General features: G+C 37.6%; 48 protein-coding genes and 1 tRNA gene (2 of these 49 only partly in view). 28 read left to right on the forward strand and 21 right to left on the reverse strand.

Going from position 1 to position 57,671, the window contains the following annotated elements:
- From lolA to rplU, 3 genes are all read right to left on the reverse strand, one after another.
- Nucleotides 1–410, reverse strand: the 5' portion of a protein-coding gene (gene lolA / locus PYV58_RS17290) for an outer membrane lipoprotein chaperone LolA (RefSeq protein WP_004722558.1). The gene continues 286 nt to the left of window position 1, outside the view; 410 of the gene's 696 nt are visible here — the first part of the coding sequence; the start codon lies at nucleotides 408–410; its stop codon lies beyond the left edge, outside the window.
- Nucleotides 411–662: 252 nt separating this feature from the next.
- On the reverse strand, nucleotides 663–917 hold the full coding sequence (gene rpmA, locus PYV58_RS17295) for a 50S ribosomal protein L27 (protein WP_004722560.1): 255 nt from the start codon (nucleotides 915–917) through the stop codon (nucleotides 663–665).
- 19 nt (nucleotides 918–936) lie between these two features.
- Nucleotides 937–1,248 (reverse strand): 50S ribosomal protein L21, encoded by a 312-nt coding sequence (gene rplU, locus PYV58_RS17300; RefSeq protein WP_004722561.1) that lies wholly within the window; start codon nucleotides 1,246–1,248, stop codon nucleotides 937–939.
- Nucleotides 1,249–1,678: 430 nt separating this feature from the next.
- Here rplU and sdsA point away from each other — a divergent pair, with 430 nt between their 5' ends.
- The 9 genes from sdsA to PYV58_RS17345 all read left to right on the forward strand — a co-directional run bounded on the left by sdsA (nucleotide 1,679) and on the right by PYV58_RS17345 (nucleotide 13,521).
- Nucleotides 1,679–2,662, forward strand: a complete 984-nt coding sequence (gene sdsA, locus PYV58_RS17305) for an All-trans-nonaprenyl-diphosphate synthase (protein ID WP_034615657.1) — start codon at nucleotides 1,679–1,681, stop codon at nucleotides 2,660–2,662.
- Nucleotides 2,663–2,677: 15 nt separating this feature from the next.
- Nucleotides 2,678–4,732 carry a site-specific recombinase gene (locus tag PYV58_RS17310; protein WP_034615660.1) on the forward strand — a complete coding sequence of 685 codons (2,055 nt, stop codon included), beginning with the start codon at nucleotides 2,678–2,680 and terminating at the stop codon, nucleotides 4,730–4,732.
- 158 nt (nucleotides 4,733–4,890) lie between these two features.
- Nucleotides 4,891–5,529 carry a phosphatase PAP2 family protein gene (locus PYV58_RS17315; RefSeq protein WP_004819553.1) on the forward strand — a complete coding sequence of 213 codons (639 nt, stop codon included), beginning with the start codon at nucleotides 4,891–4,893 and terminating at the stop codon, nucleotides 5,527–5,529.
- Nucleotides 5,529–6,785: an efflux RND transporter periplasmic adaptor subunit gene (locus PYV58_RS17320; protein WP_034615663.1), complete on the forward strand. Its 1,257-nt coding sequence runs from the start codon at nucleotides 5,529–5,531 to the stop codon at nucleotides 6,783–6,785. The genes PYV58_RS17315 and PYV58_RS17320 overlap by 1 nt, the downstream gene beginning before the upstream one ends.
- Before the next feature lie 13 nt (nucleotides 6,786–6,798).
- Entirely contained in the window at nucleotides 6,799–9,978 is a 3,180-nt protein-coding gene (gene adeJ, locus PYV58_RS17325) for a multidrug efflux RND transporter permease subunit AdeJ (protein WP_034615665.1), read from the forward strand.
- The gene (gene adeK / locus PYV58_RS17330) at nucleotides 9,978–11,438 is read left to right on the forward strand and encodes a multidrug efflux RND transporter AdeIJK outer membrane channel subunit AdeK (RefSeq protein ID WP_004722574.1); all 1,461 of its coding nucleotides are present in this window, start codon (nucleotides 9,978–9,980) and stop codon (nucleotides 11,436–11,438) included. Before adeJ ends, adeK begins: the two co-directional genes overlap by 1 nt.
- A gap of 103 nt (nucleotides 11,439–11,541) precedes the next feature.
- Complete coding sequence (locus PYV58_RS17335; protein ID WP_004819546.1) at nucleotides 11,542–11,892, forward strand: YbjQ family protein; 351 nt, start codon at nucleotides 11,542–11,544, stop codon at nucleotides 11,890–11,892.
- Nucleotides 11,893–11,901: 9 nt separating this feature from the next.
- A complete protein-coding gene (locus tag PYV58_RS17340; RefSeq protein ID WP_004819543.1) occupies nucleotides 11,902–12,330 on the forward strand; it encodes a heavy metal-binding domain-containing protein in 429 nt (142 codons plus the stop codon).
- A gap of 159 nt (nucleotides 12,331–12,489) precedes the next feature.
- Nucleotides 12,490–13,521, forward strand: coding sequence for an agmatine deiminase family protein (locus PYV58_RS17345; RefSeq protein WP_034615667.1), 1,032 nt, complete (start codon nucleotides 12,490–12,492; stop codon nucleotides 13,519–13,521).
- Between the two features lie 159 nt (nucleotides 13,522–13,680).
- Here PYV58_RS17345 and PYV58_RS17350 read toward each other — a convergent pair whose 3' ends face one another.
- The 3 genes from PYV58_RS17350 to PYV58_RS17360 form a co-directional block, all read right to left on the reverse strand.
- Nucleotides 13,681–14,445, reverse strand: coding sequence for a hypothetical protein (locus PYV58_RS17350; protein ID WP_034615669.1), 765 nt, complete (start codon nucleotides 14,443–14,445; stop codon nucleotides 13,681–13,683).
- Between the two features lie 101 nt (nucleotides 14,446–14,546).
- Nucleotides 14,547–15,344, reverse strand: a complete 798-nt coding sequence (locus PYV58_RS17355) for an SDR family NAD(P)-dependent oxidoreductase (protein ID WP_034615671.1) — start codon at nucleotides 15,342–15,344, stop codon at nucleotides 14,547–14,549.
- A 79-nt stretch (nucleotides 15,345–15,423) separates the two neighbouring features.
- Nucleotides 15,424–16,119 carry a hypothetical protein gene (locus PYV58_RS17360; protein WP_004819535.1) on the reverse strand — a complete coding sequence of 232 codons (696 nt, stop codon included), beginning with the start codon at nucleotides 16,117–16,119 and terminating at the stop codon, nucleotides 15,424–15,426.
- 349 nt (nucleotides 16,120–16,468) lie between these two features.
- Here PYV58_RS17360 and PYV58_RS17365 point away from each other — a divergent pair, with 349 nt between their 5' ends.
- Together PYV58_RS17365 and PYV58_RS17370 are read left to right on the forward strand one after the other, a co-directional pair.
- Nucleotides 16,469–19,363 (forward strand): valine--tRNA ligase, encoded by a 2,895-nt coding sequence (locus PYV58_RS17365; protein ID WP_034615675.1) that lies wholly within the window; start codon nucleotides 16,469–16,471, stop codon nucleotides 19,361–19,363.
- Nucleotides 19,364–19,434: 71 nt separating this feature from the next.
- Nucleotides 19,435–19,863 carry an SMI1/KNR4 family protein gene (locus PYV58_RS17370; protein ID WP_051671055.1) on the forward strand — a complete coding sequence of 143 codons (429 nt, stop codon included), beginning with the start codon at nucleotides 19,435–19,437 and terminating at the stop codon, nucleotides 19,861–19,863.
- Nucleotides 19,864–20,333: 470 nt separating this feature from the next.
- On the opposite strand, the gene PYV58_RS17375 is transcribed toward PYV58_RS17370, so the two are convergent.
- Nucleotides 20,334–20,702, reverse strand: a complete 369-nt coding sequence (locus tag PYV58_RS17375; protein WP_275059636.1) for an endonuclease domain-containing protein — start codon at nucleotides 20,700–20,702, stop codon at nucleotides 20,334–20,336.
- 755 nt (nucleotides 20,703–21,457) lie between these two features.
- Here PYV58_RS17375 and PYV58_RS17380 point away from each other — a divergent pair.
- Both PYV58_RS17380 and PYV58_RS17385 read left to right on the forward strand, forming a co-directional pair.
- Complete coding sequence (locus PYV58_RS17380; protein ID WP_034611715.1) at nucleotides 21,458–22,702, forward strand: transposase; 1,245 nt, start codon at nucleotides 21,458–21,460, stop codon at nucleotides 22,700–22,702.
- Nucleotides 22,703–22,840: 138 nt separating this feature from the next.
- Nucleotides 22,841–23,962 (forward strand): transposase, encoded by a 1,122-nt coding sequence (locus PYV58_RS17385; protein WP_275059637.1) that lies wholly within the window; start codon nucleotides 22,841–22,843, stop codon nucleotides 23,960–23,962.
- A gap of 39 nt (nucleotides 23,963–24,001) precedes the next feature.
- Here PYV58_RS17385 and PYV58_RS17390 read toward each other — a convergent pair.
- The 3 genes from PYV58_RS17390 to PYV58_RS17400 all read right to left on the reverse strand — a co-directional run bounded on the left by PYV58_RS17390 (nucleotide 24,002) and on the right by PYV58_RS17400 (nucleotide 27,442).
- A protein-coding gene (locus PYV58_RS17390; RefSeq protein ID WP_085947552.1) for an IS3-like element ISAba21 family transposase occupies nucleotides 24,002–25,167 on the reverse strand; the annotation gives its coding sequence in 2 pieces (ribosomal slippage) (nucleotides 24,002–24,909 and nucleotides 24,909–25,167; 1,167 coding nt in all).
- A 399-nt stretch (nucleotides 25,168–25,566) separates the two neighbouring features.
- The gene (locus tag PYV58_RS17395; protein WP_034616171.1) at nucleotides 25,567–26,286 is read right to left on the reverse strand and encodes a carbonic anhydrase family protein; all 720 of its coding nucleotides are present in this window, start codon (nucleotides 26,284–26,286) and stop codon (nucleotides 25,567–25,569) included.
- Nucleotides 26,287–26,587: 301 nt separating this feature from the next.
- Nucleotides 26,588–27,442, reverse strand: a complete 855-nt coding sequence (locus PYV58_RS17400; protein WP_034616168.1) for an SDR family oxidoreductase — start codon at nucleotides 27,440–27,442, stop codon at nucleotides 26,588–26,590.
- A gap of 143 nt (nucleotides 27,443–27,585) precedes the next feature.
- Here PYV58_RS17400 and PYV58_RS17405 point away from each other — a divergent pair, with 143 nt between their 5' ends.
- On the forward strand, nucleotides 27,586–28,194 hold the full coding sequence (locus PYV58_RS17405; RefSeq protein WP_034616165.1) for a hypothetical protein: 609 nt from the start codon (nucleotides 27,586–27,588) through the stop codon (nucleotides 28,192–28,194).
- A 2-nt stretch (nucleotides 28,195–28,196) separates the two neighbouring features.
- Here the strand turns inward: PYV58_RS17405 and PYV58_RS17410 are convergent, their stop codons facing one another.
- Nucleotides 28,197–28,769, reverse strand: a complete 573-nt coding sequence (locus PYV58_RS17410) for a hypothetical protein (protein WP_227504263.1) — start codon at nucleotides 28,767–28,769, stop codon at nucleotides 28,197–28,199.
- A gap of 280 nt (nucleotides 28,770–29,049) precedes the next feature.
- Here PYV58_RS17410 and PYV58_RS17415 point away from each other — a divergent pair, with 280 nt between their 5' ends.
- The 4 genes from PYV58_RS17415 (at nucleotide 29,050) to PYV58_RS17430 (ending at nucleotide 33,351) form a co-directional block, all read left to right on the forward strand.
- Entirely contained in the window at nucleotides 29,050–29,535 is a 486-nt protein-coding gene (locus PYV58_RS17415) for a hypothetical protein (protein WP_034616178.1), read from the forward strand.
- Between the two features lie 319 nt (nucleotides 29,536–29,854).
- Nucleotides 29,855–31,042 carry an ammonium transporter gene (locus tag PYV58_RS17420; protein WP_004819515.1) on the forward strand — a complete coding sequence of 396 codons (1,188 nt, stop codon included), beginning with the start codon at nucleotides 29,855–29,857 and terminating at the stop codon, nucleotides 31,040–31,042.
- A gap of 288 nt (nucleotides 31,043–31,330) precedes the next feature.
- The gene (locus PYV58_RS17425) at nucleotides 31,331–32,005 is read left to right on the forward strand and encodes a phosphatase PAP2 family protein (RefSeq protein ID WP_034616162.1); all 675 of its coding nucleotides are present in this window, start codon (nucleotides 31,331–31,333) and stop codon (nucleotides 32,003–32,005) included.
- 539 nt (nucleotides 32,006–32,544) lie between these two features.
- Nucleotides 32,545–33,351 (forward strand): hypothetical protein, encoded by an 807-nt coding sequence (locus PYV58_RS17430; protein WP_034616159.1) that lies wholly within the window; start codon nucleotides 32,545–32,547, stop codon nucleotides 33,349–33,351.
- Nucleotides 33,352–33,379: 28 nt separating this feature from the next.
- On the opposite strand, the gene PYV58_RS17435 is transcribed toward PYV58_RS17430, so the two are convergent.
- The 4 genes from PYV58_RS17435 to PYV58_RS17450 form a co-directional block, all read right to left on the reverse strand.
- Nucleotides 33,380–34,717 carry an ATP-binding protein gene (locus PYV58_RS17435; RefSeq protein WP_034616156.1) on the reverse strand — a complete coding sequence of 446 codons (1,338 nt, stop codon included), beginning with the start codon at nucleotides 34,715–34,717 and terminating at the stop codon, nucleotides 33,380–33,382.
- 1 nt (nucleotide 34,718) lies between these two features.
- Nucleotides 34,719–35,411, reverse strand: coding sequence for a DNA-binding response regulator PmrA (locus PYV58_RS17440; protein WP_034616153.1), 693 nt, complete (start codon nucleotides 35,409–35,411; stop codon nucleotides 34,719–34,721).
- A 17-nt stretch (nucleotides 35,412–35,428) separates the two neighbouring features.
- Nucleotides 35,429–37,090, reverse strand: coding sequence for a phosphoethanolamine--lipid A transferase (locus tag PYV58_RS17445; protein WP_034616150.1), 1,662 nt, complete (start codon nucleotides 37,088–37,090; stop codon nucleotides 35,429–35,431).
- A 585-nt stretch (nucleotides 37,091–37,675) separates the two neighbouring features.
- Nucleotides 37,676–38,929, reverse strand: coding sequence for an MFS transporter (locus PYV58_RS17450; RefSeq protein ID WP_034616146.1), 1,254 nt, complete (start codon nucleotides 38,927–38,929; stop codon nucleotides 37,676–37,678).
- 155 nt (nucleotides 38,930–39,084) lie between these two features.
- Between PYV58_RS17450 and PYV58_RS17455 the strand changes: the two genes are divergently transcribed.
- From PYV58_RS17455 to PYV58_RS17470, 4 genes are all read left to right on the forward strand, one after another.
- Nucleotides 39,085–39,711, forward strand: coding sequence for a 1-acyl-sn-glycerol-3-phosphate acyltransferase (locus PYV58_RS17455; RefSeq protein WP_034616143.1), 627 nt, complete (start codon nucleotides 39,085–39,087; stop codon nucleotides 39,709–39,711).
- Nucleotides 39,712–39,772: 61 nt separating this feature from the next.
- Entirely contained in the window at nucleotides 39,773–40,690 is a 918-nt protein-coding gene (locus tag PYV58_RS17460; RefSeq protein ID WP_004819500.1) for a patatin-like phospholipase family protein, read from the forward strand.
- A 138-nt stretch (nucleotides 40,691–40,828) separates the two neighbouring features.
- Nucleotides 40,829–41,290, forward strand: coding sequence for an NfeD family protein (locus PYV58_RS17465; RefSeq protein WP_004819499.1), 462 nt, complete (start codon nucleotides 40,829–40,831; stop codon nucleotides 41,288–41,290).
- Nucleotides 41,291–41,316: 26 nt separating this feature from the next.
- Nucleotides 41,317–42,168 (forward strand): SPFH domain-containing protein, encoded by an 852-nt coding sequence (locus PYV58_RS17470; protein ID WP_004722624.1) that lies wholly within the window; start codon nucleotides 41,317–41,319, stop codon nucleotides 42,166–42,168.
- 521 nt (nucleotides 42,169–42,689) lie between these two features.
- On the opposite strand, the gene PYV58_RS17475 is transcribed toward PYV58_RS17470, so the two are convergent.
- From PYV58_RS17475 to prpF, 3 genes are all read right to left on the reverse strand, one after another.
- The gene (locus PYV58_RS17475; RefSeq protein ID WP_034616136.1) at nucleotides 42,690–43,601 is read right to left on the reverse strand and encodes a farnesyl diphosphate synthase; all 912 of its coding nucleotides are present in this window, start codon (nucleotides 43,599–43,601) and stop codon (nucleotides 42,690–42,692) included.
- A gap of 148 nt (nucleotides 43,602–43,749) precedes the next feature.
- Entirely contained in the window at nucleotides 43,750–44,709 is a 960-nt protein-coding gene (locus tag PYV58_RS17480) for a diguanylate cyclase (RefSeq protein ID WP_034616133.1), read from the reverse strand.
- Nucleotides 44,710–44,966: 257 nt separating this feature from the next.
- Nucleotides 44,967–46,154, reverse strand: a complete 1,188-nt coding sequence (prpF, locus tag PYV58_RS17485; protein WP_034616129.1) for a 2-methylaconitate cis-trans isomerase PrpF — start codon at nucleotides 46,152–46,154, stop codon at nucleotides 44,967–44,969.
- Nucleotides 46,155–46,471: 317 nt separating this feature from the next.
- On the opposite strand from prpF, the gene PYV58_RS17490 reads away from it, so the two are divergent.
- The 3 genes from PYV58_RS17490 to PYV58_RS17500 all read left to right on the forward strand — a co-directional run bounded on the left by PYV58_RS17490 (nucleotide 46,472) and on the right by PYV58_RS17500 (nucleotide 50,073).
- Nucleotides 46,472–47,842, forward strand: a complete 1,371-nt coding sequence (locus PYV58_RS17490; RefSeq protein WP_034616126.1) for an amino acid permease — start codon at nucleotides 46,472–46,474, stop codon at nucleotides 47,840–47,842.
- 72 nt (nucleotides 47,843–47,914) lie between these two features.
- A tRNA-Arg gene (locus tag PYV58_RS17495) sits at nucleotides 47,915–47,987 on the forward strand.
- Between the two features lie 598 nt (nucleotides 47,988–48,585).
- Nucleotides 48,586–50,073 carry a long-chain fatty acid transporter gene (locus PYV58_RS17500; RefSeq protein WP_034616124.1) on the forward strand — a complete coding sequence of 496 codons (1,488 nt, stop codon included), beginning with the start codon at nucleotides 48,586–48,588 and terminating at the stop codon, nucleotides 50,071–50,073.
- 63 nt (nucleotides 50,074–50,136) lie between these two features.
- Here the strand turns inward: PYV58_RS17500 and PYV58_RS17505 are convergent, their stop codons facing one another.
- Entirely contained in the window at nucleotides 50,137–50,751 is a 615-nt protein-coding gene (locus tag PYV58_RS17505) for a carbonic anhydrase (protein WP_004722639.1), read from the reverse strand.
- A 323-nt stretch (nucleotides 50,752–51,074) separates the two neighbouring features.
- Between PYV58_RS17505 and PYV58_RS17510 the strand changes: the two genes are divergently transcribed.
- The gene (locus PYV58_RS17510) at nucleotides 51,075–52,124 is read left to right on the forward strand and encodes an alpha/beta hydrolase (RefSeq protein WP_034616120.1); all 1,050 of its coding nucleotides are present in this window, start codon (nucleotides 51,075–51,077) and stop codon (nucleotides 52,122–52,124) included.
- The gene (locus PYV58_RS17515; RefSeq protein ID WP_034616118.1) at nucleotides 52,121–53,131 is read left to right on the forward strand and encodes a hypothetical protein; all 1,011 of its coding nucleotides are present in this window, start codon (nucleotides 52,121–52,123) and stop codon (nucleotides 53,129–53,131) included. The genes PYV58_RS17510 and PYV58_RS17515 overlap by 4 nt, the downstream gene beginning before the upstream one ends.
- Nucleotides 53,132–53,178: 47 nt before the next feature.
- Here the strand turns inward: PYV58_RS17515 and PYV58_RS17520 are convergent, their stop codons facing one another.
- Entirely contained in the window at nucleotides 53,179–55,212 is a 2,034-nt protein-coding gene (locus tag PYV58_RS17520; protein WP_034616116.1) for a ligand-gated channel protein, read from the reverse strand.
- 298 nt (nucleotides 55,213–55,510) lie between these two features.
- A complete protein-coding gene (gene nfuA, locus PYV58_RS17525; RefSeq protein WP_004819478.1) occupies nucleotides 55,511–56,149 on the reverse strand; it encodes a Fe-S biogenesis protein NfuA in 639 nt (212 codons plus the stop codon).
- A 408-nt stretch (nucleotides 56,150–56,557) separates the two neighbouring features.
- Here nfuA and PYV58_RS17530 point away from each other — a divergent pair, with 408 nt between their 5' ends.
- Nucleotides 56,558–57,671, forward strand: partial view of a hypothetical protein gene (locus PYV58_RS17530; protein WP_034616114.1) — the 5' portion only. It continues 437 nt past the right edge of the window; the window shows 1,114 of its 1,551 coding nt (coding positions 1–1,114); the start codon lies at nucleotides 56,558–56,560; its stop codon lies off the right edge, out of view.

Here is a 57,671-nt window from a genome sequence, read left to right on the forward strand (position 1 = left end):
GCTGGTGTATTGGCCACCTGCTCATCTAAACTTTGGCGTACAGCCTGCTGTAAGTCTGGATCATAAATCCACACTGTACGACCTGCGGTCACAATAGTCTGTTTTGCGGGCGTGGTGGTTTCCCAATAGAATTTACCAGGACGCTCAACCTTCATTGTACCTTTAAAGGTTTGATTCATATGCTGAGCGGTTAAACCCTTTTTCTGTGCAACTTTACCTGTTTGAGTCGCTTTTGTGGTTTGCTCAAAATTTGCAGTAAAGCTTTTTACACCACTGAGTTGTTTAACCAGATTTGCGGTTGCTTGTTGCTCCGAAGCAGCAGTTGCTGCAAAAACTGTTGTGCTCATTACAGGTGCAAACAGCGCTGCACTTATAGCCACTGCACCCATCGTTTTACGAAGCATATTCATATGTTCACCTTTTCTATGTCTGCACCTCAATTAAAATATTCAAATAATATTTGGCACAGAATGTAATTTATTAGATTGCTTATCTTAAACCAAATTGAGTCAGTAATAATTGAGAAAATAAGAAGTTTTGTATTGTTATTGGTGCAATATGTTGAAAATTATTCATCATGATGAAGATGGTTTTTTGTTGAATGCTAAAAAAAACTGATAAAAAAGCCCGCAATAAAGCGGGCTTTTTTGCACTCTTAAAGCTTACGCTTCAACAGATACATAGCGACGGCCAAATTGACCTTTCACTTCAAATTTGATTACGCCGTCAGCAGTAGCAAATAAAGTATGGTCACGACCCATACCAACATTTGTACCCGCGTGGAATTCTGTACCACGTTGACGAACGATAATGTTACCAGCAGTCACAGCTTGACCACCGTACATTTTAACACCTAACATTTTAGGATTCGAATCACGACCGTTTTTGGTCGAACCACCGGCTTTTTTAGTTGCCATGTCTATATACTCCTAGTGATTAACCTGCGATCGTAGTAATTTTCAACTCGGTAAACCATTGACGGTGACCTTGTTGTTTACGGTAGTGCTTACGACGACGCATTTTAACAATACGAATTTTGTCATGACGACCGTGACCAACCACTTCTGCAGTTACTTTTGCGCCAGCTACAACTGGAGCACCGATTTGAATGCTTTCGCCATTCACAACCATTAATACATCATCAAATGTAATAGTCGCGCCAGTTTCAGCTTTCAACAATTCTACTTTAAGGGTTTCACCCTCAACAACACGGTGCTGTTTACCACCGCTTTGGATTACTGCGTACATAATGTACTCCAACTTACCCGTGTCGTCGTGCCGATAAAGGAATATATCGATCTTAAGACGAACGCCACTGGGGGTTATTCAAGGGCAAAGATTTTAAGTGATAATGAATTAAACAACAAGTCATTTCCAGCAAATATTATCATTGTATAGAAAATAATCTACATATAATGGTTTTTTTAAGATTTCCCCTTTGATAATATGAATTTTTTTTTAAGATACAGCTAAAATTGAAATAGATTTTTAAAACAAATCCGCTACTATGTAGCTCAAAAGAATGATCGATTGAATGTTCAATGCTTTATTCATCTTTGGACAAAGAAAGAACAAATCATTAAGATTCAGGCACGATGTCTGCTTTCAAAAGCAACATTCAGACATGTTAATTGTTACACTAGCAACTTATAACGCATTTGCATGAGGCTCCCACCCGATGACCATCGACTTTAAGCAAGATATTCTCGCTCCAGTTGCAACCGACTTTGCTGCAATGGACAAGTTTATTAATGAAGGGATTACCTCAAAAGTTGCTTTAGTGATGGCCGTCAGTAAACATGTTGTTGAAGCTGGCGGTAAACGCATGCGTCCAATCATGTGCCTACTTGCAGCAAAAGCATGTGGTGCAACAGATCTACAGATGGACCCTTATCGTAAACTGGCAGCAATCATTGAAATGCTGCATACCGCAACCTTGGTACATGATGATGTTGTAGATGAATCTGGTTTACGTCGTGGTCGTCCAACTGCGAACGCAACTTGGAACAACCAAACTGCTGTGTTGGTGGGTGATTTTCTGATTTCTCGAGCTTTTGATCTTCTGGTTGATCTCGACAATATGATCTTGCTCAAAGACTTTTCGACGGGCACTTGTGAAATTGCCGAAGGTGAAGTATTACAGCTTCAAGCACAACATCAACCCGAAACGACTGAACAAACTTATTTAGATATTATTCACGGTAAAACTTCTCGTTTATTTGAACTTGCAACTGAAGGTGCTGCCATCATTGCAGGGAAACCTGAGTATCGTGAACCATTACGTTTATTTGCAGGTCATTTTGGCAATGCCTTTCAAATTATTGATGATATTTTAGACTATACCTCTGATGCTGAAACATTAGGTAAAAATATTGGTGATGATTTAATGGAAGGTAAACCCACTTTACCTTTAATCTCTGCCTTAGCAAATACTCAGGGTGAAGAGCACGAAATTATCCGTAAAAGTATCGCAACTGGTGGAACAAGCGATTTGGATCGTGTAATTGAAATTGTGCAGACCTCAGGTGCTTTAGATTATTGTAGTCGCCGTGCCACAGAAGAAACTCAAGCTGCGATTCAGGCTTTGAACCATTTGCCTGAATCTGAGTATCGCCAGGCATTGTATAATTTAGCGCAACTTGCCTTACATCGAATTCAATAAAATTTAACAAGGCTTATGCATATACAATTTAATGATCTTTTCCTCCTTATGCAGGAACAACTCGACGGCATAAAAGTTGTTCCCAATCCTGATATATTAATTGAGTTAATCAATCGTATCAGACCCAGTGACAGCCACAATTTAGAAGAAAGTCAAAATAAATTTGATGCTTTAATTCAAGCACTGCTCACTACACCCAATGCATCTTCTGCATTTCAAGGTTATTTACTCAAGCTGGTCAATCACTATAAACAAGCAGGATTGTATGCAGATAGTGGGATTTTATCTTTAGACGGCTTTTGGAATCAGCTTGGGCAACGTATTGGCGCACATTTTCTACCTTTATTGACAGACGAATCAGATCTCAAAGATTTGGTTGGCAAAGTGTTTCACCAACGTAGTGATAAATATTGGCTGGAAAATATCAGTGAAAAGAAATGGGAACAATTGTTCCGATTACTCAATCAAGGTCATCGTTATAAAAACGATAAATTGGGAATTAAACGCGATATTGTCAAAGCCATTACTGTGCTTTCCTATCGAATCAGTGGTATTGGCTTATATCCTGAATTTATCAATGCCTACCCCGAACTTCAAGAATATGAATCGCCTTTTTTAGTTCAAAACCGTGAAATTGTTGAGTTTATAGAAGCGTATAAAAAGCAGCATCGCGATGAAGATGAGTTTGCTGTGGGTATTCCTCCCGATGCAGACCAAGCATTGGTCATGATTGAACAATGTCGTGATGTGGTACAGAAAATCCGTCGAGCAATCAAGCGGATTGGGGTGAGTTTAAGCCTGACTTATTTACTCTCGCTACTAGAACAATGTATTGATCGAATCGAACTCTTACTCAATCTTCTGGTCGAAGATGACCAGATTCGTTATCAGCTCTGCGGTGAATTGCTCACTGACTTAGTCAATGCACACTATAGTGAAACCAGTGTGCGTGATTTGCTTAAAACCAACAGTGAGTTAATCGCACTACAAGTCACTGAAAACGCCAGTAAGACAGGCGAACATTATGTAAGTACCGATAAGAAAGGTTTCTTTGGTATGTATAAAGCAGCTGCAGGTGCAGGTGCGATTATTGCAACCATGGCAACCCTGAAAATACTGACTGCACGTTTAGTCCTTGCGCCATTTTTGCATGCCTTTCTCTACAGTATGAATTACTCATTGGGTTTTATCCTGATCCATGTTTTGCACTTTACTGTAGCAACCAAACAGCCTGCGATGACGGCGGCTGCACTTGCATCAACAGTTCAGCATCAAAAAGGTTCAAAAACGGCACAAATTGCTGAACTTGCCGGACTGATTATTAATATTATCCGGACTCAGTTTATTGCAATTCTGGGAAATATTTCGATTGCGATTCCTACTGCCGCCTTAATTACCTATCTCTGGCAGCTGTCAATGCATGAACCACTTTTGACGCATGCTAAAGCCACAACCTTACTCGCCAGTCTAAATCCATTTACCTCATTGGCAATTCCTCATGCAGCAATTGCCGGTGTTTGTTTATTTTTATCGGGATTAATCGCTGGATATTTTGACAATATGTCAGTCTATCGAAAAGTCGGCCCCCGCTTAAAAGCTCACGTAAAATTGAAAAAAATGATGGGACAGGCCCGACTGGACAAGTTTGCAGACTATATCGAACGAAACTTAGGCGCTTTAGCGGGTAATTTTATCTTTGGGATCATGCTTGGAAGTATGGGAACCATTGGTTTTATCTTAGGTTTACCTTTAGATATCCGCCATATTGCGTTTGCTGCTGCTAACTTTATTCAAGGCTTAATGACCATCAATGGTTCACCTGATATTGGCCTCATCATTGTGTCTTTCCTTGGCGTGTTATGTATTGGTTTGACCAACTTATTTGTCAGCTTCACGCTCACCATTATTGTGGCACTCAGAGCAAGACAAGTTCGTTTTTCACAATGGAAACCATTGGCAAAACTTATATTTACCCATTTTTCTACCCGTCCTCTAGATTTCTTCTGGCCGCCAAAACAACCCTTACAACTTGAAGATGAGGCAAACTCACAAAGCAAACTAAATCACTAGGATTTTTGTTATTTTTTGTGCAAATTGTTAAATATTTCACAAAAAGAAATTAGTATAAATTACCTAAATTTACTCACTTGAAAAAAAGTGTACTGGCTAGTACACTTCGGTTGATTAAATAAACTTAACGTACGCAATTATATACTCTAGGTTAACTTATGCCTTACGTATTGCTCCTTATTGGCTGTATAGGTTTACTTATTGGGAGTGTTGGTTTAAACATTAACCAGGTACAACAGTTTGATTTTTCAAGCGTTGTATGGATGAGTTCACACCGTTTAGAGGTCTTAAATGGTCTAGCACTCACCCTATCCTATCTGGGCGGCTTACCGTCAATGATCGTGATTGCAGGGCTATGTAATTTATATTTCATACGCCTAAAACAATATGCAAATGTGCTGATGATCAGTATTGGACTGCTCGGTGCTGCGGCAATTGGTTGGATACTCAAATATCTGGTCAATCGTCCTAGACCCGATGAAATCTACCAAATGGTGCAAACCTATGGTGCTTCATTTCCTAGTGCTCACAGCATTTATGCAGCGATTGTATGCTGTTCGATTATGTTTATATTTCAAAAGCATCGCCAAGTTAAATGGATTAGCTTGGGGGGCTTTTTATGGTTTCTAAGCATGGGGGGCTCTAGAATTTATCTAGGGGCACATTTCCCAACTGATGTACTCACTGGATGGAGTATAGGTGTCATATGGGCTGCAATTTTATGGCTCATACTGTCACGAGAAACGTTAAGACAGAACAAATTATTTTTAGATAAGAATCTAAACGAGGTGGAATAATGATGTCGGCAAAGCTTTGGGCTCCTGCCCTTACTGCTTGTGCTCTCGCAACAAGTATTGCACTTGTAGGCTGCAGCAAAGATCCTAAATCAGCACAACAAGCTGGTGGTGCTGCCCAAAAAATGCCGCCGACTGAAGTTGGTGTCATTGTTGCTCAGCCACAAAGCGTAGAACAAACTGTTGAACTTTCGGGTCGTACTTCAGCGTATCAAATCTCTGATGTTCGCCCACAAACAAATGGTGTGATTTTAAAACGTTTGTTTACGGAAGGTAGTTTTGTTCGTGAAGGCCAACCTCTTTATGAGATTGACTCGAGCATCAATCGTGCAAACTTAGACAGTGCAAAAGCAGCTTTAGTACGTCAGCAAGCAAACTTAAATGCCTTGCAGGTTAAAGCAAATCGTTATCGTCAACTTGTCGGCATCAATGCTGTTTCTAAGCAAGAATTTGATGATTTGCTTGCACAAATCAAACTTGCTGAAGCAGATATTGCAGCGTCAAATGCTGCTGTTAAAAATGCACAAATTGACCTAGGTTATTCGACTGTTCGTTCACCTATTTCAGGTCAATCTGGTCGTTCTTCAGTTACTGCCGGTGCTTTGGTGACTGCAAACCAAGCCAATGCTTTGGTTACAATTCAGCAACTTGACCCAATTTATGTAGACATCAGCCAATCAAGTGCTGAGTTATTACGTCTACGTCAACAGTTAAGTCAAGGTAGTATTGACCGTAGCAATAACACCAAAGTTCGTTTAAAACTTGAAGATGGTAGCTTCTACAGTGTGGAAGGAAACCTTGCATTTTCTGATGCAAGTGTAGACCCAAGCACAGGTTCTGTAACTTTACGTGCAGTCTTCTCAAATCCTAATCATTTATTATTGCCAGGTATGTTTGCCAATGCGCAGATCGTACAAGGCGTAATTCCAAATGCTTACTTAGTTCCACAAGCAGCAATTACACGTACCCCAACTGGCCAAGCAATCGCGATGATTGTAAATGCTAAAGGTGTAGTCGAAAGCCGTCCTGTAACAACTGTAGGTGTTCAAGGTAAAGATTGGATTGTCACTCAAGGCCTAAATACTGGCGATAAAGTGATTGTTGATGGTATTGCCAAAGTAAAACCAGAACAAGCTGTGGTTGCTAAACCGTATCAGCCTCAAGCGGCTGCACCCCAAGCAGGTGCTAAACCAGGTACAGCAGCACAACCTGTTCAACAAAATAAATCTAGTGAACAAAAAGCTACTTCAAATGCATAAGGGGTAGACGAATATGGCTCAATTTTTTATTCATCGCCCCATTTTTGCGTGGGTGATTGCACTGGTAATTATGTTGGCGGGTATTCTGACGCTGACAAAAATGCCTGTTGCTCAGTATCCAACAATTGCTCCGCCTGTGGTGACAATTTCTGCAACTTATCCTGGCGCTTCTGCACAAACTGTTGAGAACACGGTAACTCAGATCATTGAACAACAAATGAATGGTCTAGATGGTTTACGTTATATCTCATCGAACAGTGCGGGTAATGGTCAAGCATCAATCAACCTGAATTTTGAACAAGGTATTGATCCAGACATTGCACAGGTTCAAGTACAGAACAAATTACAATCAGCGACTGCACTGTTACCTGAAGATGTACAACGTCAAGGGATAAAAGTGACCAAATCTGGCGCGAGTTTTATGCAAGTACTTGCATTTTATTCGCCAGATGGCAGCCTGTCTGGGGCTGACATTAAAGACTATGTAAACTCAAATATTTCTGAACCACTGAGTCGTGTTGCAGGCGTAGGTGAAATTCAAGTCTTTGGTGGTCAATATGCAATGCGTATCTGGCTAGACCCAGCTAAAATGACCAGTTTGCAAGTTACACCAAGTGACATTGCTGCTGCCATTCGTGCGCAAAACTCACAAGTGGCTGTAGGTCAATTGGGTGGTGCTCCAGCGGTACAAGGTCAAGTCCTCAATGCGACTGTCAATGCACAAAGCATGTTGACGACACCTGAACAGTTTAAAAACATTTTCCTGAAAAATACCGCTTCGGGTGCTCAGGTTCGTTTAAGTGATGTTGCACGTGTAGAACTCGGCTCAGATAACTACCAATTTGATTCTAAATTTAATGGTAAGCCTGCTGGCGGTGTAGCGATTAAATTGGCAACAGGTGCAAATGCACTTGATACAGCGGCTGCTGTAGAAAAACGCCTCAGTGAACTCCGTAAAAACTACCCAGATGGTCTGAAAGATAAGCTTGCTTATGACACCACACCATTTATCAAACTTTCAATTGAAAGTGTGGTACACACGTTAATTGAAGCAATCGTTCTTGTATTCTTTGTGATGTTCTTGTTCTTACAGAACTGGCGCGCAACGATTATCCCAACAATGGCAGTTCCTGTGGTTGTACTGGGGACATTTGCAGTTATTAATATTTTCGGCTTTTCAATCAACACCTTAACCATGTTCGCCATGGTACTGGCAATTGGTCTATTGGTCGATGATGCCATCGTTGTGGTTGAGAACGTCGAACGGGTGATGCAAGAAGAGCATACGGGTCCAGTTGAAGCCACTGAAAAGTCGATGAAACAAATTTCAGGTGCTTTGGTAGGTATTACCAGCGTATTGACTGCCGTATTTGTGCCAATGGCATTCTTCGGTGGTACTACAGGGGTAATTTACCGTCAGTTCTCGATCACGCTCGTTACTGCAATGGTTTTATCATTAATCGTTGCTTTAACTTTTACCCCTGCGCTTTGTGCGACATTGTTAAAACAGCATGATCCAAATCAAGAACCAAGCAATAACATTTTTGCGCGTTTCTTCCGTTGGTTTAACCGTAGCTTTGATAAAGTAGCGGAGAAATACCAAGGTGGTGTCAATCGTATGACCCATCATAAGATCTTCTCTGGTGTGATCTACGTTGCGGTAATTGTTGCCTTAGTCGGACTGTATAAAATGCTCCCCTCTTCTTTCCTACCAGAAGAAGACCAAGGGATGGTTATGACATTGGTTCAGTTACCACCAAGTGCCAGCCTTGAACGGACAGATAAAGTCATCACGACCATGACCGATTACTTCTTAAATAAGGAAAAAGCAAACGTAGATACTATATTTACAGTTTCTGGTTTCTCGTTTACTGGGGTTGGGCAAAATGCTGGTTTAGCATTTATGAAGTTGAAAGACTGGAGTGAACGTACCACACCTGAATCACAAATTGGCGCCATCATCCAACGTGGTATGGCACTGAATATGATTGTCAAAGATGCATCTTACATCATGCCATTGCAATTACCTGCAATGCCAGAATTAGGTGTTTCATCAGGTTTTGACATCCAATTAAAAGATGCTAGTGGTCAAGGCCATGAGAAATTGGTTGCTGCGCGTAATGCTGTTTTAGGTATGGCTTCTCAAGACAAACGTCTTGCTGGTGTTCGTCCAAATGGACAAGAAGATACCCCTCAATATCAAATCAATGTTGACCAAGCGCAAGCTGGTGCAATGGGGGTTAGTATTGCGGATATTAATTCGACCATGAGCATGGCTTGGGGTGGTTCTTATATCAATGACTTCGTTGACCGTGGTCGTGTGAAAAAAGTTTATGTTCAAGGCGAATCAAGCGCTCGTATGATGCCTGAAGACTTAAACAAATGGTATGTACGTAACAATAGCGGCACTATGGTTCCATTCTCTGCATTTGCAACAGGCCAATGGACTTATGGTTCACCTCGTCTCGAGCGTTATAACGGTGTAGCTTCTGCAAACATTCAAGGTACACCAGCACCGGGCGTAAGTTCGGGAGATGCGATGCTTGCTATGGAAGAAATTATTGGTAAGTTACCATCTATGGGCTTAACAGGTTTCGACTATGAATGGACGGGTCTGTCTTTAGAAGAACGTGAATCTGGCAGTCAAACTGTTCCGCTTTTAATTCTTTCATTGCTTATCGTGTTCCTTTGCCTTTCAGCTTTATATGAAAGTTGGTCAATTCCAGTTTCAGTATTGCTGGTCGTACCATTAGGTGTTATTGGTGCATTTACCTTAACTTGGTTGGGCATGGTCATCAAAGGTGATCCTAACTTATCATTTAACATCTACTTCCAAGTCGCGATCGTTGCAGTCATCGGTTTGTCTGCAAAAAATGCGATTTTGATTGTAGAGTTTGCAAAAGAGTTGCAAGAACAAGGCGAAGAATTGTTTGAAGCGACATTGCATGCTGCAAAAATGCGTTTACGTCCAATTATCATGACAACCTTAGCGTTCGGTTTCGGTGTATTGCCACTTGCTTTATCAAGCGGTGCTGGTGCTGGTAGCCAACACTCAGTCGGTTATGGTGTATTGGGTGGTGTAATTAGCTCAACACTTTTAGGTATCTTCTTTATTCCTGTGTTCTTCGTATGGATTCGTAGTATCTTTAAGTACAAACCTAAAAATCAAAATATTCAGGAGCATAAATCGTGATGCAAAAAGTATGGTCTATTTCAGGTCGTAGCATTGCGGTATCTGCACTTGCGCTTGCTTTGACAGCGTGTCAAAGCATGCGTGGCCCAGAACCCGTAGCTCAGGCGAACATACCAACTGGTTATATTCAAAATAACGGTGGTACATCTATTGCTGAACAAGGTTATAAAGAGTTTTTTGCAGATCAACGCTTACTTCAAGTACTTGATCTTGCTTTAGCCAATAACCGTGATTTACGTACAGCAACATTGAACATTCAACGTGCTCAACAAGCCTATCAAATCACTGAAAACAATCAGCTACCAACGATTGGTGCAAGTGGTGGTCTATTACGTCAGGATCAAGGTGTAGGTGCTCAAACACGTTATAATGTTGGCCTTGGTGTAACTGCTTATGAGTTAGACTTCTGGGGTCGAGTAAAAAGTTTAAAAGACAATGCGCTTGATACTTATTTATCGACTGCAAGTGCGCGTGATGCAACGCAAATCAGCTTAATTAGTCAAGTTGCGCAAGCTTGGCTAAATTACTCTTTTGCCAGTGCACAACTTAAGCTCGCTGACCAAACATTAAAAGCGCAGCTTGACTCTTATAACCTCAACAAAAAACGTTTTGATGTCGGTATTGACAGTGAAGTGCCTGTTCGTCAGGCTCAGATTTCTGTTGAAACTGCACGTAATGATGTTGCCAATTATAAGACTCAAATTGCACAAGCTCAGAACTTGCTAAATCTACTTGTTGGACAATCAGTTCCAGACAACTTATTGCCAACACAACGTGTAACGCGTATTACTTCAAATGCTGCGTTCGCATCAGGTTTACCAAGTGACTTGCTGAACAACCGTCCAGACGTCAAAGCGGCTGAATACCAACTTTCTGCTGCTGGTGCGAATATCGGTGCTGCGAAAGCACGCTTATTCCCAACCATCAGTTTGACGGGTACTGCAGGTTATGCATCTACTGATTTAAGTGATTTATTTAAATCAGGTGCTTTCGTTTGGTCTTTAGGTCCTAGTCTTGATATTCCGTTATGGGATTGGGGCACACGTAAAGCGAACATTAAGATTTCAGAAACAGATCAACAAATTGCGTTATCTGACTATGAAAAATCAATTCAATCTGCTTTCCGTGAAGTCAATGATGCATTAGCGACTCGCCAAAATATTGGTGATCGTCTTTCTGCTCAAAAACGTTTAGTTGATGCAACCAATACAACCTATAAACTTTCAAATGCCCGCTTCCGTGCTGGTATTGATAGTTACTTAACTGTTTTAGATGCTCAACGTACTTCTTACTCTGCTGAACAAGGTTTATTGCTATTAGAGCAAGCGAACTTAAACAATCAGGTAGAGGTTTATAAAACCCTTGGTGGTGGTCTAAAAGCCAACACTGCGGATCAAATTGCACAACCGGCCTCTTCATCTGAATTGAAATATCATTCAAAAGATAAAAAAGTCAGTTAATCTCAGTTTGATGATCAAAGCTCACTTCGGTGGGCTTTTTTTATTGCTTTTTAATGGATAATTTCCTATGTTTGAAGCAATACATCATCAATGAATATTTAAAATGAAACTCAGTAATTTAGAAACTGTTCCAGCACATGTCATAAAGCAACAGCTTGATGTCGTTTATGGAAGTACCGTCCGTAGTAAACATGTTGGACGTGACTTTATGGCTGGTCTAAAAAATATTGTCGGTGGTGAACTCAAAGGCTATACCGAGTTATTAGAAGAATCGCGCCAAGAAGCCATGAATCGTATGATTGAAAAAGCACATGGTTTAGGTGCCAATGCAATTGTTGGAATCCGTTTTTCCACCTCTAATATTGCGCAAGGTGCATCAGAACTTTTTGTCTATGGTACTGCGGTCATTGTCGAACCGACCACAACTCAACTTCCTGACCCATTTTCAAAATAGGCGAAACAGATGGATGGTTTAATTTTTAAAATTGGGCTCACACTGGTTCTGTTTTTTATTGGCTGGGGTTTTGGACGTTTTATTGAGCAAAAGCATTTAAAAGAATTGGCAGACAATGAACAACGGCTTGCCCATATTCGGATTGATACCAATAAGTTCCAAGTCTCTGAAAAGCAAGGGCAACTTATCAGTAGTAATGTGGTGATTTCACATGATTATTTTAAATATATTATTGCGCAAATTCAGAACTTCTTTGGTGGTCGTTTAACCACCTATGAGAGTGTCGTCGATCGCGCACGTCGAGAGGCGATTGTTAGATTAAAACAGGAAGCTGAAAATATTGGAGCTACGCATATTATGGGCTTACGTTTAAGTACCACAGAACTCGGTATGCAAGGTGGAATGGTTGAAGTCTTTGCCTATGGAACAGCAACTTAATCTCCCTCCTCTTTTTAAATAATCATCATGATTTTTTCATTAGAATACACGATCTTTGTTAGACGGTTTGATTTTGTATTCTGGTGATGTAAAGATCTAGGAATAACTTGACCATAACAAAAATGAAAGAATCTTAACTTCATGAACAGGTTAGATATCATGAAAGCTTTAGTACTTAAAATAAGTATCGGATTACTGTCTATGCTTCCATTCACAATAAATGCAGAATTGATTGTATTGGCTTCACCACAAAGTCAGGATAAATACTATGCAGAAAAAATCGATGATATCTTTGATTTTCATGTCGATTATGCAAAGAAAATTATCCAAAATGGTGACAATGTGATGATCTTAACCGATCAACAACTTTACCCTGATTATGTCAAAGCACTGGGTAAACAGCATGTTACTATCGCGCCTATGCAAGATATTTGGATGCGTGATTTTAGCAGTGCCAATCCCAATCAACCTGTTCTTTTTCGTTATACCGCAGCAGGACAAGGTGGAACCAAAAAAGCTCAAGCCATTTCTGATGATGTTCAAGCAGACTTTAAAGCCTATAGCCAAAAGGCTGGTTTAAAATTTACCCAGACCCAACTGCTCAATGATGGTGGTAATTGGGTTGAAGATGGTTATGGTAATGTTGTGTTAAGCACCAAGTTCTTAGCTGACAATCATTTAACCGAAACCCAAGCTAGAGCACAACTGATCCGTTTGACAGGTGCTAAACATATTGCATTTATTGAAGCAGATGAACAAGGTGGTTTAGAACATGCGGATGGTGTCGTAAGCTTTATAGATCAGAATACTTTAGTGATTAACACCTATCCTGAAGATCCTGACTACGCCAAACAGTTAAAGATCGATTTAAAACGCGGTATTCCAGATATCAAAATTCATGAAATCACCACACCTTATGATGGTAGTGAAATTTATGATGAGAAATTTGGTTCAGCTTGTGGCTTATATACCAATATGCTGGTTACGCCTGAGCGTATTTATTTTCCGCAATTTGGTATTAAACAAGATGCACTGGCATTACAGCAAATTCGTCGTCTAACCAAACGAACTGTCATTCCAATTCACTCTGCACAGGTGTGCCATATGGGCGGTGGAGTACGCTGTATGTCATGGCAATTAAGGGGCAAAAATGCTGAATTGTTATTAAACTACTTCAATAAAACACATTAAATATTTCATTTATCGCCATTAAATACCCTGTTATTTTAAAAGCATTCATCTTTTAGTTCACGACTAACTTTTAGCTCGCTAACCAGAAGATGAATGTTTAATCGTCAGCTTTACGCTGCAATGACATAATCTTATTGATATTCTTGACAGTATTGCCTATCAGTACTGATATTCATCTTTAAAACTTTTAGGAAATTGATATTTTTTCCCATCAAATTTTAAAACAAACCGTTGTTGCGATAATTGATGATTAACTTCTTGGCAATCTTCGTTTATCACTTGCATCTGGTAGCGTTTAATTTTGCTATTGACCAAAATATCCGTATATTTCTTGGTTTGGGTTGACTGCATCACTAAGGTTGAAGCACGTTCTTCAATATCTGCATTACACTGCATATCCGTTTCTGCCCGATCACGTTCAACTATCAGACTATCTAAGATTTGCTTTTTATTTTTTAAGTCATATAAATTTAGCACTTGCATAGAAAAAGGAAAGGGTTGTGAGTGACCTGAGTAATTTAATCTTAAACCCAAAGCTCGATTTGAATCAGTGACTTTATAATTTGCTGTATCGAGCTGGATTGAATTTAAGCTAATTGCATCCGAAACCATACGTTCTGCAACAACATAGTGATAAACAAGTTTTAAATTTTTTGGATTAAACTTAAATAAATTTAAAGCATAATCACCTTCTTCTGGATGACCTTTTACAGGAATCCATTGCGCATAAGCCATGATCATATTTGAATTATCGACTGGATCGAGCTTACAGTCGATTAAAGCTTGTTCAACCTTTACAATTTTTGCCTGCTTTAATATTTGCGCAACAACTTGAGTATCATCACAAATATTTGCATAAACTGCGCTGATCAATATAAATTGTAGACTAATGATTTTAAATATTATTTTCATGAGGTTTAACATGGTTTTTTGTACTTATAGATAGAGACGGAATATATTAAGAAAAAGCGCTTATACAATATATAAACGCCTTATCAATACATACAAAAGTTGTTAATTTTTAATCACTTTACTTTCATCTTGCGAATCATTTTATAAAGTGTCGATGGTGATAGGCGAGAAACCAACACACCCAATTTTTCTTTACGCCCACCCACGACAATATATTCTTGACCTTTTAATAAAGCAGAAACCGTTTTCTGCGCAAAATCATCGGCTTCTAAACCATTTTCAATGGCTTCATCCTGATGGGCTTGTGCTTTCCCAGCACCATTTAAAGCATTGAAAGATACGTTGGTTTTCACAAAACCAGGGAAAATAACAGAAACATTAACACCATCTTGTGCCACTTCTGCGCGTAAACTATTTGCCCACATATGAATCGCTGCTTTTGCTGCAGAGTAAGATGCACGATATTGCGTCCCCAATAAGCCTGCAACGCTAGAAATATATGCAATTCGCCCAGATTTTTGAGCTAAAAAGGTTGGTAAAACCAATTTGGTCAAAAACACTTGAGAAAAGTAATCAATTTCCATAATTGCACGTTCAGTTTGCATACTGGTATCTGCAATCAACGCCCTTTGGCTTAAGCCCGCATTGTTGATCAACCAATCAATACGCCCCTTTTCCTCTAAGACTTGTTCATAGGCATGGCGTACTTGCGCTTCATCAGTAATATCCATTGCCACGGAAATATGATGATCTGGGTTAAGCAGACTTATACGAACTTTTTCAAGTTCTTCTAAACGTCTTGCGCTTAAAACCACTTGTGCACCTTGCAAAGCACATTCAGCAGCCAAGGCTTTACCGATCCCTGAAGATGCGCCTGTAATCCAAACCACCTTTCCTTCTAAGCTTTCCATTTTATTATGCTCTTGAATATGGTGAATAAATATTAGACCACGTGACGCACCAAATCAATCAAACCTCCCTTTTTAGAGATTAAGCCTCAACTAAAAACTTTTTAAAGTGCGCTGCATAATGTTGCGCCTTTTCTACATTTCGAGGATTGTATTCATCGCCAACTTTTTCTAAGCGCTTATAGCCTGTACTGGTGATCATATTGATCACACCATTTAAGGTTTTATCAACCACAAAGTTAAATTTTAACAAAGTCTTAGGATCCCGAATAAACTCTGATACACCGAGGTCAATAATTTTAACCAAATTTTTTAGTGTCACAGGCAAAGCACTGGTATCCCCTTGAATGACCTTTTGAATATTACTGGTCGCTTCTTTACCTAGATGGCTATCTAATTGGTAGTACATCACCACTTGGCTTGCATCGGAATCTTCAAACTTTTTAAGAATATGATTTGCCACAGGTTTTAAACGATCATTACTAAACAACGAAATCGACCACGGCATATATTTTTTAAAAGCTCCTTCAATCTGCGTAAAAATTTGCTCTGCTTCTTTGAGTTTCTTCTGACCATTCGCATCTAGCGCAGAGTTATTCCGTTGCTCTTCAAGCAAAGCACCAAAGACTTGATCTAGCACTTGGCATGACATTTCCGTAAAGACATTACCTAATTGTTTTGCCAGATCACTTTTTTCGCCATGATTTAAACTTTGGGTAATGTTTTTTAACTCTTGGTACGTCTGCTGTTTAATCAATAAATCGATTTTATACTGCATTGTTATCTGTCCTTTTGTTGTTTTGTCCTATTCAATTTTGATCTTAGCAAAACTTGAAATATCTTGCATTGTCTTTAACTACTGCTATTTGTTGAATATCAATCACAAATACTCTCAATAAATCAAATATCTAAAACACGCATTTGTAAATATGACTCAGTTAAAACCCCACAATATCCAACATTTGTCATATTTAAGATTAATAACAACAACAAATGCATCTTGTATTTTCATGTTTTGATTGCTGCATTTAATTCAAGGTAAATATGCCATAACAGGAATCAACATTCCTAATGAATATTTGCTACAATGAATGCAATTTTTTACTTACTTTTGATCTGTTTTTACTATGACTGATTCAGCGCAAAATATTGCTACAACCTACGATCCTACCGAGATCGAGAAAAAATGGTACAAGACTTGGGAAGAGAAAGGTTATTTCCAACCGTCTCGTAAAGGCGATTCATTCTGTATCATGATTCCGCCACCGAACGTCACGGGTAGCTTGCACATGGGTCATGGTTTTAACAATGCCATCATGGATGCCTTGACGCGTTACAACCGTATGTCTGGTAAAAATACTTTATGGCAACCAGGTACTGACCATGCGGGTATTGCAACGCAAATGGTGGTTGAGCGTCAATTGGCAGCTCAAGATATTAGTCGTCATGACTTAGGTCGTGAAAAGTTCATCGACAAAATTTGGGAATGGAAAGAACAATCTGGCGGCACAATTACCCGTCAAATTCGTCGTCTTGGCTCATCTGTAGATTGGTCACGTGAACGTTTCACCATGGATGATGGCCTTTCAAATGCTGTTAAAGAAGTATTTGTAAAACTGCATGAACAAGGTTTGATTTACCGTGGCAAACGCTTGGTAAACTGGGACCCTAAACTACAAACTGCACTTTCAGACCTAGAAGTTGAATCAGATAAAGAAGAACAAGGTTCATTGTGGCACTTCAAATACTTCTTTGAGGATAAGTCTCTACGTACTCAAGACGGTCACGATTATTTAGTGGTTGCAACTACCCGTCCAGAAACATTACTGGGTGATACTGCGGTTGCAGTTGCTCCAGATGACGAACGTTATGCACACCTTGTTGGTAAAAATATTATCCTACCCATTACGGGTCGTGCGGTTGCAATTGTAAAAGATGAATATGTCGATAAAGAATTTGGTACAGGCTGTGTAAAAATCACCCCTGCACATGACTTCAATGACTATGAAGTGGGCAAACGTTGTGAACTCGCAATCATCAATATTTTCAACAAAAATGCCGAAGTTTTGGCTGATTTTGAGTTTATCGCAAAAGCTGGCGAAGCGATTTCTAAAACTATCCCTGCACCAGCTGACTATATCGGTTTAGAGCGCTTTGCTGCACGTAAAAAATTGGTTGCACAAGCTGAAGCTGAAGGTTGGTTAGACCAAATTCAACCCTATACGCTGAAACCACCACGTGGTGACCGTTCAGGTGTGATCATTGAACCACTATTGACCGACCAATGGTATGTTAAAATTGCGCCTCTTGCAGAGCCTGCAATCAAAGCAGTAAAAGACGGCGATATTAAGTTTGTGCCTGAACAATACAGTAATATGTATATGGCTTGGATGAACAATATTCAAGACTGGTGTATTTCTCGTCAATTGTGGTGGGGTCACCGTATCCCAGCTTGGTATGATGCTGAAGGCAACATTTATGTTGGTCGTTCTGAAGAAGAAGTTCGTGCGAAAAACAATATCGCTGCTGATATTGAATTAAACCAAGATGAAGATGTACTGGATACATGGTTCTCTTCAGGTCTTTGGACATTCTCTACACTGGGTTGGACCGGTGATGAAGCAAAAGATAAAGAAAATTATTTCTTAAATACATTCCACCCAACGGATGTATTGGTAACAGGTTTTGACATCATTTTCTTCTGGGTTGCCCGAATGATCATGATGACCATGCACTTCATGAAAAATGAAGATGGCACACCGCAAGTTCCATTTAAAACCGTGTATGTACATGGTTTGGTTCGCGACGGTGAAGGTCAAAAAATGTCTAAATCTAAAGGCAACGTACTTGACCCATTAGATTTAATTGATGGTGTAGATCTTGAAACCTTAGTACAAAAACGTACCACTGGTTTAATGAATCCTAAAGATGCACCCAAAATTGAGAAATCTACACGTAAAGAATTCCCTGAAGGTATTCAAGCTTACGGTACAGATGCGGTTCGTTTTACTTTCTGTGCACTTGCCAATACAGGCCGTGACATTAAGTTCGACATGAAACGTGTTGAAGGCTATCGTAACTTTGCCAACAAAATCTGGAACGCAACCCGTTTCGTGATGATGAACTGTGAACAACAGCCAATTGGTCAGGAAATCCGTCAAGATCTTTGGGAACTTCCTGAACAGTGGATTGTCAGCCGTTTACAAAAAGCAGAAGCGGCTGTTCAACAAGCGTTTGCGACCTACCGTCTAGATTTGGCTGCTCAAGCGATTTATGAGTTCATCTGGAATGAATACTGTGATTGGTATGTAGAACTGACCAAACCAGTACTGAATGATGAAAACGTATCAACTGAGCGTAAAGCTGAAGTTCGTCGTGTCCTTCTTTCTGTAATGGAAGCGTCTTTACGTCTTGCACATCCAATCATGCCATTCTTAACTGAAGAAATTTGGCAAACCCTTGCACCAATGATTGGTATTGGTGGTGAAACCATCATGCTTGCGCCATACCCTGTTCCAAATCCTGAACGTATCAATGAACAGGCTGAAGCAGATATGCTTGGATTACAAGGCTTGATTGGTGCTGTACGTAATATTCGTGGTGAAATGGGCTTAGGTAATGCACGTTTATTGCCTGTATTGCTTCAAAACGCGACTGATGCTGAAAAAGCACAGATTGCACGTATTGAACCATTGTTTAAAGCTTTGGCTAAAGTTGAAAGCATTACCTTCTTAACCGATGCTGAGCAACCACCGTTGTCTTCATCTTCTGTTGTGGGTCATGTGTCTGTATTTGTACCAATGAAAGGTTTGATTGATCCAAAAGCAGAACTTGCTCGTTTGCAAAAAGACTTAGACAAGGTTCAAAAACAGCATGACCAAATCGCCTCTAAACTTGCAAATGAAGGCTTTGTGGCTAAAGCACCTGCTGCGGTTGTTGAAGGTGAAAAGGTTAAACTTGCTGAGTTTGTGGATCAGTTAGCCAAGATTAAAGCCAATATGGAGCAGATTGCAGCGCTTTAAGCGAAACTTGCAATTTTACCTCTAAAGAAGGAAGCTTAATTAAGCTTCCTTCTTTTTTTTGTAAAATAATTATGGTTATTCAAAAATTAAAACAACATTTCATCAATCAAAACTTATGTATCAATCAACCGACTACATTGTTAGAAACGTTAAAATTTGAACAAAAATACGGAGTTAAACTTCCACAAATTTTTAAAGAATATTTTATTTTCTTCAATGGTACAGGTGAAGCCAATTTTGGTGATGAGGGCTATTCTTTCTTTTCTTTAGCTGAATTTAGACCTGTAAAAGATTTAAAAGGGACTGAAGACTTTCCTCATACAAATTGTTTTGTCTTTTCAGAATTCTTACTCTGGATGACTGCATATGCAGTAAAACTAGATGAACATGGCAATGAATTCGGCATTTATGAAATCTGTAATACGCATAATAAGATTTGTAATAGTTTTGAAGAGTTTATTTTGCTCATAATGAAAGGTGATTTAGAAATATTCGATTGATGATGTTTTTCCGTACAGCATTCAACAATTTCATATCCATTTAACTTAAAGACCAGTTAGCAAAATAAAGCGAATTGATACACTCTAATTTTTCAAGAATTACCCTCACCCTAGCCCTCTCCCACGGGGAGAGGGGACTTCCATTACTAATTTTATCGTTATTTGATACACAATGAAGTTCCCTCTCCTTTCAGCAGAGCATTAAAGAGAAGTGACTAAAAATGTGTGCATAAATTCCACAACCTTAATCTTCCCTAAAATGTGGAAGAAACACTCTTTGAGAATTGAATAGTTATTCGATACACAAAGAGGTTTCCTCTCTTTTCAGGAGAGGGTTAAAGAGAAGTAACTAAAAATATTTGCATAAATTCCACCACCTCAATCTTCCCCCCAAAATATGGAAGCTCACTCTTTGAGAGTTTAATAGTTATTTGATACACAAAGAGGTTCCCTCTCCTTTCAGGAGAGGGTTAGGGAGAGGTATCTTTCAATTCAATACAGATATTCCGCAAATCCTCCAATACCACCTCGCTGCGATCCAATACATCATCATTCCAATAACGAATAACTTTAAGCCCCAAAGCCTCTAAAAACTGAGTTCTTCCATTATCATAAGCTACGCTCTCATCTGTATTATGTTGCCCACCATCCAACTCAACCACTAAGCCCAATTCATGACAGAAAAAATCGACGATATAAGGCTCAATCACATGTTGACGACGAAACTTTAAATTCATAAATCGTTGAGCTCGTAAAAGTTGCCACATAAGATGTTCGGCATTTGTAGCATCGTGTCGCATAGATTTAGCGTATTCTAATAATTTGGAGTTTAGCTTCATTTTATTTTCCCTCTCCCTAGCCCTCTCCCACGGGGAGAGGGGACTTCCATTACTAATTTTATCGTTATTTAATACCCAATGAAGTTACCTCTCCTTTCAACAGAGGATTAAAGAGAGGCGACTAAAAATATTTGCATAAACTCCACCACCTCAATTTCCCCCAAACGTGGAAGAAACACTCTTTGAGAATTGAATAGTTATTTGATACACAAAGAGGTTACCTCTCCTTTCAGGAGAGGGTTAAAAAGAGGCGACTAAAAATGTGTGCATAAACTCCATAACCTCAATCTTTCTCAAAATGTGGAAGAAAGATTTTTTGAGAATTTAATAGTTATTTGATACACAAAGAAGTTCCCTCTCCTTTCAGGAGAGGGTTAAAAAGAGGCGACTAAAAATATTTGCATAAATTCCACCACCTCAATATTCCCCCAAAATGTGGAAGGAACACTCTTTGAAAATTGAATAGTTATACGATACACAGAGAGGTTACCTCTCCTTTCAACAGAGGATTAAAGAGAGGCAACTAAAAATTTTGCATAAATTCCACAACCTCAATTTCCCCCAAACGTGGAAGAAACACTCTTTGAGAATTTAATAACTATTCGATACACAAAGAGGTTCCCTCTCCTTTCAGGCATAGGTATCTACACAATTAAATCTATTTAAGTTAAATTGGAGAGCATGCTCTCCAATTTAACATTCCACACTTAGATAACCGATTAGTTAAACGCTACGGACGTCTTGTAAAACTTAATATGAATCCACTTGCTTCATTAGCCCCAGCGCTTAAAGATATTGCCTCTACCCAAAAGACTAGCTTTGCTACAACCCAAGCAGTTTGGCGTTTCTTAAATAACGAAAACGTTTCATTTCAACAACTCAATCAGCCTCTTCAAAAACTTGCGTTTGAACAAATCGCTCTATCGAATCACCACTATGCCTTAGTTGCTCATGATTGGTCTCAACTACAATATTTCAAACATAACAACAAGTTAAATAGATTCAAAAGAACACATGCAAGTGACAAAGGCTATGAATTACAAAGCAGTTTATTAATTGATGCTGAAACGGGTTTACCCATTGCACCATTAGATCAAACTTTATGTGATGCTACTGGACGTTATTCAACATTTACTGATGGGCATAAAATAAAAGAAACCCACTTAAATGCACTATGTGAACAAATCGAACATATTGAGTCTTTACCAATAGAAAAGAAACTCGTACATATTATTGATCGTGAAGGAGATTCAATTGCTCATCTTAGATTATTGAATCAACAAGAACATTTATTTCTTATTCGAGGTAAAGAAGGAAATCGTGTTGAATATCAAGGAGAAGATGTTAAGTTAAGAGACGTATCAGACCAAATACCGACCTCACAAACCCATACAATTCAATATAAAGGGAATTGCGAACAACTCTATGTTGGTGAAACTCAAATCAGTATTACGCGTAATGCAAGACCAATGCAAAAAGACGAAACGGGAAAAAGAGTTCCACCACAAAAGGGAAAGTCATTAACCGTTCGACTGATTGTAGTTGAAGTTAAAAATAAGCAAGGAAAATCACTTTCTCGTTGGAGCTTATTAAGTAATGTATCATCAGAAATTCCAAGTATAGAATTGGCAACTTGGTATTATTGGCGTTGGAAAATAGAAAACTATTTTAAGTTGTTAAAACAGGCGGGCCATGACATTGAGTCATGGCTACAAACAACTCCGCAAGCGATATTAAGACGACTCTTAATTGCAAGTATGGCATGTGTGTTAACTTGGAGAATACAGCGAGAAAATGATGAGAAAAATTCAAGAGTTAGAGTCTTTCTAACACGTCTATCAGGAAGGCAACAAAAAAGAGGAACAAGGGAAAGTGCTCCTGCAATTTTGGCTGGTCTGTCAATATTACTGAATACACTACAATTATTATCTGAACATTCGGTGGATGACCTTAAGCTGATTGCTGAAATTGCATTAGAGTCTCTACAAAAAGATGTGTAGATACCAATGCCTTTCAGGCATAGGTATCTACACAATTAAATCTATTTAAGTTAAATTGGAGAGCATGCTCTCCAATTTAACATTCCACACTTAGATAACCGATTAGTTAAACGCTACGGACGTCTTGTAAAACTTAATATGAATCCACTTGCTTCATTAGCCCCAGCGCTTAAAGATATTGCCTCTACCCAAAAGACTAGCTTTGCTACAACCCAAGCAGTTTGGCGTTTCTTAAATAACGAAAACGTTTCATTTCAACAACTCAATCAGCCTCTTCAAAAACTTGCGTTTGAACAAATCGCTCTATCGAATCACCACTATGCCTTAGTTGCTCATGATTGGTCTCAACTACAATATTTCAAACATAACAACAAGTTAAATAGATTCAAAAGAACACATGCAAGTGACAAAGGCTATGAATTACAAAGCAGTTTATTAATTGATGCTGAAACGGGTTTACCCATTGCACCATTAGATCAAACTTTATGTGATGCTACTGGACGTTATTCAACATTTACTGATGGGCATAAAATAAAAGAAACCCACTTAAATGCACTATGTGAACAAATCGAACATATTGAGTCTTTACCAATAGAAAAGAAACTCGTACATATTATTGATCGTGAAGGAGATTCAATTGCTCATCTTAGATTATTGAATCAACAAGAACATTTATTTCTTATTCGAGGTAAAGAAGGAAATCGTGTTGAATATCAAGGAGAAGATGTTAAGTTAAGAGACGTATCAGACCAAATACCGACCTCACAAACCCATACAATTCAATATAAAGGGAATTGCGAACAACTCTATGTTGGTGAAACTCAAATCAGTATTACGCGTAATGCAAGACCAATGCAAAAAGACGAAACGGGAAAAAGAGTTCCACCACAAAAGGGAAAGTCATTAACCGTTCGACTGATTGTAGTTGAAGTTAAAAATAAGCAAGGAAAATCACTTTCTCGTTGGAGCTTATTAAGTAATGTATCATCAGAAATTCCAAGTATAGAATTGGCAACTTGGTATTATTGGCGTTGGAAAATAGAAAACTATTTTAAGTTGTTAAAACAGGCGGGCCATGACATTGAGTCATGGCTACAAACAACTCCGCAAGCGATATTAAGACGACTCTTAATTGCAAGTATGGCATGTGTGTTAACTTGGAGAATACAGCGAGAAAATGATGAGAAAAATTCAAGAGTTAGAGTCTTTCTAACACGTCTATCAGGAAGGCAACAAAAAAGAGGAACAAGGGAAAGTTGATATGTGCTGAATTAGCAGGAGACTTTCACTTGGGATATGCTAGGCAGCTAACCGATAAAAGTTCTCTGCTATTTGATTTGGCGTTTTAAAATCCAAACTCTTTTGAATTCTTCGCTGATTATAAAATAACACAATGTATTTTGTAATATCTGCTTTAGCTTCATCTCTGGTTTTATAGTTGCAATGATGCACTAATTCATTCTTGAGTATGCCCCAGAAACTTTCAATCGGTGCATTATCGTAACAGTCCCCACGTTTGCTCATTGAACCTTGAAAATCACATTTTTCCAGTATCTTTCGATATTCATGGCTGCAATATTGGCTGCCTCTGTCCGAATGAATAATTAAGCCTTTCGTTGGTTTTTGATTACGAATCGCCATAGTCAGTGCATTGCAAACAAGTTGTGCGGTCATACGCTCATTTAAGCTATAGCCAACCACTTGTTTCGTGTACAGGTCTTTTACTGCTGCCAAGTATAACCAACCTTCAGCAGTCCAAATGTATGTAATATCGCTTGACCATGCAAGATTGGGCTTAGTCATTGAAAACTGTTGCTCTAGTAAATTTGCGTAGATCGCTCGATTATGATCACTCTTCGTAGTTCTTTTGAAACGCTTATGACGCTTACAATACAGCTGGTTGAGCTTTTTTATTTGACGTACAGCATACGTACTGATTTTGATACCTTGCGCTTGTAAATGCTTAGTTAATCGAATATAGCCATAGCTTTGTTTAGTTTCCTCATGAGCTATTTTGACCAAAATTGTCTGTTGATTTCGCTGAACCAATCTTTTATTCATGCCTCGTTTTAGCCAATCATAAAATCGTGACACTGAAACGTGAAGTAATCTAGCCATAAAGCTAATCGGGAATAAATATCTTTGCTGTTTCATATAGGCGTACCTTACTGACTTTCTTTCGCAAAGTACGCTGCTGCCTTTTTTAGAAATTCACGTTCCATTTCAGCTGTTTTGAGCTGTTGTTTGAGCTTTTTATTTTCTTCGAGTAAGGCATTTAGATCAGGTGAATATTGTTTAGTGCCTGCTAAGGTGCCAGTCTTTGCTTTATTATTCCAATTTGAAAGAGTTTGCATTGAAATGCCAAGTTGTCTGGCTGTTTCCGATACATTGCCTTGATTGGCTTCAATCAATTTTATTGCTTCAACTTTAAATTCTGCGGTGTAAGTCTTCTGTTTCTTGCTCATGGTAAACTCCTGATGAGTGTCTATAGTTTACCAAGTTAAAACCTCCTGTTTTCTCAGCACACATCAAGTGCTCCTGCAATTTTGGCTGGTCTGTCAATATTACTGAATACACTACAATTATTATCTGAACATTCGGTGGATGACCTTAAGCTGATTGCTGAAATTGCATTAGAGTCTCTACAAAAAGATGTGTAGATACCAATGCCTTTCAGGAGAGGGTTAGGGAGAGGTGTCTTTCAATTCAATACAGATATTCCATAAATCCATCTCACTCCAATTCAACACATCATCATTCCAATAACAAATAACTTTAGTGCAAAAAAATTAAAAGAATTTTTCTAAGCAAATCCCACAAAAGAATTAAAAAAGTAGATCCTCTGATCTACTTTTCACCCTGAATTACTCCAAAATCAACCGCGCGCCAATCGGTTGTATCGGACGATTATTTGGATGTCCCATTAACTCCATAAACGACTCAATTTGCTCACTAGATGCCTGCTGAATTTCCTTAAACACCACCCATCGGACTCCTTCTGAACACGGCGGTGTTGTTAAAGACCCATTAAAACGGTAATACTCTAAGTTATTGGGTAAATAGCTGTCTGCTTTATTTTTTGAATATAGCTGATTACTTTCACCCACTTTTTTTGGCAAAGAATTCCAGATATGTTTTAGTTTTTCATTCTCCAATCCATGTTGAAACATTAATGCAACAACTGCCAATTCACCTTTATCTGAAGCATGCACTAAATGTAATTCCATGGGATAGCTTTGGCCATTAATATTGTTTTCACTTGGACTATGTACATGAAATTGTTCCAGTAAAAATGTCTGTCCATCTAAAACTAAACTTGCTCCTTGATTAAACTCAATCTGCATCGTATGACCAATATTTTGCACAGACTTTGCTGTAGTGTGATAATTAAATTCCAATGGTGGTAAATTCGCAGTCACCGTATCTCGAATATCAATTGGAGATTGATTTATTCCTGCACACGCTTGGTATTGTTGATTTGCACTTGCCCAATCTTTAGGGTTTTGATAATCCCAATCTGATCCTGCCCAAAGTATTGTTGTAGCGCATAGACTAATTATTGTTAAACCGTATTTAATAAACATAAGAGCCCCTTAATTATTCAAATATTTTCAGCACTGAATGCTCTATTTATAAATGCTCTAGTTACTGGTTATATGAAAGGCTGTTGAACTGAAGAGCATGATGTGATGTTGGTAAAATTTTTATTAAGATTTTCTACCAAATCTTATTAGATTATAAGAAATATACTTATCCAAGTTCAAGTCCTTTATTTTTTCCTATAACAGATACACGCACTACTCTGTATTTTATAAATGCGTCATATTGAATTAAGCTTTTTCATTGTTATTTTTCTAATCAAACTCCAAATTTAAATCCAAAGCGCTATTCCTTAAGCTGATCCAAAGCCGTCCCCTGTACAGGATTTCTTTTCCAATAATAAGGTTGGAAAAATCGAAGTAACAAACGCCATGGTGTCATCCAGACAATACGCGCATTACTCTTCTTATTCTTACTGATGCGTTGCGCCAAATAACCACACACTTGCTCAGGTGGGTCAATTACAAACATAAATAACCATTTCATTTTATGCCAGTTTTTAACTTCACCTTGCTGCCAAGAAGAAATCAATAAATCTGTTGCCACCATTCCGGGGCTGAGTGTCCCAATCAAAATATCACTATTCTTGGTTTCTTTATTTAAAGCATGATTCAGATAAGCAACTGCTCGTTTACTGGTTGCATAAGGCGTCATCCCCGCACTCCACTCACCACGACTGCCCCAACCTTCCATATTAAAAATTTGCCCAAAACCTTGCTGCATCATTCCTTTTAAAGCCACTTGAGAGCCCAACATTGTTCCAAGTACATTGGTTTTGATTACACTTTCCAAATCTGAGCTAGCAATTTCGGTAAATGCCCTTGCTGCGTTACAGGTACCGGCATTGTTAATCCAAACATCGACCTGACCAAACCTTAAAACTGTTTCTTCCCATAAATTTTGTAAATCTTCATATTGAGCCACATCACAGGTCACCCCATAAATTCTATTTGGTGCATAGCGTTGCGCAAAATCTGCAACAACTTGATTTAACTGCACTGCATTTCGTGCCGAAATCATCACAGACCAACCTAACTTTAAAAAAGCTTCTGCTAAAGCAAAACCAATTCCACGTGTACCCCCTGTAATCACGACAAACAAAGCTTGATCAGAATTTGATGTGTTCAAAATATTCCCCATTGTGATGATGAATCAATATAAGACAGCAAACTGGCATATATAAAACACACGACTATATCTCCAATTTAGGACATTCAGCATCAAAAAATCAATTTTTAAGATAGAATCTTCAACATTCAAAATCATTGAATGATTCAAACTCTATGAAAAACAAAATTTTATTATGCATCACCCTTATTTTTCTCATTGGCTGTCATGAGAAACCCAACACCTCAACTGAAAGCAAGCCAACCAAACAAGAAACACCACAACAAGCACATACCAAAGCAGAACCTATTGAGATTGCTGCTCATCCAGAGCCAGACTACCTCGTCAATAATCCAACACCACTCCCTCAAGGTTATTCAGTCGATACGGCATATCTCAAAAAGCCATTACTCATCGATTTTGATGGAGATGGAAAACGAGATGCCTTCCAAGTTTTAAAAAATCCCAATAAAAAAGGCATGAAATATCTGTTTGAATTCCGTATTTCGGACAGCGATAAAGTTTATTACTATCAAAATAATGAAGAAGGTGATGATTTAGATATTTTTGCTAAGTTCGAAGTCGCACCTAAAACAAATATCTATGTCGATGAAGAATATCGCTTTGGTGAAAATGGCGATATTCTTGCTAACGAACAGATTGACCCTAAACATTATTTAAAGTTTAAAGGTGATGGTGTTTCAGTCAATGTCCTCGAGGAAACCTGTGCTGCATCTGCTTTCTTCTTAACAGATGACAAAATTAAACGGATTTATCTCTGTTAAATCTATTTTTCATCCGCAAAAATCGCATTTGCCCCAATCACTTTAGAAATCTTCACTTGGTCTTGCTTTAATAAAGCATAGATTTTTGCTTTAAGTGTTTCACTGGTAAAAGTCCCGTTTAAATTCAGTAAAACGGGTTCATCACTCAATGAACCTTTGCCGTGATACTCTTGATTAATATCGTTGGTGGTTGCCTGATTAATCACCACAAAATGCCCCGAAATACCAGCCGCTTGACCACAAGCTAAACTCTGTGGCGACCAATCCCCTACTTTGATCTCAGGTTTTAAAACATAGCCTTTGCTTGCTAATATTTTCTTCTGCTGTGTTGTTGCCATGGGAAAATTCAGTATCTTTTGCTGACCTTTCCAGTTTACCGCTAATTGACTAGTTAAACATGATGCTCGAAAAGGACCTGCACTACCTGACTCTGCACTTTCATTAGAATCATCACATTGTGAAATAACTTGAAAAGTTGCTTCTCCACACTGTAACAGTTTAGATTTATAGATTTTATATTGGTTGGACTGCGCACTCACTACTTCAGTAAAAAGACAGAAACCAAAGAACGCCATCAAATACACTAAAAAATTGCAATATGTTTTAGACACCATCATTTTTATACACTTCATTGATCGTTTAATCGCAAATTGATTTTATATTAAACATTTATTTACAACTCATTAAAACACACAGCAATACACCAAGCATTTGAAATTTATAATGATATAAGTTAAATCTCCCTAAGCTGCTGATTAAACCAGAAGATGAATACAATAGCATGACAACAAAAGCTTGATAAAAATACATATTTTTAAAATAATGTTAATTCAATCACAAAAAACCGATATGATGATGAAAAATATAATAATATTCAGCAGTGGTGTTCTATCACTATTTTTGGCCTCGCTTAATTATGCTGCGGCTCCGCAAGTCCCTGATGAAACGGCAACACAAATTTTTAAAAGCGCAAAGTTTCAAAAAACCAATCTTGGCTGGGAAAGCCGCTGTAGCCTTGGCAATATCTCCTATTATGGTGACCTCAATAAAGATGGTCGTCCTGATGCTGTTGTAGTCGATGGTGGTGTCGGCTGCTATGCAAACACAGGAATTGGATTTTATATTGTTACCCAACAGACCAATAAACAATGGGTGAGAATATTTAACAGTCATGGGACGCCTGAGTTTCTATCAACTTTAGGAAAGCATGGTTGGCCAGATATTGCCATCAATGACTCAAGTAAATGCTTTGCTGTGTATAAATGGAACGGTCAAAAATTTCAAAGAAACCGTTTCGAATACAAAAATCAAGCTTGCAGTCTGAGTGTTTCCAAAAATTGATCATTAAGTTATTTTTTAATTTTAACTCAATCATTTTATCGGTTTATTTTTAGATTAAAATTTGACAGCCTAGGTTTAAAATGAAATACAATAAATAAAAATCAATAATTATCAGTATCTTAAAAATAAGTCAGAATATCTTATTGCATCAAGTTAGTGCACAAATTCCAATTTAGTGCATACTTTTGCTTTATATCGAGTCTTAATAATATTTTGAAATTGTTGATCTATTTTTTCATACAGCCAAACACTTCACGGATTCAAATCGTTGGTTATACTTGAACCAATTTGTGACAAATAGCACCAAAAAGAATCGTATATGCAAAACGTTGATCTACTCTTTCTCTTGCTTGGCGCAGTGCTTGTACTCGCTATGCATGCAGGCTTTGCTTTTTTAGAGCTGGGAACAGTTCGCCATAAAAATCAAGTCAATGCACTCAGTAAAATCATTACTGATTTTTCAATCTCAGCAATCGCCTACTTCTTTGTCGGTTATTACATTGCCTATGGCCAACATTTTTTCCATACAGGTGCTACGCTTTCAACTGAGCATGGCTACAATTTGATGCGTTGTTTTTTCCTTTTGACCTTTGCTGCAGCAATTCCCGCCATTGTTTCTGGTGGCATTGCAGAACGTGCCAAAATGCGTTCTCAAGCCATTGCAACTCTGTTTATTGTAGCGCTGGTTTATCCATTTTTTGAAGGGATCGCGTGGAATGGCAATCTCGGCCTGCAAAAATGGTTAGCGGATACGTTTGGTGCAAGCTTCCATGATTTTGCTGGCTCTGTTGTGGTCCATGCAATGGGTGGCTGGATTGCGCTTGCAGCAGTATTACTACTTGGTGCGCGTAATGGCCGCTATAAAAAGGATGGTCGTGTCAGCGCACATCCACCCTCTTCTATTCCTTTCTTAGCGCTCGGTTCTTGGATCTTAATTGTGGGCTGGTTTGGCTTTAATGTCATGAGTGCTCAACGCTTAGATGCAATCTCAGGTTTAGTTGCCATGAACTCACTCATGGCAATGGTAGGCGGCACACTTTCAGCAAATTTCTTTGGAAAAGAAGACCCTGGTTTTTTACATAATGGTCCCTTAGCAGGTTTAGTGGCAATTTGTGCAGGTTCTGATGTGGTTCATCCCATTGGCGCTTTATTTATTGGTATCTGTGCAGGTTTTCTGTTTGTTAAACTGTTTACCTATACACAAAATAAACTCAAGATTGATGATGTACTCGGGGTTTGGCCATTACATGGCGTTTGTGGTGCATTTGGTGGTATTGCTGTGGGTCTATTTGGTCAGCAGTGGTTGGGAGGAATCGGCGGAGTATCTTTGATGTCTCAGCTGATAGGTACGCTACTTGCCATTTTACTGGCTTTAGCAGGTGGATTTGCCGTATATGGTATGCTTAAAGCCACGATGGGGATTCGTTTAACACAAGAAGAAGAGTTTCGTGGTGCAGATTTATCGATTCACAAGATTTCTGCAAACTCTGAAGATGCAATGTTTTAAGCTTTTACAAGGCCTGGTTTTAATTTTATACATTTTGCGGCTGAAAAGCCGCTTTTTTTATAGCCTAGAAATGACAATAAAATAATTTTCACGATAAAGTTTTAAACTAGAATCACTCTACCTTAAATAAAATGATTTAAAATATGTATCTTAGAATACGCATAGATATTTTCTTCTGTATCACCGCTCAATAGTAAGACTGCTCATTATTCAACAATTAAGTCTAATTTAAGGTTATTTTTTTCTAATAAGCGCAGATTAAAACGATTATATTGAGTGACTCGCCTCATGCCCTATTCCGATACAAATAAATTTTTCATAAATAACAGTTTATTGTTAGGAATATTATTTTTGATATTGTTCTTTGTCTTTCCTGTTGGCGGCGCAATTGATATGTATTTTATCCAGCCGTGGATAGATAGCACTGGTCATTTCCCACTCAAGAACAATTGGTTTCTTATTGAAATTAATCACAAGCTACTTAAACATATTGTCATTGCCTTTTATATTGCAGTCCTAATTTCATGGATTGCGTCTTTTAAAGTTGCAAAATTAAAAACCTATCAATGGCAATTGGGCTATTTATTTTTTATTAGTGTTTTATCCACTGCACTGATTGGTATTTTCAAATCCCACTCAGCACATGCCTGTCCTTGGTCCATGACAGAACAAACTGCTTTAGGCTATGTTTGGGATTTTTCTGCAAGCAATGGACATTGTTTTCCGGGTGGCCATGCCAGTACAGGTTTTTCACTGCTCACCGGCTTTTTTGTATTTAGACAGTCAAATTCTAAAATTGCTTATCTTTTCTTAGTCTTAGGTCTGGCGCTTGGTTTGATTACGGGTTGGGGGCAAATGATGCGTGGTGCGCATTTCCTTAGCCATAACCTTTGGACAGGCTGGATTATTTTTACTTTTAATTTAATTATTTATCGTATTTTTTATAAAAAATTTACAACCTAACGATCCAAAATATTCAGCCATATACTATTATCTTTATTAAAAATGCGATTCTAAAAATAAGCTTCTTGTATGCATCAAAATGAGCATTCAATACTGACATTGTTTTAAATATCGATGAAACAAAGGTGGTGTTTCTAGCGTGAAGCATCGCCTACACAAAGTGATTAAAACTTTAAACGTAAAACATGACATTGCAAACTTGATCTTCATAAACTTAATTTCGATGTAATGATAAAAGTTTCATGCTTGATAGAGCTTTGCCAAATTTAAATTCATTCCAAAGCTTACTTTTACAAAAGCAATCATCTATTAGACATTTAAAAATAAATTACTCGTCATTGTCGCTTATTTAAGCGCTGATTTGCTTTTTATTCCAATCTAAAACGCGAAATCAAATGATGTATCGCTATATGCGTCACTCAAAGTATTACATTTTTGTCAGAATTTAAATATTAAATTATTAAAGCAATCTTAATTTTTACAATTTTTTATATTTTGTTTATACTTGAGTTAATTTAGTAATCTTATACGTGCAAAATATGAGTAATTTTTCTAAATTTCTCCGCAATTCGCTTAAAATTCAAGACCAAAACATTCAGTCTTATCAGTTGGGTGATGGCAAAGTGTGGCTTAAAAAAGCCTCTGAACGCCACTCAGCTTGGATTTATGTCCCATTAAAATGGGTTGCACGTATACTCAATATTGAAGCACTCACCCCTATTCCAAATTATGGTGGTAGTAAATCGATTTATTGTGAAGTTCATCGTCTGACAGAATTAAATTCATTAGGTATTCCAACACCACAAATTTTAGCCAATTGTTCACAAGGTCTATTGATTGAAGATGCTGCTGATCAGGGTGAAGATGTCATGCAACTTGATCAGGCATTGGCACAAATGGAAGGAAATACAGCTAAAAAACTCGAATTTTATCGTGAAGCAATCTTTGCCATTCAAGCTGTACATTACAAAGACAGTTATTTAAGCGAAGCATTTGCACGAAATATTTTAGTCAATAAGGACAAAACATTTACTTTTATTGATTTTGAAACAGATCCCGGTGAAGTGCTGGACTTAGAAACCTGCCAAATTCGAGATTGGTTATGTTTTATTTTCTCAACAGCATTCCGTTTTAATGATGATGAGCTTGCTCAAGCTTGCGATATTTTTATTGGAGAAATTTATCCAAGTAAATCAAAATACAACGAAATTTGCCGTATAGGCAATAAACTCAATTGGGTTGCAAACTTTAATTTGGGTAAACTTGGCAGTGATGGTCGTAGAATGCAAAAATGTTTAGAATTTTTTCAATATATGAAGAAAAATGAACCACTTCCATTAATGTAGAAATGGAATCATTCATTTTCCAAGCATCTCACTTCTCTGTTTTGATATCACACTGAATTGGGATTTTGACCAAGACACTGAGTCCGCCCAATTCTTCACTACGGGATAAAGACAGTTCACCACCTAAATGTTGAATGGCTTTATCCACGATCGACAATCCCAAACCACTACCCACTTCTAAGTGATGGTGTACGCGATAAAAGCGTTTTAAGACTTTATCGTACATCTCTGGGTCAATTCCTAAACCACTGTCTTCAATCAAAACATAAGCAAAATCATGAACATCTTCAAAGACTGATATATTTATCATGCCTGAAACAGGGGTATATTTTATTGCGTTATCAATTAAATTAAAAATGATTGAATGAAGACTATGTTCTACACTTTTTAAAATCACTGTTTCATTACGCACAAAGCCAAGATCGATATCTTTTTCCATCGCAAGATTCATCAACTGTTCAACACAATTGAGTGCCACATCATTCAATTTAAATTGAGTCACTTGAACTTCATGACTTAATGAAGAATCTTGCTTTGCTAAGGCAAGCAGTTGCGTAACCAAATGCTGCATCCGTGCCAAACCTTTGCTTAAATTTTGTAGATTTTCCTCTTCAGGAAACTGACTCATCAAAATTTTAGTTTGCAGATTCAATGCAGTGATGGGGGTGCGTAACTCATGTGCAGCATCTGCCACAAATTGTCGCTGTTCTTGTTGAGCAACAGAAATTCGCTCAAACAAATGATTCATTTCATGGATCGTCGGCAGCAATTCTTCTGGATAGTGGGCATTTTGAATTGCGATCAAGGAGTTTGAATCACGTTTTGCCAGTTCAGATTTAAAGTCCTCAAGTGGCTTTAAACTGCGACGTATAATATAAACCAAGCCCAACAAAGCAAATGGAATGATCAGTAGATATGGAAGAAACATACTGCCTGCAAGCTCTAAAGCCAGATGCTCTCTGACTTTTTCCTGCTGGCTGATTTGAATCTGATAATTTGCAGTCGGTAGAATGTAGGTAATCCATATGCCGTGTGCTGTTTCTTGACTATAAAAACCCGCTTTTTGCTTAGGTTCAACAATGACATGATGCGGCGTATTTTGGGCTTGTTTAGGTTCAGCATACGCCCAAACATCTATGAATAAATCTTCTTCATGATAGCGTTTATGGATATCAAAATGACTTTCAATGGGGCGTGGATTTAACTCCACCCGCTCTGCCAGATAGACCATCTGAGCATCTAAAATTTCATTGATCTCTTCTAAAGAAATTTTATATGCTGAAAAAACCAACACGCAACCAAGTAAGATACTAAAAATAGACGTATAACGAATTAAACGCTTTCTTAAGGAAAATGCAGTTTCCATATCATTCCGCTTTTTGTGGTTGCCCCAAACGATAACCTAACCCACGAATTGTACGAATAATATCTTTACCCAATTTCGATCGGATATGGTGCACATAGACTTCAATTGTATTGCTATTGATTTCGCTATCAAAAGCATACAATTTATCTTCTAAATTAGATTTAGAAAATATTTTATTGGGATGGGTCATTAATGGAATGAGAATCGCCCATTCACGGTTTGATAACTCCACCGTTTCGCCTCTAATTGTGGCAATATGCTGTTCTACATCTAAAACAATTTCACCATTTTTTAACAGATTTGAAGCACTTCCTGTTACTTCTTTCGCTGTATCGCCTGTGCGACGTAATAATGCATGGATACGAGCCACCAGTTCATCAAACTCGTAGGGCTTAATCAAATAATCATCTGCGCCTTGATTTAAGCCTTCAACACGATTTTGCAATTGATCACGTGCTGAAATAATCAGAACAGGCAAACTCGAACGCTGGCGAATTTGTTTTAAGACCTGCATCCCATCCATCATAGGCAAGCCTAAATCAAGTAAGACCAAATCAAATGGTTTCTCCGAAATAAGCTTTAGGCCATCTAAACCATTATTCACCCATTCCACATCAAAGCCTTGATATTTCAACAATGTTTTAGATGATTCCGCAATCATAAAATCATCTTCTATCATCAAAATTTTGGTCATGGTTTATATCCTTTCAATCAGCTTTGTACAGCACATTGCTGCAACATATTATTTTTTTGATCTATGACTTGAGTCTGGACATTTAGCAAACTCAAAAGACTTGGAAATAAATTATCTTGACTCAATGTTGCCCCTTTTTGTTGATTTAAACAATTGATTTGTTTTGCAGCTGCAGATTTCCATGCATCTGAAAACCACATCAGCATAGGTACATGGGTCTGTTGAGTAGGTGCAATCGCATAAGGCGCACCATGTAAATACATACCACGTTCACCTGTAGACTCACCATGGTCAGATAAATACCAGAACCCTGCACGATAGTTTTCTTGCTGTTTTAAAGTTTCAATCAATTGATTCAAAATATGGTCTGTATAGACAATCGAATTATCATAGGTATTAATCAACTCAGTCGATGAACAGCCTTGTATCGCATTGGTTTCACAGGTCGGTTTGAATTTTTTAAATTGTTCAGGTGCGCGTTTATAATATGCAGGTCCATGACTTCCCATTTGATGTAATACGATCAAATGTGGTTGCTTATCATCTTTTGGTAATTGACTTAAATATAGGTTTAAGCTGTCTACCAAAATACCATCTTGGCATTCGCCACCTTGGCACCATTTTTTCTCTAAATCTTGAGGTATAACAAATTTCTCAACACGATCACATGTTCCTTTGCAACCTGAGTTATTATCAATCCATGTCACCTTATAGCCTGCACGTTGTGCAATATCCAGCAAACCTTCTCGGTGACTGGCAAGTTGCTCATCATAATCTTTACGCGGCATGCCGGAGAACATACAAGGTACTGAAACTGCGGTTGCGGTACCACAAGAGCTGACTTGAGAAAAATTAATTAGATCAGCCTGCTTTGACAATTCAGGATTGGTATTCTTTGCATAACCATTTAAAGAAAAACTCTCTGCTCGTGCGGTTTCACCAACCACCAAAACCATCAGTTTAGGTTTATGTTGTAAAGTCGCATCGTTGACTAAATGTGCATCTTCACCATAACGAATCAAAGGTAGATTCTTTTTCGGTGCTTTTTTATGGAAATAAGACAGTGTTGAAGCCACTGTATTTTGTGGAGAGATCATGCCTTTTAAGTCACGATGCTCACGAAATATAGCAGCATAATCCACATAGAAAACAAATAATAATGCTGCTATAACAGCGAAAGAGCCCGCAATATTTAGGCTTTTAAATAACAGTACTTTGCCAATTTTCTCTGGTTTAATTTTTATCCATAGAATCAAGATGATGGGTAAAATAACAAAACCCAGTGTCCAAATAAAAAATTGCAAAGAAAGTAAGTCTGTTACTTCACCAGGATCTGTTTGTACCATATTCTGAATTTGATCAGGCGAAATCACGACACCCAATGAGTTAACAAAATAAGCACTAAAGCCACCGATGAAGACCAAGACAATTGCAAAAAATTTTGCTGTCCATTTCCAATCTAAAATTTGCAATAACAGATTATATAAAGCAACCAGTACAAAAGCTGTCGCAATCAGAAAAAGTTGTGCTTTAACTCCCTGATAAGGCGTTAGAGACTGAACTTTATTTAAAAAACTAAAATTTAGGCACAAGCCTAACCACACTGCGACAATAAAATTAAAAGCAGTCAGGGAAATGGAGACTTCACGTCGTTTTATACGCTGTATTAAGTTAGACATTACTGTGGTGATACTCTTTTCAATGGTGTTAAGTTAAAAAATGAAGCTTAAACTGAACTTAAAAAGCACTTTCCCAAGCATATTGCACCACTGATCTTAATTGTAATCGCCTTTCTATTTCTCATAATCTGAGAAAATTAAAATCAAATAAAGCATCTACAAAAAAAATGAGTATTATTTTATAGCCCGTAGATTATAATACTGCTTATTCCATTCAAAATAATTCATTAAAAGTTAATAATTTGGAGCTAAAGTTATTCTAAATCCAACAAAAGAATAATACACGAATTGCTTTCTAAACGTAAAAAAATGACGAAAAAGTAATTTTTTATTTTCCAGTCAATGTAAAATACATCAAACTTTTATTAAAAAATAAAGGTAAAATCACATTAAATCAAAGGGATTTATGTATTAAGTCAAACCGCACTAATCAAACAATTTATTATACATCATGACAATATATTATAATCTTAACTATCCCTAAGAAAAATTATTTAATCTATTTCATTCAATCAAAAAATCCCTAATCATCGCACCACATACTCAATAATAATTATACTCATTATCAAACCCAATCTCACAATATTATGTATACTGTATGTTTTTAATCCAATACATAATCGGGATTAGGCAAAAAACACCAATTACTAAAATCAAACTTAAAAAATTTAAATATCCCAATTGATCGCCAATCACGCCACTTAATGTATACAGTAACCCACTGATTGTTGCCATAACAGAGACCTGAAAAGTGAAATCTGTACCTGCATGTTCATGACGACTATATTGCATTACTAAAGTTAAGATCACGACTAGAAGCATTGCAGCACACATATCTTCTAAAGCGTTGATCAAATAAATTAACCACGGCGCTACAAAGTACGATTGTTCATATTGAGCTGCTAACCATACGAATCCAGCTAAACTGATCAATTTCAAAATAGAAAATAAGATTAAGGCTTGGTGGCGCTTTAGTTTTTTTAGCAATAGACTGGCCAAAGCTGCACCGAATAATGCAGAAAATGCCCCCAACATAGTGATATAAATGCCGATTTGAGAAAGACTTAAGTTAAGATCAACCAACAAAGGCTTGGTAATGGGACCGGTAAAGCCATCGGTTATTTTGATGGTACAAAGCACAAAGAACCACGTTCTTAATTTTTTATTGGCAAAGAAGTAGCTTAAGTAGGTTTTAAATTTTTCAATAAAGTGCTTTGCAGCTTGATTCTGTAAATGTGGTGAAACAGCCTTTTTCAAGTGTTCTGGTTCTTGATAAAACCAGATAGGAATTGTATTTAAAGCCACAATGCCAGCCAAAATCAAAAATGTATTTTGCCAACTTAGCCAGTCCATTGCCCATAAAATTGCCCCGCCCCCAACAATAAATCCTAAACGAGAACCAATGACTTGAAACATATTCCCGATATGTTGCTGATCCCCTTTTAAAATACTCACCGCTAAACCATCCGTCGCGATATCTTGGGTTGCACCAATACTGTTCATACAGAGCAACGCTATAAAAAACAATAATAAATAAATCGGTTCATTCAGGGATTGAATCGGTAAAAAAGATAAAATGCTCAGGATAGCAATGGTTAAAACTTGGGTTGGAATAATCCAACTTCGATAATGCCCTTTGGAACGATGTCCAAAGCTATCCACAAAAGGCGCCCATAAAATTTTAATTGCCCAAGGCGCCATGAGTAATCCAAAGCCACCGATATGGGCCAAAGACACCCCTTGTGAACGTAAAATCACTGGTAAAGCATGGGTCATAAAACCTACAGGTAAACCTTGCGCCCAATACAGTGAAAATAACAACAAATAGGTGTTTCGCATGTAATCTAAGCTCGAACAATGTCAATATAAATGGGCCTAATTAGATCTTGTATGTATTGCTTTAATCTACGAATTTTGTAATATTTGCATTTTGCAGATAGTTACTATTAAGCAAAAAACTAAAATCAATACAAGAGCAGTCATATAAAAACACAATGTCACAAAACTTTCCGATCATACCAGATCAAGTACCCCAACGTGGTACAAGCACCAGTCGTAACATCTTTAAAAACCTTTACTTAGTTCAAGGCTGGGGATTTGAAGGTGAATTTCCCAACTTACCCAAAGCAGTGGTATTTATTGCACCACACACTTCAAATTATGATGGTTTATATGCTTTCCTCGCCATGTTAGGTATTGGTGTTAAAGTCACAATTTTTGGCAAAGATAGCTTGTTTAAACCACCACTCAAAGCACTTTTTGAATGGATTGGCGTGATTCCTGTGCATCGTGATTCACCGCATGGACTCACTCAACAGATTGTTAAGGTTATACAACAACAAGATAAAATTTGGATTGCAATCGCACCTGAAGGTACCCGGAAAAAAGCGGAAAAAATTAAAAGTGGTTTTTATCATATTGCAATGGGCGCCAATATACCGATTGCAATTTTTTCGCTCGATTACGAGAAAAAGCGAATTCACTGTTTGGGTACATTGCAACCTACTGGAGATTATGAGCAAGATTTAGCAGAAATTTTATCGCGTTTTAAAGGTAACTTTTCACCTAAAAGACCTAAATTATTATCGATTCCTTTACAAAAACTATTGAAAAATGGCTAGAAAAAACAGAGACAATCTGTTCAGATGTGCAACATATATTTTGATCAAAAGTAATACCCCCATGCGTTTTAAACAACTCGGTTTTATAGGCTTATTGGGTCTAGCCCTTGTTGGCTGTGACAAAACCACCAAAACACCAACTCAGACCACGGCAATTAAAGCACGTGAGCCTGTTATTGCGATTGCTTTAGGTGGCGGCGGTGCAAAAGGTTTCGCTCATATTGGTGTGCTCAAGGTTTTAGAATCTCATGGGATCAAACCTAAAATTGTGACTGGAACCAGTGCTGGAAGTTTTGTCGGCAGTATCTATGCCAGCGGTAAAACACCCTATCAAATGCAGCAAATTGCACAGCAATTGAAAGAATCTGATTTGCGTGATTTAACCTTAAATAGCCAAGGTATTGTTCTTGGTCAAAAACTACAAGATTATGTCAATCGTAATGTTGCCAATAAACCGATTGAACAATTTCCAATCCGTTTTGCAGCAGTTGCTACACGCTTAGACAATGGCAAAAAAGCAGAATTTATTAAAGGGAATGCAGGCCAAGCAGTTCGTGCTTCTTGCAGTATTCCCAATGTTTTTGTTCCCGCAACCATTGGCAATACCAAATATGTTGATGGCGGTTTAGTTAGTCCAATTCCGGTCCAAACTGCACGTGATATGGGGGCAGATATCGTGATTGCGGTCGATATTTCTGCACGTCCAAGTGGTAGCCAACCGATGAATATGTGGGGCTTATTGGATCAAACCATTAATATCATGGGACAACAAAGTATTAACAATGAGTTGGCTCAGGCCAATATCGTGATTCAACCTAAAGTTGGTCACTTAGGCACGCTTGATCTTAAGTCCAGTAACCAAGCAATTTTAGAAGGTGAAAAAGCAGCCCAAGGCAAAATCATCGCCATTCAAACTGCAATCAATAACTTTAAGAAAACACCTGCTGCATTAAAACCTGCGCCGCGAGCAAAATTTTAATAGCGCAATAGGGCTCATATCATCAAGCATGGTTGAAAACGAGAATAATCACGTTTTTATATGCATCACTTAAATGATCTGCTACATTGATATAGATGATCCGTCATCTATATCAATGATAATCACTAGAGTAGATGTATGAACTTTATTTTTGAACCGTGGCATTGGTTTGTACTTGGCATATTGCTGATTCTATCTGAACTCGTGTTACCAGCGTTTGCTGCTTTATGGTTTGGTATCGCTGCAGTTGTGGTCAGTATTTTATTGTGGTTATTTCCAAGTATGAGTTTCACCCTGCAAGTCGTATGCTGGATTATCTTATCCATCATTTGTACTGTGGCGTGGTTTAAATTCATTAAACCTCTATCTGTAGATAAAACCAAAGCTGGGCTTTCTCGTGAAGCAACCATTGGTCAAACGGGTATGGTCATTCAAATTGGGCTTAGCCATGATCAAATTCGTGTTCGTTTTCCAATGCCTGTTTTGGGTTCTGATGAATGGAATTGCCGTACTTTATCGCCTGTACAAGTAGGTGACCGTGTACGTGTGACTGATATTTTAGGTAATGATTTAGTGGTACAACTACATTCATCATCTTAATAATGAAGAATAAAGAGGAAAATTAAATGGGTTTTGGTTCTATTGTTGTTTTAGTCTTATTTCTGTTTGTGGCTGTGACCATTTTCAAAGGCGTGCGTATTGTTCCTCAGGGTTATAAATGGATCGTACAACGTTTAGGTAAATATCACACCACACTAAGTCCGGGTTTAAACTTCGTCATTCCTTATGTGGATGAAGTGGCTTATAAAGTCACCACCAAAGATATTGTTTTAGATATCCCATCACAAGAAGTCATCACCCGTGATAACGCGGTATTGGTGATGAATGCTGTGGCTTATATCAATTTAACCACACCAGAAAAAGCGGTGTATGGTATTGAAAACTACACTTGGGCAATTCAAAATTTGGTGCAAACTTCACTCCGTTCAATCGTCGGTGAAATGGATCTAGATGATGCATTGTCATCACGTGATCATATCAAAGCGAAATTAAAAGCGGCGATTTCTGATGATATCTCAGATTGGGGTATCACACTAAAAACCGTGGAAATTCAAGATATTCAACCATCACACACCATGCAATCAGCGATGGAAGCCCAAGCTGCTGCGGAACGTCAACGTCGTGCAACTGTGACTAAAGCAGATGGTGAAAAACAGGCCGCTATTTTAGAAGCGGATGGGCGTTTAGAAGCCTCTCGCCGTGATGCGGAAGCTCAGGTTGTATTGGCTGAATCTTCACAGCGTGCCATTGAAATGGTGACCTCTGCTGTGGGTGATAAAGAAATCCCTGTTGCCTACTTACTCGGTGAGCAATATGTCAAAGCAATGCAAGACATGGCCAAATCAAATAATGCCAAAACTGTTGTGCTCCCAGCAGATATTATGAATACTATTCGCGGTGTGATGGGTAGAAACTAATTTAGCAATTTTAAAAACGTTCAAAAATAGGCAGCCGATGGGTTGCCTATTTTTTATTTTTAAAAATGCCGCTTAAGTTTTAAGGCTGAACAATTGATCCTTTTTTTCCGTCATCTATAGTTAAATTTCACGCTACTAAAAATCCTCTCTTTGCATCTGCATTCGAGATTTAAAGATCGATATTAAAATGAAATTATATAAAATACAAAAAGATGAAGAGTTTGAAGATGATGGACTTTGCTCTATTACCTTTTGGTTCGAGGATGACCCACCGAGATATATAACCCTATGTCGGGATGAACTCGCGTGTCCAAGCAGTATTTACATTGAGTATACTGATCAAATATATGGATTTAAAACCAGAGACATCGAATATTCATTTGAAAACGGACGATTAACCCTAAAGCTGTTGGTTAATTCGTTCAGATGGAATAATTCCAGTGATGTTGAAATTTATATTCCCGAGACAGAAATTGACTCAGTGACATCCATCATGAAAAAAATATTTGATCTCAATTAAATTAGCTTTTTCTTGCCAACAAAAATTGCGAAATTTGATTCAATTCCTGTGCATCCTCGCCAAAATACGCTAAAGCTTTAAATGCCTGGTCATGTAATTGTTGCGCATAAATTTTGGCATTTTCTAAGCCCATTAAGGCAGGATAGGTCGACTTATCTACTTGTTGATCTTTGCCCGCAGTTTTGCCCAAAGATTCAGTGTCAGACACCACATCTAAAATATCATCTTGTACTTGAAATGCTAAACCAATCGCTTGACCATATTGACGCAATTGTGGAATGGCTTGATCTTTGCCTGAAAAAACTGTCACGGCAGACAGCATAATTGCAGCTTGGATTAAAGCCCCTGTTTTATTGCGATGGATATTTTCTAACTGTGCTTGATCAACATGTTTGCCTTCAGCCTGTAAATCTAAAACTTGACCACATACCATTTTTGAACTTGCTGTGGCTAAGATTTGCATTTGTTTAAGAATAATACCCTGTTCAACAGCTTGACCTTGATCAAATAGACGGCTTCCTAATACCTCAAATGCCATCGATTGCAAAATATCACCAGCTAATAGCGCTGTGTCTTCACCAAAAGCCACATGGCAGGTTGGCTGTCCGCGACGTAACAAGTCATTGTCCATACATGGCAAGTCATCATGTGCCAATGAATAGCAATGAATAAACTCAATCGCAACCGCAGCTCTACGCACGGCTGCAAAATTCGGATTATTTTGTTTTAATTGTGCAGTTGCATAACTTAAAGCAGGTCTAACTCGTTTTCCACCTAACATCACCGTATGATGCACTGCAGATTTTAATGGCTCTGGCAATGAAAAAGCATCTAAAGCAGCTTGTAAATCTTGCTGAATTTGCACTTGCGCTCGTTTTAAAATTTCTGCATTAACATTGGGAATAGAAGTCACATCTGCCTCGGTTTGTACGAATCGCTAAAACTAAAATCAGTAGTTTTAGATACATTGGTAAATTGGGTGAGTCAGAACATTCTACTATGAGTCACTATAATTCTCATCCTTTAATTCCAATGCAATCATTTGAATAAGCGCAAGGCATCTATATTTCATTTTTTAATAAAAACAGTGAGTTTCGGCCTTTTTCTTTGGCAGAACGTACTGCAAACTCTAATTTTTGTAAGACATCCACCTCAGTTGGCTGATTGTGTGGATCTAAATGATAGATTCCGATAGATGCCGTAAGATATTCATTATTACTACCAAACAATATCTTTTCATTGGTAACTGCAAATTTAAGCCGTTCTGCAAGTGTCACCACCGCCCACTCGGTCAGATGTTCAATCACAATAACAAAGCTTGCTGAATTTAAGCGAAAAATTTCTGCTTCTTCAGTTTGAGCAATCGCTTCATTTAATACAGAACCGAGCTGTATTAGAACCTCATCACCTGCAGTATAACTATTGAGTTGATTAAATCGTTTAAAATTATCCAAATCAATTTTAAGAAAAGACAAATGCGAGTCACGACTTTTTTGCCAGACTTTATCTAAATAATGCTCAAAAGCAAAAGCATTCTGTAAGCCTGTGACAAAATCTAAATAGAGATGATCGTGCAATTTTTTATTATTTTGCAAAAGTACATTTTCACGGCGCTTCAAACGCGTTATATCCGAACATACGACTACCACTGTTTCAATCTCATCATATTGGTTACGTATTGCTTTAAAATAAGAAAGATAAAATTTTCCTTTGACGTAGAATTCTTGTTCAAAATAATTTTTATTTTTTGAGAAATAACGCATTGCCTCATTAAAATGTGCATAAACAACGGTCGAAAATGTATTGAGTAACTTATCAAACAAGTACAATGCATCACTTTCATAAATATCAGCAAATTTTTGATTTACCCCTAAAAACCGCGCTTCCTGATCAAATAAAGCGATGGGTAAAGGAATTTGTGAAATAAAAGAAACCAGATGCAATTTATCAATATCTTGTAAATATTCAAAAACTTTGATGTCTTCAAGGCTATCTCGTAGTTTTTTAGACTCTTGTTCCATACGCCACCTCGAAGCCAATAAATTTTTAATCTATTGAAATCAGCATTTAATGTATTAATTTTTTACAACAGCAAATCATCAGAATTGCTATCACATAAAGTAAGTATGATAAAATACTGTAACTATTTTGCCACACACAATACAAAATTAGTACTTTTATTGATGTAAATCACAAAAAATAAACCTTGCAGATGCAAGGTTCTAAAAATTTCAACGATCAAATCACTTAAATGCTATTTGAAAGCAGATAAAAACGATTAAAAACTATCTGCTGGCACTCGAACCCAACCCTCCATCAATACGCGTGCACTACGACTCATGATGGCTTTCTTAACAACCCATTGCCCTTTTTCATTTAGAGCTTGTGCACCCACGCGAAGTGTTCCAGAAGGATGTCCAAAGCGTACTGCTTCCCGTTCACCGCCTCCGGCAGCCAAATTCACCAAGGTATTTGGAATTGCTGCAGCTGTTCCAATCGCAACCGCAGCTGTTCCCATCATGGCATGATGTAATTTACCCATCGATAATGCACGCACCAATAAATCTGTATCGATTTCACTCACCTGTTTACCACTAGAAGAGGTATAGCTTTTAGGTTTGGATACAAATGCCACTTTTGGGGTATGTTGACGATTAGCCGCTTCATTGATGTCTTGGATTAAGCCCATTTTTACCGCACCATAAGCACGGATTTTTTCAAAGCGCGCTAATGCTGCTACATCACTGTTAATATCGTCTTGTAATTCAGTTCCGTTGTATCCAAGCTCTTCGGCATTTAAGAAAATTGTAGGAATACCTGCATTGATCAAAGTTGCTTGAAATGTACCAATTTCAGGAACCTCTAAGCTGTCTACAACATTTCCCGTAGGGAACATTGCTCCACCATCCTCCCCGTCATCAGCAGGATCTAAAAATTCAATTTGAACTTCTGCCGCTGGAAAAGTGACACCATCCAATTCAAAATCACCCGTTTCTTGAACTTGTCCCTGAGTAATAGGCACATGGGCAATAATTGTTTTATGAATATTGGCTTGCCAAATACGAACTGTACAAATACCATTTTCTGGAATCCGATCAGCTGCAACCAAACCATTACTGATTGCAAATGAACCGACAGCAGCGGTTAAATTACCGCAGTTGCCACTCCAATCTACAAATGCTTTATCAATAGACACTTGCCCAAACAGATAATCAACATCATGATTTGCTTGTGAACTCTTGGCTAAAATAACTGTTTTACTGGTACTTGAAGTCGCCCCGCCCATCCCATCAATCTGTTTTCCATATGGATCTGGACTACCAATCACACGGAGTAATAACTGATCGCGGGATTGCCCCGCTATTTGTGCACGTTCAGGCAAATCATCGAGTTTAAAGAAGACACCTTTACTGGTACCACCACGCATATACGTTGCTGGGATTTTGATTTGTGGTGCAGCGCTCATTTTATCGTATTCCTTTCAATTCTCTTTGTTGTCTCAAATAATGAATCTTCATTCAGTTTTATACTACCCTTTTTTTAAGTAAAATACTGTCAGATTGACTTAAGTCTTAAATAAATCTTGGCATAAAGCTTAAATATTAAACAGATTTAGTTTGCTTTGAAAATTTACAATTAACCTTATTCCATTGAAAATGAATAAAAAAATTCAATATATTTATTTTTGACTTCTCAGTTCCTTTCCATACATCTATCGCATACTAGGCTAAAAGTAACCAATCTATTACAATAATTAAATTCGCATAAATAGAGTTGTACACATTGAGCAACGAGTCTACACAATTACAGCGTGGACTTAAGAATCGTCATATCCAATTGATTGCCATGGGCGGTGCAATTGGTACAGGATTATTCTTAGGTTCAGCACATGTGATCGAAAAAGCTGGGCCATCCATTATTTTGGGTTATGCCATTGGTGGTTTGATCGTTTTTTTAATTATGCGTCAGCTTGGGGAAATGATTGTACATGAACCCGTTGCCGGTTCTTTTAGCCATTTTGCCAATAAATATTGGGGTAAATTTCCTGGTTTTTTAACCGGTTGGAACTATTGGATGCTGTACATCCTAGTTGCAATGACAGAATTAACTGCGGTCGGCAAATACATCAATTATTGGTGGCCTGAAATTCCAAACTGGGTGTCTGTACTGTTTTTCTTCGTTGTGATTACACTGGTCAACTTAGGAAATGTGAAATTTTACGGTGAATCCGAATTTTGGTTATCCATCATTAAAGTCACTGCTATTGTTGCAATGATTGTATTTGGTATTTATTTGGTTCTGACCGCAGATGTAAGTTCAGGGATCGCTTTTTCAAACTTATGGTCTCATGGTGGCTTTTTTCCAAATGGATTTGACGGCTTATTCTATATGCTGGCTTTCCTTATGTTTGGTTTTGGTGGTATTGAATTAGTTGGTATGGCTGCGGCCGAAGCCAAAGACCCAGAAAAAACTATTCCTAAAGCGATTAATCAAGTTGTGCCACGTATCCTTATCTTTTACGTAGGTTCAATGATTATTCTGTTGTCTTTGGTGCCTTGGAACCAGTTAAATTTTGGTGGTTTAGATAAAAGTCCATTCGTTATGGTCTTTAGTATGATTGGGATTGCATGGGCAGCTCATCTGGTTAACTTTATTATCTTAACTGCTGCATTATCTGTTTATAACAGTGGGATGTATGCCAATAGCCGTATGCTTTATGGTTTAGCAAAGCAAGGCAATGCACCTAAAATTTTTACCAAAACCAATAAACACGGTGTACCAATTCCATCCGTATTACTTTCTGCATTTTTAATTTTGGGTTGTGTACCTTTAAATTATTATTTACCAGAAGATGCCTTAAGTCATTTGATGTATGTGGTGGTTGGTGCTTTAGTTTTAAACTGGTTAATGATTACACTCACGCATTTGAAGTTTAAGCGTGCTCTACGTTTGACCAATCAAACCAGTAAGTACCCTGCACTTTGGGCACCTGTTAGTAATTTTGTGGTGATTATTTTTATTGGTATCGTTTTATATATCATGTGGGATCAAGGATTTAAAGAGTCTGTATTGATGATTCCTGTATGGATTACCCTGATGTTAGTCCTGTTTGATATTTTAAATCCAAATGAAATAAAGACTGAAGAAAAATAAATCTAACACAAAGCTATTATTTCGATAATAGCTTTTTTTTCATATGCATATACGGTAAATTATTTGCTTATTGTGCCCTTAGCTTAACTGGATAGAGCAGTTGCCTCCTAAGCGACAGACGTGGGTTCAAGTCCCGCAGGGCGCACAATTGAAGAAAAAGGATGTATAATCAAATTGGAAGGTGGTGGACGCAATACTCGCTATCAAATCAATATCCTATTATAAAAACAGTACTTTTATTTTTAAGATTTAATTTGCGCTAAAATCAATTTAAAATAAAAATATTTTTATTATTTTTCAACCATATAAGTCAGCAATTCAAGTCGCACCAAACGTACAATTAAAAATGTGAAAAATGAATTTCTGTCTTTACAAAGATTTAATCTTGACCACTTTATATTGCCGAATAAACTCAGCTTTATTTTGACCATCTGGTTATATTTTGTGCAGCCCATCAAATCCCCAAATATCTATATTTTATTATTTTCAGTTTAATTTTTTTCAATATCTCTATAAATAATCTCATCTTTATATTTTTTTCTATATTCTCTCTCTGCAAACTAAACTACATAGTTCATTTTTTTTTCACTAATTCACACCCTAGAGTATTTACTCTTATTTTTTATATGTTATTTTGTAAATAGAAGTAACTTTGAGTTGTATATTTAAGTATCAAAATTATTTCTCATTCAAAACTTAAGTACTTCAAAGTATTCATTTTATTATATTAGGGAAAAATTAAAATGAAATTAAAACATTTATCAATCGCGATAATTGCTGCAAGTTTGCCAATGACTGGTGTTTTTGCCGCAGCAATGGATCGCTCAGGCCAATCTATTTCGGCATTCCTTCAACCTAATAATTATTTTGAAGCTGGTATTTCAGTTTTAGACCCAACTGTTGAAGGTCGAGAAGCGGGAGATACGCCTAAACCATATCGTGAAATCAATGATATGGGAGATGATTATTACTTTCCATCAGCAGCGATTAAATTACAACTAACAGATCAAATTTCGTTTGGTCTTTTATATGACAAACCATTTGGTGCAGATGCTGCATATTCTGGTGAAAATGCTTTCGTTTCATCTGATCACGATACTGTATTACCTCAAGATCGATTAACCGCACTTCGTGCAACTACAATTACTAAAAATGTAAATGAGCAAGTTGTTACCCGAGCTACACAGCAAGCAATTGCTGCAACAGGTTCCCCAACACCCCCTCAAGCAGTAATTGATCAAATTGCAGCACAAATTAGAGGAAATGCTGGTGCAATGGCGTTAATCACAAATGGTGTAACACAAGCTGTGGATCAAGGTATTGCAGGAGCGAATAGTACACTCGGTAAGGGCAACACCAAAGTTAAAGTCGATACCCAAAATATTTCAATGATTTTTGGTTTTCAACCCATTGCTAACTTAAACTTCTATGGTGGTGGTGTTTACCAAACCATTAAAGGGAATGTTAGTCTGCGTGGTCAAGCATATAGCTTATATAATGGCTATGATGCAAATATCAAAGAAACTGGCGGTGTGGGTTGGTTAGCGGGTGCTGCGTATCAAATTCCAGATATTGCATTAAAAGCATCGGTAACTTATCGTTCTGAAATTGATCATGATGTAAATATCAATGAATCGATTCCTACACTTGGTGCATTAGCATTACTTGGTGATACTGGTACTGCTGCGGCAAAAGCAATTGCTGCTGCCAACGGTAAAACGACAATTACAACGCCACAGTCTGTTAACATCGATTTACAAACAGGGATCATGGCAAATACCATTGCTTTTGCAAACCTACGTTGGGTAAATTGGAAAGACTTCTCAATCCAACCGTTAAAATTTGGTAAAGTTTCTCAAGCAATCGGTGGTCTAGTTAACCGTCCAAATGGTTTTAACTTAGTTGAATATTCTGATGATCAATATACAGTGACGGCGGGTGTTGGTCGTAAAATCAATGACCTATGGTCAGGAACTGTTGCAGTAGGCTGGGACTCTGGTGCGGGTAACCCTGTTTCAACTTTAGGCCCTACAGAAGGTTATTGGAATGTGGGCTTAGGTGTTCAATATAGCCCTACGCCTGCAACGTTCATCGCTGGTGGTGTTAAATACTTCTGGTTAGGTGATGCAAAAGCACAAACAGGTGCTCAATCAGGTGGCGATACTTATGTTGCAGAGTTTAAAGATAACAATGCAATCGCTTATGGTTTAAAAATTGGTTATAGATTCTAAGAGTCTATACCGATAAAAAATCCCACTTAAAGTGGGATTTTTTTATGATGACAATTTCAAACATTAAAAATCATAAAAAGAAACTTCGCCCGTTTCCAAAGAATATTCAGCACCAACAACTTTTAATTTACCTTTGGCAATTAAGTTTTCTAATACGGCTGAACCATGGCGTAATTGATTAACTGAAGCAAAAACATTTGATTTTACTGCATGCATTGATAGCTTTTCTAAGTCATCTTTCAACTCAGTTTGCATTAAAATTTCAACTGAAGGACGAACACGGTTTACAATTGACATAAGATTTGCAGAAGGTGGTGTATTCGGGTTCTTCAACGCTTCAATCGTTGAATGAATCGCACCACAATGGCTATGCCCTAAAACGACAACCAAGGGACAGCCAAAACTATCTGCGGCAAATTCCACACTGCCCACTTGCGACGGCGCAACAATATTACCTGCAACACGAATCACAAATAAATCACCGAAACCTTGGTCAAAAACCATTTCTGCTGGAACACGAGAGTCTGAACAACCTAAAATAATGGCAAATGGCTCTTGGCTGTCCATCATTTCAGATCGTTGCTGATGCGTCAAAAATTTAGTCAGATTGGTTTCACCATGTGCAAAACGTTCATTACCCTGTTTTAATCGTTCTAAAGCTTCTTGAGCAGTTAGCATGTCCTTTGTTCCATTGTGTGGAGAGTGTGATTATTTTAATGCCGCAAAATGTGAAAGTCACTGACTAAAAATAAACTCTGTTACAATTTTTGTTATGGAGCGGTTAAGGGCCTAATTTTTAAAAATACATAGATATAATTCACAGTTTAATTAAAATTGTTTAACTAAAATACAAAATAATCTCTATATTAGTTGAGTTGAACACTGAAACTATGGCAAAAAACTTACAAATAAGACTTTATCGGCAAATGTTGAAAAAATTATGATCATGAATAATATTTTTACTTTATATAATGCCTAGTCTTTTACTCGGAACCCTATGCATGTCTGAACTGGCCCATAAAAAAATTCTTCATTTTTTAAACAGCATATTGTTAAGTTTGACTGCGATCGGTGTATTGTTTTTAGGTAGTCATAACAATACAACTGCTGCCACACCAGAATATGTGGATTATTTAAAAATTGTACAAGAAGAACGTGCTTGGGCAGGATTAACGTCTAAAACATTGCGTGTGGGTGATGTTATTTGGTCTTATAGTGAAGGCGGTTCTAAAGATAAGCCAACTGTTTTACTGATTCATGGTTTAGCCAGCAGCCGTGATACATGGAATGATATCGCGCAGTCATTGACCCCATATTACCATGTGATTATTCCAGACTTGCCTTCAGCAGGAAGTACCCAGGTTCCAGCCAATTTTGATTTATCTGTACCCAATGTAACTGAGCAACTTAGACGCTTTATTGAAGCTGCACATATCCAAGATAATTTAAATATTGCAGGGCATTCATTAGGTGGAACCATCGCAATGTTTTATGCCTCACAGTATCCATTTGATACGAAAAGCTTATTTCTGATGAGCACCGGGGGTATTTTTAAATCAACAAATACCAATTATTTAAGAAATCCGATCTATCTCAAACAATTATTAATCACACAAAAAGGTGATTTAGATTTTGTGATGAAAAAGGTGATGTTTAATCCGCCTTTTACTGCCCGTGTGATTAAAGATGAACAAGAAAAATTATTCATTGCTAAATCTCAAGACACAGCCAAAATCATCAATCAAATTGATGCACTCAATCGACTCTATACCCCTTCAACTTTTACCACGATGTTAAAAAACATTGAAGCACCCACCCTGATCCTTTGGGGTGAACAAGATCAGATTGTAAATGCGGATGTTGCAAATGAATTAAAATCGGTATTAAAACGCCCTGAAACACCAATTATTCTACAACGTGTTGGGCACATGCCATTACTTGAAGCACCTGAACGAGTTGCGGATTACTATTTAAGCTTTTTAAACAAAGTACAACCTTTGCAAAACCCATTGTCTGATCAAACACATGGACAAATTGAGTTCAAAAAATGAAAAATCAACTTATTGAACAATTGATCGAAGCCCAACTTGGCTTTTTAGATCAAGAATTTTCACAGGCTGATACGATTAAAATTGAGTTTACTGAATTTTATCACTGGTTTAGAAAACAGCCTTTAAAACAAATTTGGTCTTTTGCACAAATTCATGATTTATTGTCAAAGCAAATTTTAGCTACACCTGCGAACAACTTTCTCATTGAGCAAATCGCTGAACATATTCGTTTTGCTTTAATTCATCCAAGTAACAATGAAACGTTAATTGAAGATATCATTCCAGTCACCACGATTGATAAAATCGCCCAATATGTCGCAAGCAAATCGGGGCATCGCCAAGCCTTGATCAAACGTGTTGTCAATAATCCAGCCTTTTCAAGCATGTTAACCCAACTGATCCATCACTCTATTCAAGACTATATTGATAATTCAGTCATGAATAAAAAAGTCCCCGGTGTGGGACGTTTTATGAAGATGGGAAAATCAGTTTTAGAATCGGTTACCGACACGAATTTAGATGATACAGTTAAGCATTATCTGCAAAAAAATATTATTAAAATTAGTCAATTGAGTGAACAAGTCATTAACCAACAGTTTGATGACAATAAGCTTTATCATTTTCAAGCCAATTTATGGCATAAAATTAAAAAAATACCGATTGCTGTGTTGCGTAATTATGTTGAAATTAACGATCTACCTAAAACTGTAGGTATGGGTCATGAAATATGGGAACATATTCGCCAAACAGATTATTTAAAAAAACAAGTGCATGATGGTGTACTGACTTGGTATGTACGTAATGAAGAACGCACTTTTGATTTAATTTTAAGTGATATCAACATTGACGAAGCATTGATTCAAAATGAATTACAACAGTTACTTGAACCTGTTATTCAACAGATGGTTGCTTCTCAACACTTAAAAAACCGTGCACGGATTTATCTGGAAAAATTTTATTATTCAGATGACACTTTAAAGATTCTCAATATTGAAAAAGGCGCATAAAGCGCCTTTTTCATAACTAAACAAATTTAATGCAATTTAATTAAGTTTTAGAACTTATAAATTAAACCCAAATTGTAACGGCGGCCATCCAATACATAATTATAAGTCGCTGTATCTATGCTTTTATCAAATAAGTTATAAATACCAGCATTGAACTGTAACACATTGGAAGGTTTATAGTTTAGACCAACATCAATCATTGCATACGCTGGTCTACCTTCCCCCATCGATGTACGACTTAAATAATCAGAAGTTTTACTTCTTACATTTAAACGGCTCCACATCCCAACTTGATCATTTGTTTGCCAATCTAAAGTAGTATTAAACATATGTTTCGGCATTTCATTTAATGGCTTACCTTTAAATGCTCCACTCTTCTGTTCAGTATCCGTAAATGTATAGTTTGTTGCCCAACGAACATCTGGCGTGATTGCCCAACCCAGCGTTGTCTCTATACCACGCATATTTGCTTTATCGACATTGATACGTTGACTGACAAAATCGAATTGTTGACCTAACCAAGGACAATTATTACTTCCCGCAGCTCCTGGACAGGTACGAATTTCGGTAATTTTATCTTTAAATTCACTATTAAATACGGTAAAACCAGCATCTAAATTGTCATTATTATCCCAGTTAATCGATGCTTCATAATTGATACTTGTTTCGGGTTTTAAATCTGGATTACCGACAATCATACCATTTGACTGGCCACCACCTGTTGCCTGTCCCCACCCTGCAACAGTGGCACGTAATGCCGGAGTTTTATAACCTGTTGATACCCCACCTTTAACAATCCAGTTATCATTCAAGGTCCAAACGCCATAGACTTTCGGGCTAAAATGATCACCAAATTTTTCATCTTTGTCATAGCGTAATGAAGCCGTTACCGTGAATGGCTCTACAATATTCCATGCATCCTCAGCAAATAATGCCCAGCTATAGCGATCTAAGTTGGTTAATTTTGATCCACCAACAACTAACTGATTGCCAAAATCCTCAAGTTCTTCTTTTAAATAACTTCCGCCGAAGCTCAAAGCATGAGAACCCAAATTGATTTGGTTTAAAGTATTAAACGTAGTATTGATTGCTTCCATACTACGGGATGGATTTTCATTTTCCTCACGTTGAATATAAGAATGTGTCTTTAAATCGCCAATTTCACCACGATGAGTCAAACTATATTCGGTACGATAATAATCTGTATATGAGTCTGTTGGGAGTTTACCATTGCGCCCTGGTACATTGGCGATTGTTTTACCTACCGTTTGATCACGGTTTTGAATAGATCGCTGATATTCTAAATCAATGGTATGTTCAGAACTTGGCGTCAAGCTCAGTGTTGCGCCACCTGCACGTATACGTTGCTTATTATAGCCACCAATAATGTCATCTTCATTGCGTTGTGAGAATGTTCCATTCGCCTTTAAGCCAAGTAAATTACGGATTAAAGGACCAGAAACATACAGGTTTGCTTGATGGATATCCCCAGAATCTCTATTTTCTTGTAGTGTCGTATCCAATTTAACCGAGCTTGTCCAAGTATCTGCAACTTTTTTAGTAATAATATTAATCACACCGCCCATGGCATCTGAACCATATAAGCCTGACATCGGACCACGAATCACTTCTATACGTTCAATACTTTCAATACTTGGCATCCAACCTTGCTCAATACCCGAGTTATCACTATTTGGTCGAACTGAACGTGTATTCACCTTCTTGCCATCAATCAAAAAAACTGTATAAGCACTTCCCATACCACGGATACTAATATCACTTGAACTTCCACCACCTGTGACGACGACCCCAGGAACATCTTTAAGTGCATCCGTTATATCTCTATATGCTTTTTTATTAATGTCTTCTTGCGTTAAAACTGAAATAGATGCTGCTGCTTGTTTCACCTCTTGCTCAAAGCCACTTGCAGTGACAACAATCGTCTCTAATTTGGTTGACTCTGTAGACTGTGGATTGGTTTTATTCGAGTTTTCTGGTGATTCTGCGGCATAGGCAGTTCCCATCATAACGGTGATAATGGAGAGAGATAACGCAGATTGGATGATACGGTTAGTTGACATAAGGTATTCCAAAGAGGCTAAGAATGAATAGACAATGAAGATTTAGATACAATGTGTAATAAAAACACCACAGCATTATAAACAATATTAAGAATTATTCTCATTTTTATTAACCATTCGTTTAATATTTAGGCATTTTTAAGCCTATCTTTAAGTTTTTATTCTATTTTTTAAGATTCATTTAAGTTTATTAAGATTTAAAATATAAAATTTACGTTTAGCTATACGATATCCATAAAAAAACCTCCGAAATTCGGAGGTTTTAAAGAACAGTCAAATATCTACATTGATATACAGATTATTTGAAGTAAGCACCTTCTGCTTGACTATGGTCAGTCTGATCGACCACACGTCCGAGTTCAGGAATATGCTCTTTAAGCGTAGTTTCTACACCTTGTTTTAACGTTACATCAATTGCAGAACAGCCTTGACAGCCACCACCGAATTTTAATACCGCAGTTAAACCATGTTCTTCATCTTCGACCACTTCTACCAGTGCACAGTTTCCGCCATGCCCTGCTAATCCAGGATTGATCTCTGCCTGAAGAATATAAGTAATTCGTTCTTCCATAGACGCATCTGGACCAACACGTGGTACTTTCGAGTTAGGTGCACGGAAAGTAAGCTGTCCACCAAAACGGTCTTTGTTGTAATCAATTACAGCATCTTTCAAATATGGAATCGACGGTGTATCAATAAATGCTGGAAAATCAGGATAATCTTGTTTGTAATCTGTTGGAGCAATTTCATCAGGTGCACTGTATGCCATACAACATTCAGCACGTGGAGTACCTGGATTTTCAACAAATACACGAACGCCAATTCCTGGAGTATTTTGCTTCTCCAAAAGATCTTTTAAATACTCTTGCGCATTGGGAGTAATCAATAAATTTGGAATTTCTTCTGCAACCGCAGTATTGGTGTTCTCAGTCGACATAACTCTATCCTCAAGCTGAAGTCGGTATTTTAACTGAAGATGAGGCTGAATGAGTGAAAATCAACTAAAATTGTCGGAATTAACTTAAAAAGATGTAAAAAATATAATCTACGCAAATTTCAACATAAAATATTCGCGTAATAAATGAATATAAATCATACACAAATTGATATTTACTATATTTTAGCTTATCAACAAATCGCGCTTTAAAACGCACAAAATGACACCAATGAAACTTTTTATAAATGAAATACTAAGCTTAATTTAAGACATTTTTAGCACTGATTTATTCAATTTATACGACCAATTTATCTAAATTTTGTCAGAAAATGCCACCCAAATATTGAATATGGCATGGATAATGTATACATCTGTATATTAATGATGAAATAAAACGAGATATTTTGCATGTCCAGTTCAATTGACGGTTTACAGTTTCCAGTTCATCCAAAGACTCAAAAAAGTAGCAGCTCGCAAGTCGGTAAAGAAATCATTGCGGAAGCACTTTCCTTGGTTGATCATCTCAGCGCACAGCAAGCTTTAGATGAAAAAAACTGGCGTAAAAATTATCCAGTTTATTTTAAGGCATTGGTCGAACATGGGATTCGTTCAAGTCATAACGCCATCACTATTGCCAAACAAGGCTTGCACAAAGCCCAACATAGCTTTGATTTCTTTAGAGATGGGCAACGCTATTCTTTAAAAGATATTGGTACAGTTCCAGTACTAGACAGGATTCAAAGCGTTAGTTTTAAAGGTCATTCAAATGATGACGTTGAATGGTTTGTACCCTATCACGGGCAAAAACTACAAGGCGAAGCGCTATATCAGCAAATTCAAAAGTGGCAAGATACTGGCATTATTGAAGCCAGCCATGCAGATGCACTCAGAGAAGTGATTGCTCATCCCGAATGGTTTGATTTATCGGATCGTACCTTAGTTTTATTTGGCGCAGCTTCAGAGGCAGGCCCATTAACATGGTTATCGAAATGGAAAGCCAATATTGTTGCCGTTGATCTACCCAATGAACGCGTTTGGGAGAGAATTCTTAAAGTCATTGAAAATGGCAATGCCACACTGTATGCACCTAGTTTTCAAAAAATCGTCAACACCCATGATATTGACGAATTAAAAAGCAAACTTGGTGCAAATTTACTGACCCAAATTCCAGAAATTACACAATGGCTTTGTGATAATCCACACAAGTTAGATTTGGCCTCAATTGCTTATTTGGATGGTGAAAAACATGTGCGTGTGTCGATGGCAATGGACACGATTATGAGCCATGTCAGTGAACACAAGAATGATTCATCACTGATGTATATGTGTACGCCTACAGATGTTTATGCAGTACCTGAAGAAGTGATTGAAGGTTCAAACACAAAGTTCAAACATAGATCAAAATTTGAAACTGTACTCAGCAAAGGGATTGCAACCCTTTCCTTAAAGCAATTCTTTAAGCACCATGATCAGCAATTGATTCGCTCTGACAATGGTAAATTCTATGGGATTGCTGATTGTC

The sequence above is a fragment of the Acinetobacter sp. TAC-1 genome, assembly GCF_029025845.1.
Lineage (GTDB): Bacteria > Pseudomonadota > Gammaproteobacteria > Pseudomonadales > Moraxellaceae > Acinetobacter > Acinetobacter guillouiae.

What these genes read in the sequence shown, in the direction of transcription:
- rpmA (WP_004722560.1), bottom strand. Translation starts at nt 917, where the DNA reads ATGGCAACTAAAAAAGCCGGTGGTTCGACCAAAAACGGTCGTGATTCG.
- rplU (WP_004722561.1), bottom strand. Translation starts at nt 1,248, where the DNA reads ATGTACGCAGTAATCCAAAGCGGTGGTAAACAGCACCGTGTTGTTGAG.
- sdsA (WP_034615657.1), top strand. Translation starts at nt 1,679, where the DNA reads ATGACCATCGACTTTAAGCAAGATATTCTCGCTCCAGTTGCAACCGAC.
- PYV58_RS17310 (WP_034615660.1), top strand. Translation starts at nt 2,678, where the DNA reads ATGCATATACAATTTAATGATCTTTTCCTCCTTATGCAGGAACAACTC.
- PYV58_RS17315 (WP_004819553.1), top strand. Translation starts at nt 4,891, where the DNA reads ATGCCTTACGTATTGCTCCTTATTGGCTGTATAGGTTTACTTATTGGG.
- PYV58_RS17320 (WP_034615663.1), top strand. Translation starts at nt 5,529, where the DNA reads ATGATGTCGGCAAAGCTTTGGGCTCCTGCCCTTACTGCTTGTGCTCTC.
- adeJ (WP_034615665.1), top strand. Translation starts at nt 6,799, where the DNA reads ATGGCTCAATTTTTTATTCATCGCCCCATTTTTGCGTGGGTGATTGCA.
- adeK (WP_004722574.1), top strand. Translation starts at nt 9,978, where the DNA reads ATGCAAAAAGTATGGTCTATTTCAGGTCGTAGCATTGCGGTATCTGCA.
- PYV58_RS17335 (WP_004819546.1), top strand. Translation starts at nt 11,542, where the DNA reads ATGAAACTCAGTAATTTAGAAACTGTTCCAGCACATGTCATAAAGCAA.
- PYV58_RS17340 (WP_004819543.1), top strand. Translation starts at nt 11,902, where the DNA reads ATGGATGGTTTAATTTTTAAAATTGGGCTCACACTGGTTCTGTTTTTT.
- PYV58_RS17345 (WP_034615667.1), top strand. Translation starts at nt 12,490, where the DNA reads ATGAAAGCTTTAGTACTTAAAATAAGTATCGGATTACTGTCTATGCTT.
- PYV58_RS17350 (WP_034615669.1), bottom strand. Translation starts at nt 14,445, where the DNA reads ATGTTAAACCTCATGAAAATAATATTTAAAATCATTAGTCTACAATTT.
- PYV58_RS17355 (WP_034615671.1), bottom strand. Translation starts at nt 15,344, where the DNA reads ATGGAAAGCTTAGAAGGAAAGGTGGTTTGGATTACAGGCGCATCTTCA.
- PYV58_RS17360 (WP_004819535.1), bottom strand. Translation starts at nt 16,119, where the DNA reads ATGCAGTATAAAATCGATTTATTGATTAAACAGCAGACGTACCAAGAG.
- PYV58_RS17365 (WP_034615675.1), top strand. Translation starts at nt 16,469, where the DNA reads ATGACTGATTCAGCGCAAAATATTGCTACAACCTACGATCCTACCGAG.
- PYV58_RS17370 (WP_051671055.1), top strand. Translation starts at nt 19,435, where the DNA reads ATGGTTATTCAAAAATTAAAACAACATTTCATCAATCAAAACTTATGT.
- PYV58_RS17375 (WP_275059636.1), bottom strand. Translation starts at nt 20,702, where the DNA reads ATGAAGCTAAACTCCAAATTATTAGAATACGCTAAATCTATGCGACAC.
- PYV58_RS17380 (WP_034611715.1), top strand. Translation starts at nt 21,458, where the DNA reads ATGAATCCACTTGCTTCATTAGCCCCAGCGCTTAAAGATATTGCCTCT.
- PYV58_RS17385 (WP_275059637.1), top strand. Translation starts at nt 22,841, where the DNA reads ATGAATCCACTTGCTTCATTAGCCCCAGCGCTTAAAGATATTGCCTCT.
- PYV58_RS17395 (WP_034616171.1), bottom strand. Translation starts at nt 26,286, where the DNA reads ATGTTTATTAAATACGGTTTAACAATAATTAGTCTATGCGCTACAACA.
- PYV58_RS17400 (WP_034616168.1), bottom strand. Translation starts at nt 27,442, where the DNA reads ATGGGGAATATTTTGAACACATCAAATTCTGATCAAGCTTTGTTTGTC.
- PYV58_RS17405 (WP_034616165.1), top strand. Translation starts at nt 27,586, where the DNA reads ATGAAAAACAAAATTTTATTATGCATCACCCTTATTTTTCTCATTGGC.
- PYV58_RS17410 (WP_227504263.1), bottom strand. Translation starts at nt 28,769, where the DNA reads ATGGCGTTCTTTGGTTTCTGTCTTTTTACTGAAGTAGTGAGTGCGCAG.
- PYV58_RS17415 (WP_034616178.1), top strand. Translation starts at nt 29,050, where the DNA reads ATGAAAAATATAATAATATTCAGCAGTGGTGTTCTATCACTATTTTTG.
- PYV58_RS17420 (WP_004819515.1), top strand. Translation starts at nt 29,855, where the DNA reads ATGCAAAACGTTGATCTACTCTTTCTCTTGCTTGGCGCAGTGCTTGTA.
- PYV58_RS17425 (WP_034616162.1), top strand. Translation starts at nt 31,331, where the DNA reads ATGCCCTATTCCGATACAAATAAATTTTTCATAAATAACAGTTTATTG.
- PYV58_RS17430 (WP_034616159.1), top strand. Translation starts at nt 32,545, where the DNA reads ATGAGTAATTTTTCTAAATTTCTCCGCAATTCGCTTAAAATTCAAGAC.
- PYV58_RS17435 (WP_034616156.1), bottom strand. Translation starts at nt 34,717, where the DNA reads ATGGAAACTGCATTTTCCTTAAGAAAGCGTTTAATTCGTTATACGTCT.
- PYV58_RS17440 (WP_034616153.1), bottom strand. Translation starts at nt 35,411, where the DNA reads ATGACCAAAATTTTGATGATAGAAGATGATTTTATGATTGCGGAATCA.
- PYV58_RS17445 (WP_034616150.1), bottom strand. Translation starts at nt 37,090, where the DNA reads ATGTCTAACTTAATACAGCGTATAAAACGACGTGAAGTCTCCATTTCC.
- PYV58_RS17450 (WP_034616146.1), bottom strand. Translation starts at nt 38,929, where the DNA reads ATGCGAAACACCTATTTGTTGTTATTTTCACTGTATTGGGCGCAAGGT.
- PYV58_RS17455 (WP_034616143.1), top strand. Translation starts at nt 39,085, where the DNA reads ATGTCACAAAACTTTCCGATCATACCAGATCAAGTACCCCAACGTGGT.
- PYV58_RS17460 (WP_004819500.1), top strand. Translation starts at nt 39,773, where the DNA reads ATGCGTTTTAAACAACTCGGTTTTATAGGCTTATTGGGTCTAGCCCTT.
- PYV58_RS17465 (WP_004819499.1), top strand. Translation starts at nt 40,829, where the DNA reads ATGAACTTTATTTTTGAACCGTGGCATTGGTTTGTACTTGGCATATTG.
- PYV58_RS17470 (WP_004722624.1), top strand. Translation starts at nt 41,317, where the DNA reads ATGGGTTTTGGTTCTATTGTTGTTTTAGTCTTATTTCTGTTTGTGGCT.
- PYV58_RS17480 (WP_034616133.1), bottom strand. Translation starts at nt 44,709, where the DNA reads ATGGAACAAGAGTCTAAAAAACTACGAGATAGCCTTGAAGACATCAAA.
- prpF (WP_034616129.1), bottom strand. Translation starts at nt 46,154, where the DNA reads ATGAGCGCTGCACCACAAATCAAAATCCCAGCAACGTATATGCGTGGT.
- PYV58_RS17500 (WP_034616124.1), top strand. Translation starts at nt 48,586, where the DNA reads ATGAAATTAAAACATTTATCAATCGCGATAATTGCTGCAAGTTTGCCA.
- PYV58_RS17505 (WP_004722639.1), bottom strand. Translation starts at nt 50,751, where the DNA reads ATGCTAACTGCTCAAGAAGCTTTAGAACGATTAAAACAGGGTAATGAA.
- PYV58_RS17510 (WP_034616120.1), top strand. Translation starts at nt 51,075, where the DNA reads ATGTCTGAACTGGCCCATAAAAAAATTCTTCATTTTTTAAACAGCATA.
- PYV58_RS17515 (WP_034616118.1), top strand. Translation starts at nt 52,121, where the DNA reads ATGAAAAATCAACTTATTGAACAATTGATCGAAGCCCAACTTGGCTTT.
- PYV58_RS17520 (WP_034616116.1), bottom strand. Translation starts at nt 55,212, where the DNA reads ATGTCAACTAACCGTATCATCCAATCTGCGTTATCTCTCTCCATTATC.
- nfuA (WP_004819478.1), bottom strand. Translation starts at nt 56,149, where the DNA reads ATGTCGACTGAGAACACCAATACTGCGGTTGCAGAAGAAATTCCAAAT.